The organism is Paracholeplasma vituli (genome assembly GCF_025446935.1).
In the GTDB taxonomy this organism is placed as follows: domain Bacteria; phylum Bacillota_I; class Bacilli_A; order Acholeplasmatales; family UBA5453; genus Paracholeplasma; species Paracholeplasma vituli.
Genome location: NZ_JAOEGN010000001.1, coordinates 115343 through 173013, shown reverse-complemented (window position 1 = coordinate 173013; position 57671 = coordinate 115343). Strand labels below are relative to the sequence as shown.

The 57671-nt window shown below is 34.2% G+C and carries 56 protein-coding genes (2 of these 56 running past the window's edge); 49 read left to right on the top strand and 7 right to left on the bottom strand.

All coding sequences use genetic code 11. The features are described from left to right. A protein-coding gene (locus tag N7603_RS00795) for an HIT family protein (RefSeq protein WP_262095413.1) crosses the window boundary here: on the bottom strand, nucleotides 1-330 show its 5' portion. The gene continues 90 nt to the left of window position 1, outside the view; the window shows 330 of its 420 coding nt (coding positions 1-330); its start codon is at nucleotides 328-330; its stop codon lies off the left edge, out of view. A gap of 174 nt (nucleotides 331-504) precedes the next feature. On the opposite strand from N7603_RS00795, the gene N7603_RS00790 reads away from it, so the two are divergent. The 38 genes from N7603_RS00790 to N7603_RS00605 all read left to right on the top strand — a co-directional run bounded on the left by N7603_RS00790 (nucleotide 505) and on the right by N7603_RS00605 (nucleotide 42780). Next, nucleotides 505-1095: a phosphate propanoyltransferase gene (locus N7603_RS00790; protein WP_262095412.1), complete on the top strand. Its 591-nt coding sequence runs from the start codon at nucleotides 505-507 to the stop codon at nucleotides 1093-1095. A gap of 39 nt (nucleotides 1096-1134) precedes the next feature. Further along, nucleotides 1135-2352, top strand: coding sequence for an HD domain-containing protein (locus N7603_RS00785; protein WP_262095411.1), 1218 nt, complete (start codon nucleotides 1135-1137; stop codon nucleotides 2350-2352). Then, nucleotides 2345-2884 (top strand): ribonuclease M5, encoded by a 540-nt coding sequence (gene rnmV / locus N7603_RS00780; protein WP_262095410.1) that lies wholly within the window; start codon nucleotides 2345-2347, stop codon nucleotides 2882-2884. The genes N7603_RS00785 and rnmV overlap by 8 nt, the downstream gene beginning before the upstream one ends. Continuing rightward, nucleotides 2865-3674 carry a 16S rRNA (adenine(1518)-N(6)/adenine(1519)-N(6))-dimethyltransferase RsmA gene (gene rsmA, locus N7603_RS00775; RefSeq protein ID WP_262095409.1) on the top strand — a complete coding sequence of 270 codons (810 nt, stop codon included), beginning with the start codon at nucleotides 2865-2867 and terminating at the stop codon, nucleotides 3672-3674. Before rnmV ends, rsmA begins: the two co-directional genes overlap by 20 nt. Further along, nucleotides 3671-4483, top strand: a complete 813-nt coding sequence (ispE, locus tag N7603_RS00770; RefSeq protein WP_262095408.1) for a 4-(cytidine 5'-diphospho)-2-C-methyl-D-erythritol kinase — start codon at nucleotides 3671-3673, stop codon at nucleotides 4481-4483. The genes rsmA and ispE overlap by 4 nt, the downstream gene beginning before the upstream one ends. 21 nt (nucleotides 4484-4504) lie before the next feature. Next, nucleotides 4505-5482, top strand: a complete 978-nt coding sequence (locus tag N7603_RS00765) for a ribose-phosphate diphosphokinase (protein ID WP_262095407.1) — start codon at nucleotides 4505-4507, stop codon at nucleotides 5480-5482. Further along, the gene (gene pth, locus N7603_RS00760; RefSeq protein WP_262095406.1) at nucleotides 5482-6054 is read left to right on the top strand and encodes an aminoacyl-tRNA hydrolase; all 573 of its coding nucleotides are present in this window, start codon (nucleotides 5482-5484) and stop codon (nucleotides 6052-6054) included. The genes N7603_RS00765 and pth overlap by 1 nt, the downstream gene beginning before the upstream one ends. A gap of 32 nt (nucleotides 6055-6086) precedes the next feature. Beyond that, nucleotides 6087-9521, top strand: a complete 3435-nt coding sequence (mfd, locus tag N7603_RS00755; protein WP_262095405.1) for a transcription-repair coupling factor — start codon at nucleotides 6087-6089, stop codon at nucleotides 9519-9521. Between the two features lie 45 nt (nucleotides 9522-9566). Then, the gene (locus tag N7603_RS00750) at nucleotides 9567-10061 is read left to right on the top strand and encodes a pyridoxamine 5'-phosphate oxidase family protein (protein ID WP_262095404.1); all 495 of its coding nucleotides are present in this window, start codon (nucleotides 9567-9569) and stop codon (nucleotides 10059-10061) included. A 134-nt stretch (nucleotides 10062-10195) separates the two neighbouring features. Further along, on the top strand, nucleotides 10196-11896 hold the full coding sequence (locus N7603_RS00745) for a tetratricopeptide repeat protein (RefSeq protein WP_262095403.1): 1701 nt from the start codon (nucleotides 10196-10198) through the stop codon (nucleotides 11894-11896). Nucleotides 11897-12136: 240 nt separating this feature from the next. Further along, nucleotides 12137-13471 (top strand): type I glutamate--ammonia ligase, encoded by a 1335-nt coding sequence (gene glnA, locus N7603_RS00740; protein ID WP_262095401.1) that lies wholly within the window; start codon nucleotides 12137-12139, stop codon nucleotides 13469-13471. A 124-nt stretch (nucleotides 13472-13595) separates the two neighbouring features. Continuing rightward, nucleotides 13596-14864 (top strand): adenylosuccinate synthase, encoded by a 1269-nt coding sequence (locus N7603_RS00735; RefSeq protein ID WP_262095400.1) that lies wholly within the window; start codon nucleotides 13596-13598, stop codon nucleotides 14862-14864. Between the two features lie 526 nt (nucleotides 14865-15390). Then, nucleotides 15391-17262, top strand: coding sequence for a polysaccharide biosynthesis protein (locus tag N7603_RS00730; protein ID WP_262095399.1), 1872 nt, complete (start codon nucleotides 15391-15393; stop codon nucleotides 17260-17262). Nucleotides 17263-17277: 15 nt separating this feature from the next. Beyond that, entirely contained in the window at nucleotides 17278-19059 is a 1782-nt protein-coding gene (glmS, locus tag N7603_RS00725) for a glutamine--fructose-6-phosphate transaminase (isomerizing) (protein WP_262095398.1), read from the top strand. A gap of 9 nt (nucleotides 19060-19068) precedes the next feature. After that, nucleotides 19069-20376, top strand: a complete 1308-nt coding sequence (locus tag N7603_RS00720; protein ID WP_262095397.1) for a phosphohexomutase domain-containing protein — start codon at nucleotides 19069-19071, stop codon at nucleotides 20374-20376. Then, nucleotides 20376-21761: a bifunctional UDP-N-acetylglucosamine diphosphorylase/glucosamine-1-phosphate N-acetyltransferase GlmU gene (gene glmU / locus N7603_RS00715; RefSeq protein WP_262095396.1), complete on the top strand. Its 1386-nt coding sequence runs from the start codon at nucleotides 20376-20378 to the stop codon at nucleotides 21759-21761. Before N7603_RS00720 ends, glmU begins: the two co-directional genes overlap by 1 nt. Nucleotides 21762-21919: 158 nt before the next feature. Then, nucleotides 21920-22672, top strand: coding sequence for a hypothetical protein (locus tag N7603_RS00710; RefSeq protein ID WP_262095395.1), 753 nt, complete (start codon nucleotides 21920-21922; stop codon nucleotides 22670-22672). A 16-nt stretch (nucleotides 22673-22688) separates the two neighbouring features. Next, nucleotides 22689-23066, top strand: a complete 378-nt coding sequence (locus N7603_RS00705; RefSeq protein WP_262095394.1) for a hypothetical protein — start codon at nucleotides 22689-22691, stop codon at nucleotides 23064-23066. 2 nt (nucleotides 23067-23068) lie between these two features. Beyond that, the gene (locus tag N7603_RS00700) at nucleotides 23069-23944 is read left to right on the top strand and encodes a hypothetical protein (protein WP_262095393.1); all 876 of its coding nucleotides are present in this window, start codon (nucleotides 23069-23071) and stop codon (nucleotides 23942-23944) included. A gap of 272 nt (nucleotides 23945-24216) precedes the next feature. Next, entirely contained in the window at nucleotides 24217-25341 is a 1125-nt protein-coding gene (locus N7603_RS00695; RefSeq protein ID WP_262095392.1) for a helix-turn-helix domain-containing protein, read from the top strand. Further along, entirely contained in the window at nucleotides 25316-25849 is a 534-nt protein-coding gene (locus N7603_RS00690) for a PIN domain-containing protein (protein ID WP_262095391.1), read from the top strand. Before N7603_RS00695 ends, N7603_RS00690 begins: the two co-directional genes overlap by 26 nt. Nucleotides 25850-25972: 123 nt before the next feature. Continuing rightward, nucleotides 25973-26116, top strand: a complete 144-nt coding sequence (locus N7603_RS00685) for a hypothetical protein (protein WP_262095390.1) — start codon at nucleotides 25973-25975, stop codon at nucleotides 26114-26116. A 211-nt stretch (nucleotides 26117-26327) separates the two neighbouring features. Then, nucleotides 26328-27275 carry a tyrosine-type recombinase/integrase gene (locus N7603_RS00680; protein ID WP_262095389.1) on the top strand — a complete coding sequence of 316 codons (948 nt, stop codon included), beginning with the start codon at nucleotides 26328-26330 and terminating at the stop codon, nucleotides 27273-27275. Nucleotides 27276-27277: 2 nt separating this feature from the next. Beyond that, nucleotides 27278-28246: a tyrosine-type recombinase/integrase gene (locus tag N7603_RS00675; protein ID WP_262095388.1), complete on the top strand. Its 969-nt coding sequence runs from the start codon at nucleotides 27278-27280 to the stop codon at nucleotides 28244-28246. 205 nt (nucleotides 28247-28451) lie between these two features. Next, nucleotides 28452-29072 carry a winged helix-turn-helix transcriptional regulator gene (locus tag N7603_RS00670; protein ID WP_262095387.1) on the top strand — a complete coding sequence of 207 codons (621 nt, stop codon included), beginning with the start codon at nucleotides 28452-28454 and terminating at the stop codon, nucleotides 29070-29072. Nucleotides 29073-29092: 20 nt separating this feature from the next. Beyond that, nucleotides 29093-29713, top strand: coding sequence for a sugar transferase (locus tag N7603_RS00665; RefSeq protein WP_262095386.1), 621 nt, complete (start codon nucleotides 29093-29095; stop codon nucleotides 29711-29713). Between the two features lie 10 nt (nucleotides 29714-29723). Then, entirely contained in the window at nucleotides 29724-30578 is an 855-nt protein-coding gene (locus N7603_RS00660) for an NAD-dependent epimerase/dehydratase family protein (RefSeq protein WP_262095385.1), read from the top strand. Continuing rightward, on the top strand, nucleotides 30571-31788 hold the full coding sequence (locus N7603_RS00655; protein WP_262095384.1) for a glycosyltransferase family 4 protein: 1218 nt from the start codon (nucleotides 30571-30573) through the stop codon (nucleotides 31786-31788). The genes N7603_RS00660 and N7603_RS00655 overlap by 8 nt, the downstream gene beginning before the upstream one ends. Next, nucleotides 31784-32815 carry a polysaccharide biosynthesis protein gene (locus N7603_RS00650; RefSeq protein WP_373425329.1) on the top strand — a complete coding sequence of 344 codons (1032 nt, stop codon included), beginning with the start codon at nucleotides 31784-31786 and terminating at the stop codon, nucleotides 32813-32815. Before N7603_RS00655 ends, N7603_RS00650 begins: the two co-directional genes overlap by 5 nt. Beyond that, nucleotides 32812-33711 (top strand): sugar nucleotide-binding protein, encoded by a 900-nt coding sequence (locus N7603_RS00645; protein ID WP_262095382.1) that lies wholly within the window; start codon nucleotides 32812-32814, stop codon nucleotides 33709-33711. The genes N7603_RS00650 and N7603_RS00645 overlap by 4 nt, the downstream gene beginning before the upstream one ends. Beyond that, nucleotides 33692-34828, top strand: a complete 1137-nt coding sequence (wecB, locus tag N7603_RS00640; protein ID WP_262095380.1) for a non-hydrolyzing UDP-N-acetylglucosamine 2-epimerase — start codon at nucleotides 33692-33694, stop codon at nucleotides 34826-34828. Before N7603_RS00645 ends, wecB (N7603_RS00640) begins: the two co-directional genes overlap by 20 nt. Before the next feature lies 1 nt (nucleotide 34829). Next, entirely contained in the window at nucleotides 34830-35915 is a 1086-nt protein-coding gene (locus N7603_RS00635) for a glycosyltransferase family protein (protein ID WP_262095379.1), read from the top strand. Beyond that, a complete protein-coding gene (locus N7603_RS00630; protein ID WP_262095378.1) occupies nucleotides 35912-37072 on the top strand; it encodes a glycosyltransferase in 1161 nt (386 codons plus the stop codon). Before N7603_RS00635 ends, N7603_RS00630 begins: the two co-directional genes overlap by 4 nt. Nucleotides 37073-37076: 4 nt before the next feature. Further along, nucleotides 37077-37820, top strand: a complete 744-nt coding sequence (locus tag N7603_RS00625; RefSeq protein WP_262095377.1) for a glycosyltransferase family 32 protein — start codon at nucleotides 37077-37079, stop codon at nucleotides 37818-37820. Beyond that, nucleotides 37817-38689, top strand: a complete 873-nt coding sequence (locus N7603_RS00620) for a glycosyltransferase family 2 protein (RefSeq protein WP_262095376.1) — start codon at nucleotides 37817-37819, stop codon at nucleotides 38687-38689. The genes N7603_RS00625 and N7603_RS00620 overlap by 4 nt, the downstream gene beginning before the upstream one ends. Before the next feature lie 6 nt (nucleotides 38690-38695). After that, nucleotides 38696-40063 (top strand): O-antigen ligase family protein, encoded by a 1368-nt coding sequence (locus N7603_RS00615; RefSeq protein WP_262095375.1) that lies wholly within the window; start codon nucleotides 38696-38698, stop codon nucleotides 40061-40063. Continuing rightward, a complete protein-coding gene (locus N7603_RS00610; RefSeq protein ID WP_262095374.1) occupies nucleotides 40035-41270 on the top strand; it encodes a glycosyltransferase family protein in 1236 nt (411 codons plus the stop codon). Before N7603_RS00615 ends, N7603_RS00610 begins: the two co-directional genes overlap by 29 nt. 4 nt (nucleotides 41271-41274) lie before the next feature. Further along, complete coding sequence (locus N7603_RS00605; RefSeq protein ID WP_262095373.1) at nucleotides 41275-42780, top strand: lipopolysaccharide biosynthesis protein; 1506 nt, start codon at nucleotides 41275-41277, stop codon at nucleotides 42778-42780. Nucleotides 42781-42920: 140 nt separating this feature from the next. On the opposite strand, the gene N7603_RS00600 is transcribed toward N7603_RS00605, so the two are convergent. Continuing rightward, the gene (locus N7603_RS00600) at nucleotides 42921-44165 is read right to left on the bottom strand and encodes an IS110 family RNA-guided transposase (protein WP_262095372.1); all 1245 of its coding nucleotides are present in this window, start codon (nucleotides 44163-44165) and stop codon (nucleotides 42921-42923) included. Between the two features lie 299 nt (nucleotides 44166-44464). Between N7603_RS00600 and wecB (N7603_RS00595) the strand changes: the two genes are divergently transcribed. Further along, the gene (wecB, locus tag N7603_RS00595; RefSeq protein ID WP_262095371.1) at nucleotides 44465-45562 is read left to right on the top strand and encodes a non-hydrolyzing UDP-N-acetylglucosamine 2-epimerase; all 1098 of its coding nucleotides are present in this window, start codon (nucleotides 44465-44467) and stop codon (nucleotides 45560-45562) included. Between the two features lie 140 nt (nucleotides 45563-45702). Then, the gene (locus N7603_RS00590) at nucleotides 45703-45846 is read left to right on the top strand and encodes a hypothetical protein (RefSeq protein WP_262095370.1); all 144 of its coding nucleotides are present in this window, start codon (nucleotides 45703-45705) and stop codon (nucleotides 45844-45846) included. Nucleotides 45847-46431: 585 nt separating this feature from the next. Here the strand turns inward: N7603_RS00590 and N7603_RS09060 are convergent. Genes N7603_RS09060 through N7603_RS00580 form a run of 3 tightly spaced genes read right to left on the bottom strand, consistent with a single transcriptional unit; the run spans nucleotide 46432 to nucleotide 47605 of the window. After that, nucleotides 46432-46743: a transposase gene (locus N7603_RS09060; protein WP_373425328.1), complete on the bottom strand. Its 312-nt coding sequence runs from the start codon at nucleotides 46741-46743 to the stop codon at nucleotides 46432-46434. Continuing rightward, on the bottom strand, nucleotides 46713-47201 hold the full coding sequence (locus N7603_RS00585; protein WP_262095369.1) for a hypothetical protein: 489 nt from the start codon (nucleotides 47199-47201) through the stop codon (nucleotides 46713-46715). The genes N7603_RS09060 and N7603_RS00585 overlap by 31 nt, the downstream gene beginning before the upstream one ends. Nucleotides 47202-47206: 5 nt before the next feature. Then, the gene (locus tag N7603_RS00580; protein ID WP_262095368.1) at nucleotides 47207-47605 is read right to left on the bottom strand and encodes an IS110 family transposase; all 399 of its coding nucleotides are present in this window, start codon (nucleotides 47603-47605) and stop codon (nucleotides 47207-47209) included. Between the two features lie 245 nt (nucleotides 47606-47850). Here N7603_RS00580 and N7603_RS09145 point away from each other — a divergent pair, with 245 nt between their 5' ends. The 3 genes from N7603_RS09145 to N7603_RS00565 all read left to right on the top strand — a co-directional run bounded on the left by N7603_RS09145 (nucleotide 47851) and on the right by N7603_RS00565 (nucleotide 49724). Next, a complete protein-coding gene (locus N7603_RS09145; RefSeq protein WP_262095367.1) occupies nucleotides 47851-48501 on the top strand; it encodes a branched-chain amino acid aminotransferase family protein in 651 nt (216 codons plus the stop codon). Between the two features lie 30 nt (nucleotides 48502-48531). Continuing rightward, nucleotides 48532-48915 carry an aminotransferase class IV gene (locus tag N7603_RS09140; RefSeq protein ID WP_506737411.1) on the top strand — a complete coding sequence of 128 codons (384 nt, stop codon included), beginning with the start codon at nucleotides 48532-48534 and terminating at the stop codon, nucleotides 48913-48915. Between the two features lie 104 nt (nucleotides 48916-49019). Then, complete coding sequence (locus tag N7603_RS00565) at nucleotides 49020-49724, top strand: hypothetical protein (RefSeq protein WP_262095366.1); 705 nt, start codon at nucleotides 49020-49022, stop codon at nucleotides 49722-49724. A gap of 40 nt (nucleotides 49725-49764) precedes the next feature. On the opposite strand, the gene N7603_RS00560 is transcribed toward N7603_RS00565, so the two are convergent. Both N7603_RS00560 and N7603_RS00555 read right to left on the bottom strand, forming a co-directional pair. Next, the gene (locus N7603_RS00560; protein ID WP_262095365.1) at nucleotides 49765-50598 is read right to left on the bottom strand and encodes a hypothetical protein; all 834 of its coding nucleotides are present in this window, start codon (nucleotides 50596-50598) and stop codon (nucleotides 49765-49767) included. A gap of 10 nt (nucleotides 50599-50608) precedes the next feature. After that, entirely contained in the window at nucleotides 50609-51370 is a 762-nt protein-coding gene (locus N7603_RS00555) for a DeoR/GlpR family DNA-binding transcription regulator (protein ID WP_262095363.1), read from the bottom strand. A gap of 183 nt (nucleotides 51371-51553) precedes the next feature. Here N7603_RS00555 and N7603_RS00550 point away from each other — a divergent pair, with 183 nt between their 5' ends. The 6 genes in view from N7603_RS00550 to N7603_RS00525 are tightly spaced (at most 6 nt apart) and all read left to right on the top strand, a layout consistent with a single transcriptional unit that may run on beyond the window. After that, nucleotides 51554-52795, top strand: a complete 1242-nt coding sequence (locus N7603_RS00550) for a Gfo/Idh/MocA family protein (RefSeq protein WP_262095362.1) — start codon at nucleotides 51554-51556, stop codon at nucleotides 52793-52795. Continuing rightward, nucleotides 52785-54236 carry a rhamnulokinase gene (locus N7603_RS00545; RefSeq protein ID WP_262095361.1) on the top strand — a complete coding sequence of 484 codons (1452 nt, stop codon included), beginning with the start codon at nucleotides 52785-52787 and terminating at the stop codon, nucleotides 54234-54236. The genes N7603_RS00550 and N7603_RS00545 overlap by 11 nt, the downstream gene beginning before the upstream one ends. Next, nucleotides 54233-55477, top strand: a complete 1245-nt coding sequence (locus N7603_RS00540; protein WP_262095360.1) for an L-rhamnose isomerase — start codon at nucleotides 54233-54235, stop codon at nucleotides 55475-55477. The genes N7603_RS00545 and N7603_RS00540 overlap by 4 nt, the downstream gene beginning before the upstream one ends. Beyond that, nucleotides 55474-56286 (top strand): rhamnulose-1-phosphate aldolase, encoded by an 813-nt coding sequence (gene rhaD / locus N7603_RS00535; RefSeq protein WP_262095359.1) that lies wholly within the window; start codon nucleotides 55474-55476, stop codon nucleotides 56284-56286. The genes N7603_RS00540 and rhaD overlap by 4 nt, the downstream gene beginning before the upstream one ends. Further along, entirely contained in the window at nucleotides 56283-57263 is a 981-nt protein-coding gene (locus tag N7603_RS00530) for a hypothetical protein (RefSeq protein ID WP_262095358.1), read from the top strand. The genes rhaD and N7603_RS00530 overlap by 4 nt, the downstream gene beginning before the upstream one ends. A gap of 6 nt (nucleotides 57264-57269) precedes the next feature. Beyond that, a protein-coding gene (locus N7603_RS00525) for a hypothetical protein (RefSeq protein ID WP_262095357.1) crosses the window boundary here: on the top strand, nucleotides 57270-57671 show its start. Its footprint extends 492 nt past the window's final position; the window shows 402 of its 894 coding nt (coding positions 1-402); it begins with the start codon at nucleotides 57270-57272; its stop codon lies off the right edge, out of view.

The window sequence follows — 57671 nt, the reverse complement described above, 5'->3', positions numbered from 1 at the left end:
CAAATCGTCACCTTGATAACGTGGGATGATGTGTACATGGAAATGGAAAACGCTTTGTGATGCGAAAGAACCGTTATTACTTAGAATGTTTAATCCTTCAGGATTGAAGGCTTTTTGAACCGCTTTTGATACCTTCGTGACGACTTCAAAAACCTTACCAGACAAGGCTTCAGGCATGTCAAAAATGGTTTCATACTGTGCTTTTGGTACAACTAAGGTGTGACCTTTTGTAGCTTGTGTAATGTCTAAAAACGCGATGACTAAATCGTCTTCGTAAACGATATGAGCAGGAATTTCCCGTTTGATGATCTTGGTGAAAATAGAATCCATAATGATTTACCTCGTTTCTTTACTTTCATTATACCACAACAAAATCTGAACTATTGTCTAGATTTAGTCTAAAAAACCTTCCTTTTAACCTGAATTGATGTTCACATTTTTAGTTGTCTTGGTTGTTTTATAAAACAAAGGGTGCTATAATTAATCAGTAATGGAGGACTTTTTATGAAAAAAATACCAGTAGGCATTTCAGGTAGACATTTACACCTTACTCAAGCTCATTTAGAGATTTTATTTGGTAAGGATTATCAACTCACTAAGATGAAAGATTTAAGCCAACCTGGCCAATACGCTGCAGAAGAAAAGGTAGACGTATATAGCCCAGCAGGCAAGTTAATTGCAGGGGTTCGTATTTTAGGACCAGTTAGACCCGCTTCTCAAGTTGAGATTTCAAGATCAGACGCGATTCGTGGTAAGTTTGTTGCCCCAGTACGTTCTTCAGGTGACGTCAAAGGTTCAGGCCCATGTAAATTGGTTGGTCCTAAAGGCGAAGTTGAACTTTCTGAAGGTGTGATTGTTGCAGATAGACACATCCACTTCTCTTTAGAAGATGCGAAAGATTTCGGCGTTAAAGACGGCGATAAAGTATCGATTTTCATCGACAACGCTAAAGGCGGTATTCTTAATAACGTACTTTGCCGTGTATCACCTAAGTTCGCTTTAGACTGTCATTTAGATACAGATGATGGTGCTGCATTCGAACTTAATACAGGCGATACTTGCACCATTGTAAAATCCTACACAATCAACGAATAAGTCCTTCACGGGGCTTTTTCTTCTTCAAGGAGGTCTCATATGTTTCCTAAACTCGAGCGAAAAAAAGTATTCAGAGACCCATTGTATGGTTACATCTATGTGACGGAAGCAGTCATCTCAGATCTTATTGACACCAAGGAATTTCAAAGACTTAGACGAATTAGACAACTCTCAGGGGTATCGATGGTATTCCATGGCGCAGAACATTCGCGTTTTTCCCATTCTCTAGGTGTTTATAGTCTCGCTTTGAATGTATTACAGGAAGTAGACATCCTAAAAGAAAGACTCAGTGAATACGAACAAATCGTATTTCTTGCAGCGGCCCTTTTACATGACGTTGGACATGGTCCTTACTCTCATGCTTTTGAACATGTTTTCAAAGTAAGACATGAAAAATCAACCGCCAACATCATCGAAGGCAAAACAGAAATTAACACAGTACTTAATCAGTATCATAAAGACCTTGCAGCAGATATCGCAAGCGTCATTTTAAAGACTGGAAAGTTTACCATCATCGAACAGCTCATCTCTTCACAACTCGATGTCGACCGTATGGATTATCTAGAACGTGACGCCTTTCATACAGGTGCTGCTTACGGTAGATTGGATAAGGATAGAATCATCCGAATGCTCACTCTTCATAATGACCAAGTGGTCTTTAAAGAAGGTGCAGTACACGCCATTGAAAACTACTTAATGAGTCGTTATCACATGTACTGGCAAGTATATTACCATCCAGCAGCACGTAGTTATGAAGTTATGCTAGAGTCCATTTATAAACGTATTTTGGACCTCATAAAAAGCGGGAACTTGAACGATGAATATGCTGTGTATTTGAAAACAATTATCGAAAATGGTTTTGAAGAAGAGGCGTATTTTGAACTAGATGACTATTATGTTAATGGCCTTATTAAGCGTTTTTCACATTGTGAGGATGAAATCTTAAGCGGATTATGTAACGAATTTTTAACTCGAAAACTCTTTAAGTATGTTTCTGTAAATATGAATCAAGAACAAATTATTAAAGACATCATTGATGGGCGTCATCTGACCCCCTATGAATATAAAATCGACTATATTTCACAGGCTACGTACTTAGTCGATGAATTTGATATCGCTGTATCGAAGATTTTGATTCTTTCCAAAGAAGGCGAACTCAAGACACTCGATCAAATTTCTCCGATTATCCGAGGTCTTTCAACCTCTGGAATTAAAACAGATCAGAAACTGTATTACCGAGATATTAGCCATGAATGAAATCATTGTAGTAGAAGGTAGACACGACTATCAAAAAGTGAAACAAGTCCTACCGGAAGCGAACATTTTAATCACGAATGGTTCTGCGATCGATATGACTTTTATTGAACAACTTAAACGCTTATCCGAACAACATGACATCATCGTGTTCGTTGACGCAGATAATGCTGGAGAACGTTTAAGAAGAATTATCTCAAAACACATTCCAAGCGCTAAACACGCATTCATTGAAAGAAATTTATCTTTATCTTCTAACGAAAAAAAGGTCGGTATAGAACACGCTGACGGATACACCATCCTTGAAGCTCTAAAGCTCAAACGAAGTGCGGTATCGGGTTCCGATATCACGCCACACTTTTTACTTGAACAAGGGCTTATTGGTGAAAATGAATCAAGGCTCAAACGCCTCTTTTTGTGTGAGAAACTCAGAATTGGTTATGTGAACGGTAAGGGATTATACCAACGTTTATCGTTATTTGGTATTACAGAACAAGAAGTCGAGGAGGTGCTCTATGGATACGAATCGTCCTAAAAAGAAATTTGGACAAAACTTCTTACAAAGCGACAGCATTCTTAAAAAAATAATAACCGAATCCGGAGTCACATTAGAGGATGATATCATCGAAATCGGCCCAGGACGTGGCGCACTTACTAAATATTTAGTGAAAGCTGGTAAATCTCTAACTGCGTTCGAAATTGATACTTCACTAGATAGTTACCTTCGTCCTTTAGAAGGTTTAAACTCAAACTTTAAGGTGATATATTCAGACATATTGGAAATCGATTTGGATGACTATATTGAAAAAGAAATTAAGTGTCCAGTTAAAGTCATCGCGAATATTCCTTACTACATCACCAGTCCGATTATCTTTAAGCTATTGGAATCTAAATGGGTCAGCGAAGCGACACTCCTCATACAAAAAGAGGTTGCGGATCGATTGGTTGCGGATGAAAAATCCGGTGACTATGGTGCGCTATCTATCATCATAAACTATCAAGCGGACGTAAAAAAACTCATTCAGGTTAAACGCACTGCGTTTTACCCAGTGCCGAATGTCGATTCTACAGTGATTCAAATTAAAAAGCATAGACGGTATCAAGACCAAATTAAAGACGAAAAGCTCTTTAAAGAATTGGTTAAAGCTGCGTTCACTCAAAAACGAAAGACACTCGTAAATAACTTAATTGGTTTAACCGATTTATCCAAAGAAGCGTTAATAGAAAAACTTCAAAAGATTAATCCAAAATACCACGCTTTTACGAGAGCTGAAGGTTTGTCGATGGATGATTTCATTGAACTCGCTAATGGGTGGAACGCATGATCGAAAAAGCTTATGCGAAAATCAATTTGATCTTAGATATCCAAGGGAAACGTAAGGATGGGTATCACGAACTCAAAAGTTTGATGATTCCGATCGAGTTTCATGATGATCTTAAGTTCGAACCAAGTGATTCAATTGAACTGGAATCCAATGTTTATATCGAACATAATGCGATTATTAAGGTTGCGGAGATCATCCAAACAAAATACCAGATTAAACAAGGTGTGAAGATTACTTTAAACAAAAGAATTCCGATTGGTGCAGGGTTAGCAGGGGGGTCTGCGAACATCAGCGCGACCATTCGTGGACTCAATCGATTTTGGGATATCAAGATGTCTTTAAATGAACAAGAAGACCTTGCGAATTCGCTGGGTTCAGATACACTGTTTTGTTTACACAATAAACGCGGAATCCTTACAGGTCGAGGTGACCATATTGAATTTCTCAATGTAGAAAAACCAATTGATGCGATTACACTTGTATGTCCAAATATCAGTATCTTAACCAAAGATGTGTTTAGTCACTATAACCACTCGGGAGTACACGATTTTCAAAGAAGTGTAGAGACTTATCTCACAAAAGGGGATGAGAATGTACTCTACAACGATTTGTTAATACCTGCTTTTAAAACCTCACCAAAACTTCAAGAAATCTATGACCAGATCCAAGTGTTAGGACTAAAACCGCACTTATCTGGTAGTGGATCTACACTATTTTTATTCAACCTAAGTGAAGATGAAATCGAACGTCTGAAAACAATCAAAGACATTGTAATCATCCATACACAAGAACATCAAGAATTGTTATAATGAATACAGGGGGAATGTCATATGTCAATCGTAGATGGAAAGAAAGTCAAACTGTTTAGTTTGGCATCCAACAGAAAATTAGCAGAAGAAATCAGTGAGGAATCTAGAATTCCACTATCTGAATGTGAAGTCACACGCTTCGCCGACGGCGAAATCGGTGTGAACATTACCGAATCGGTGAGAGGACATCATGTCTTCTTAGTTCAACCTACTTCTAAGCCGGTCAATGACCACTTAATGGAAGTTCTTATTTTCACAGACGCACTCAAACGCGCATCCGCAGCGAGTGTAACCATCATCATGCCATACTATGGGTATTCAAGACAAGACCGTAAAGCGAAGTCACGTCAACCCATCACAGCGAAGTTAGTCGCTGACTTACTTCAAGTTTCTGGGGTTGACCGTGTGATTTGTATCGACTTACACGCAGCCCAAATTCAAGGTTTCTTTGATATCCCAATTGACAACTTCCCAGGGATGCCACTACTCGCATCTTACTTCTTAAAATTAAAACTCGAAGACGTTACCATCGTATCACCAGACCATGGTGGTGTGACCAGAGCGAGAAGCTTTGCGAAGTTCTTCAATGCACCGATCGCGATCATCGACAAGCGTCGTCCGGAAGCGAATCGTGCTGAAGTCATGAACATCATCGGGGATGTTGCAGGTAGAACCTGTATCATGGTCGATGACATCATCGATACTGGTGGAACACTCATGGCCGGCGCACAAGCTTTAATCGAAGCGGGTGCGAAAGATGTTTATGTGGCTGCCACTCATCCACTCTTCTCTAATAATGCCATTGCGCGTCTACAAGAATCAGTTATTAAACAAGTCGTCGTTACGAACACTGTCGTCATCGAAGACTTGAAGAAATACAATAAAATCACTCAACTATCTATTGGTCAGCTTTTAGGTAAAGCTGTCATCAACATCATTGATGATGAACCAATCAGCCAAATCTTTGAACGTATTTACGAATCCCATAAAGAGGAATAATGAAACTCATCGTTGGTTTAGGTAATCCCGGTAAAGAATATGTCCACACGAGGCACAATGTCGGGTTTGAAGTCTTAGACCTTTTGTCCGAAAGTCTAAGTGCACCCTTCAAACTCGATAAAGCCTTTAAGGGATTTATAGCCACAACAACCGTTGGTTTGGAAAAAGTGATTTTATTAAAACCTACAACCTTCATGAATCTCTCTGGTGAATCGGTGATTGCAGTATCACAGTTTTATAAAGTCCCGTTAGAAGATATACTAGTAATCTACGATGATATCGCTTTAGATGTGGCACGATTAAGACTACGAGAAACCGGTTCGGCAGGCGGACACAATGGGGTTAAGAGCTTGATTGCACACCTAGGCACCCAAGCATTTAAGCGAATTCGTGTTGGTATATCTGGCACTGATAAATCGCTTCATTCACACGTTTTAGGCAAATTCACGAAAGATGAAATGCCACTTATGCAAATCAGTTATCGCCACGCAGCGGATGCCGCTAAAGATTTTATTCAAGGGGCAAAGTTCGTGGATATTATGACCAAATATAACACCCCGGGGGTCTCCTAGACCCTCCGGTTTTTCACGTCTTGAGGTGACTTATGATGGCATTTTTAAACTACTTTAAAAACTTAATCCCAAACCAAACCATCCTTCAAACGAATAAGGATTTGGTAATCAATCAAACGAATGATCCCTACAATATGACGCTCATCGCGGCGGATTTTTTAGAGAACAATCATTCGATTTTTGTTGTACTACCAAATCTATACATGGCTCAACAGTATTACGATGGACTATCTAATTTACTATCCAATGAGGATGTTTTGTTCTACCCTTCGGATGAGGTATTAACCTCGCTTTTAGCACTCACTTCTATAGAGTTTAAGATTGAACGTATTTATACCATTGGGACTCTTCTTAAAGGGAAGAAGAAAGTCATCGTAACCCACCAAACTGCCGTCATTAAAAAACAACGAAGCCCACACGCTTGGGAAGAAGGCAGTCTTACTTTAAATGTAGGAGACCCTACCAATCTAGAGAGTTTCATAAACTACTTAGTGGAACACGGCTACAAGCGTGACTATACCGTCCTTAAGACCGGTGAGTTCGCGGTTCGCGGGGACATCATCGATATTTTCCCGATTGGGTCTGAATCACCTTACCGTTTAGATATTGGGTTTGATGAAATCGAAAAGATTAAAATCTTTAAACCAGACACACAAATATCGTTTGGACAAACCGATCAAATTCATATCCTACCGATGAACGAACTCTTTTTCAACGACACCGAAAAAGAACTCGCGGTTGAAAAAGTTGAAGCGTTCATCGCTAAACACAAACTATCCGATTTGGAATCAAAGAAGTTTAACCACGATCTAGATAAGCTTTATCAAAGAATGGATTTGGATGCGTTAACGTATTTAACCCCGTTCTTTAAGGATTCAGAATATACCGTCCTCGATTTCGCAGCCAAACGTAAAATCTATATCGTTGATAAACATAAGATGGCTAAGAACGATGACCGGATGTTATTAGACTTAGAAGAATACGTCAAAACTTATCATGGAAGAACCTTTTTAAGTATCCCATTCTATCAACCATTAAGCCATATTTATAACTACCCACATATAGAGATATCTGGGTTTAACCCAATCAACGTGACGACCGCTTTATCCGTACACGCTCGTGATGAAATCACTTATCAAGGCAACTATGACGCTTTCATTGAACGTGTAGCTAAAGAACAAGATACTTACATCATTTCAATTGCTCAAGAGTTTAGACTTCATAAGCTTAAAGAACTCCTTGAAAGTAAAGACATCACTTACATAGTTGATCCTACTGTGATTGAACCGAAGTGCGTCAATATTTTATATGGGCCTTCTTTATTCGCCTTTGATTTGGTTAAACACGGCTTCCATGTTCTAAATGAATCGGATATTTTTGATTATAAGAACAATAAAAGAAAAATCCGCTATAAATCGGTTATGTCTGAAGCGATTAAGATTAGCGATGTTACCGATTTAAAAGTAGGCGACTTTGTTGTGCACTACGATTACGGAATCGGGAAGTACTTAGGGTTAAAATCAATGGAACTTTCAGGTTCGATGCGTGATTACTTACACATCGCCTATCAAGGTACCGATTATTTATACATTCCTGTCGATCAAATTGAAAAAGTATTAAAGTACTCCTCTAAAGAAGGTCATGAACCGAAGTTAACACAACTCGGTACGAACTCGTGGGCCAATACGAAGAAGAAAGTGAAATCGAAGTTGAATGATATCTCTGATAAACTCATCGCTTTGTATTCAGAAAGAGAACAAGCGAAAGGGTATGCATTCCTTAAAGATAATGAAATCCAACAACAATTCGAAGCAGCTTTTGAATTTGATGAAACGATGGACCAATTAAAATCGATTGAAGCCGTTAAACAGGATATGGAATCACAAAAACCGATGGACCGCTTATTAATCGGAGACGTCGGTTATGGGAAGACCGAAGTCGCGATGCGTGCTGCATTCAAAGCGGTGATGTCCGATAAGCAAGTCGCGTATTTGGTGCCTACGACAGTACTTGCGAGACAACATTACTACGCTTTCAAAAAACGTTTTGAACCCTTTGGAGTGACCGTAGAACTGCTTTCGAGGTTTGTTACGAATAAGGAGCAAACCGATGTTTTAAAACGCTTAAAAGCGGGTTTAGTAGATGTCGTCATTGGTACGCACAGATTACTATCGAAGGATATTGGATTTAAAGATTTAGGATTACTCATCATTGACGAAGAACAACGTTTTGGTGTAGAACACAAAGAACGCATCAAAGAGATGCGTGTCAATGTAGACTGCTTATCTTTATCCGCTACCCCAATCCCACGTACTTTACAAATGGCTTTGATGGGCATTAAAGATTTATCCATGATTGAAACACCACCACTCAACAGATACCCGATTCAAACCTATATCGTTGAACGTCATGACGCGGTTATCAAAGAAGCTATTGAGCGTGAAATATCGCGCGCTGGTCAGGTTTTCTACTTATATAACCGTGTTCTAGATATGGAATTAATGGTAACAAAGATTAAGAAACTCGTTCCAGAAGCGAAGGTTTGTTTCGCTCACGGGAAGATGTCTAAAGAACAGATGGAAGACGTCTTATCAGACTTCATTGACCGTAAGTACGATGTATTGGTTTCTACAACCATTATCGAGACCGGAATCGACATACCAAACACCAATACCTTACTGATTCACGATGCCGATCAGCTTGGTTTATCACAACTTTACCAAATTAGAGGTCGTGTCGGTCGTAGCGATAAAATCGCCTATGCGTATTTGATGTATGGTAGAGGAAAACACATGAGCGAAGACGCTGAAAAACGCCTAAAGACGATTCAAGACTTTACGGAACTTGGAAGTGGATTTAAAATCGCGATGCGCGATTTATCAATTCGAGGTGCAGGCGATATTTTAGGCGGCGAACAAAGTGGGTTTATCGATACCGTCGGTATGGATATGTATCTAAAACTCTTAGAAGAAACCATCGATGAAAAACGCGGGATTAAAAAACCTGAAACCAAAGAAGTGATGGACATTCCATTATCCAATCGACACATTCAAAATGAATACATTGAAAACGATGAGGTTCGTGTCGCGATTCATAAACGAATCGCGGAGTTGAATACGTTAAATGACGTATCGAATTTACGCATCGAACTTCAGGATCGTTTTGGTCAAGTGGATCCGAACTTAGTCGAATACATGCTTGAAAAAGTCTTTAAGAAACTGATCAGTAAATTAGGTGTTGAAAAAACCATTAAAACCAAAACCGATGTGACATTGATTCTATCTTCAGAAGCCTCCAAACGTGTAAATGGTCAGTCCTTATTTCTCGCAACCTCGATGGTGGATGCGTCCTTGAAACTAGCCTATTTTCATGATCGTGTTCAAATCACGCTCATCATTCAGAATCAACAAAAACATTATCTTGAATCCTTTATTGAATATTTAGCAATTGTTACACAACATCTGTGATACGATATAAAAGTAGAAGTAATATAAATAAGGATGATAAAGATTATGACGAGCAATGTAATTAAGAGTGGTGTTTTAGATATCATTCAAGAGAAGTATCAAAACGACACAATTCTATTGGTTGTGACTTCAAGAGACAACGTGCCTTCCGTGCGTTCTGTAGACAGCTTTTATCATGACGGTTCCTTTTGGATTGTTACCGATTTAAGATGTAATTATGTCAAAGAAATTCAAAATAACCCTTACGTAATGATATCTGATGGCGGACATAACCGCTTTTGGTGTAAAGGTGTCATTGCAGGACACCCATTAGATTTTAAAAACGCTTCGATTCGTAATGTCTATCTAAAGGTCTTTGAACCTTGGTATAAAGAAGTAAACAATGAAGATTTAGAAAGTGTATGTTACGTCAAAGTGACCCCCTATAAAGGCTATGTACACAAGAACAAGATTGGCTATAAGTTCAATATCACCGATGACTCTGTGGTGGTATCCGATATTAAGCATCACATCGATGTCAAACTCGAACCATTTTGGTAATCATACTTAAATAGAATACAACGAAACACCAAATCTCATTTCACTCTCGTTAAGACTTAGTTAAAGAATTGGTGTTTTTCAATGCTGTATTAAATCTAGTGATATAATATGGTAAAGAGATAAGGGGAGATACTATGGATTTAAACGCACTCGCACTCAAAGCCAATTCAGGGGATTTAGATGCGTGTTATGATCTCGCGATGCTTTACAAAACAGGGAAAGTCGTTTTACAAAATGATCAAGTGTATGAAAAATACATTAAATTAGCGAGCGCGAAAAACCACCCCAAAGCCCTCCTTGAACTTGGATTTATTCTCGTTTCAGTAGGGAAAATTGAAGAAGGTATCGATAAGATTAAACTCTCAGCTAAAAAAGGCCATTTAGAGGCTAATTTTTACTGTGGTCAAATCTATTTTGGGACACTTTATAATCAAGTCCCTAACTATAAAGTCGGTTATAAATACTTTGAAACCTATATGGCGGAATACGAACCTCAAACCTTCGTGTATTTGAGTGAATTTGATCCGCGCTTATACGCAACAGATGGGGAAATTGAAAAAATCATCGCTTTATATGAAAAATACGCCGTTCCGATGGGACTTTATCACGCCGCTTTATATCATCTCGAATCTAAAAAACCAAATTATGAGAAAGCCATTGACGATTTAAACATCGCCCATAAGAAGGGACATCTTTTGTCAACGTATCAACTATTCCTTTTATATTATGATGGGTCTAATCATTATAAAGACTTTAATGGTAAAGACATTCAAAAAGCAACCATGTATTACGTCTTACTCATCAACAATAACTTCAAGCCAGATCATGTGAATACTTTAGAGAGAAAAAGCTTTATGCCACCAAAGGGTGGATACTTAGATACCATATTCGATTACCAAAAGTATATTGAAGATTATAAAGCCTATGTATTTCAGTCTGTTTCGTACGATCCGAACTTCTCAACCACTATTAAAGACCTAAAGATTTTTCCTGAAATGATTCTAAGTTCGAAACCACTCATGTTTTATTCAGGTGTACTCGATATATATAAGGAAAAGCCGAAAAAGAAAATAACACCCGAAGTGATTCAAAAAGAAGTGAAGTATCAAAACTTTGAACAAAGACCGGAACCTAAAATGGGTGTCTTAACTGAGCGCGGCATTTACAGTAAACTAAATGTTCCACTCGGTATTTGTGTATTTGAACCATATGAATCTGAAAAACACATTCACGAACAGCTTCAGAAAGCGTTGGAGGCAGAGAAGGCTAAAGTCAAAGACCTTTTGGTCGATACGAAAGTCGATATGGATTACGCTTATTTATTCCACCCATCCTTAAGACTCAGATTCAAATATCTAGATGAAACCTATGAAACAAAATTGACTCTAGAGGATATTCAAAAAGGGGTATTACTCGATGGTCCTGTTAAAAAAGAAGTAGAAAAGAGTATTCAAAAAGTACTGAAGTCAGATACTAAACCAAAATCGAATCTCTATTTGATTTTCAATATACTTTTATTGTTATCGCTTTGTGCAATGAACTTCTTATACTTTGATAAACTCGCTTCACCGATGAACTTTGTCATGGCTGGTGTATCCGCACTATTTATGGTTGTCACGTATTTATTCAGTAAATTCTTACCTAAACGTATCACTACCTATACCAAGAGTGAACTCATTAAATTGAATGATGCGTTAGACTTTAAGAAAGCTTTGAAGGTGAGAACACAAAATCAAATGAGAAAGGGATTACCGATTTTACTACAAATTTTAGGTACATTTGTAGCACTGCTATTCGTAGTTGAGGTATACATTAATCTAATTCCATTCTTATAAAGTAAAAGGTTCCTAGAGATAGGACCTTTTTTCTAAGTATAGTAAAATAAGGTACTTAATTAACAAAAACGTCTTTTTTGAACATAGAAAAATCATGACATGTATTATAAATGAGCAAAAATCGTAAAAACAAGGTACAAAAAATGGTTTTTAATCAAACACATAATATTTTTTGTAGATTTATCTTGCTTTTTTATTACATTTTTGTGACAATATATCCATTGGAGGATTTTTGAAACTATGTATACCCGTGAAGACATTTTAAAATTAGCGAAAGACAACGATGTAAGGTATGTTAGATTGCAGTTCACCGACATGCTCGGAACTGTGAAAAACGTAGAAATCCCAGTAACAAACTTACACAAAGCATTAGACAATGATGTGATGTTTGATGGTTCATCCATCAAAGGATTTGTCCGTATCGATGAAGCAGATATGTACTTATACCCAGATTTAAACACATGGCTTGTATTAGAATGGGAAAAACCCCCATTTGGTAAAGTTGCGCGATTGATTTGTGATGTTTATAAATCAGACCGCACACCGTATGAGGCCGATCCAAGATTTGTTTTAAAGAAAAATTTAGCTGAACTTAAGAAACTTGGTTTTGATAAGTTCAATGTTGGCGTCGAACCAGAGTTCTTTTTATTTAGGTTAGATTCTAATGGTAGACCAACCATGGAGTTTTCCGACATGGGTGGGTACTTTGATTTATCCCCTATTGATGGGTCTGAAGACGTTCGTAGAGACATCGTTCTTGAACTTCAAAAGATGGGCTTTGAAATGGAAGTATCGCACCATGAGGTTGCGTATGGCCAACACGAAATCAATTTCCATTTTGATAACGCATTAGAGGCTTGTGACAACATCCAAACTTTTAAAGTATTGGTCAAGAATGTCGCGAGACGCCATGGCTATCACGCTACATTCATGCCAAAACCAGTTCAAGGCATTAATGGATCGGGAATGCACTCTAATTTATCCATTTCTGATAAGGCTGGTAACAATGTATTCTATGATAAAGATTCTGTGAATGGTTTAAGCAAAACTGCGCTTCACTTTATCGCAGGTGTTATGAAACATGCACAATCATTTGGATTAATATGTAACCCTATTGTAAACTCTTATAAGCGCTTAGTACCTGGTTATGAAGCCCCAGTTTATATTGCGTGGAGTGATTCAAACAGAAGTACCATGATTCGTATTCCAGCAGCTAGAGGTAAAGGTCAACGTATTGAAGTCCGTTCTGTAGACCCATCTGCGAATCCGTATTTGGCGATGTCAGTTTTACTAGCTGCCGGCTTAGATGGTATTCGTAATGAAATTACAGCATTAAATCCACTAAAGAAAAACCTATTTAAAATGTCTGACGCAGAAAGACGTCGTATGGGAATCAAAAACTTACCTGAAAACCTCAAAGAGGCGATTGATTTCTTCGTTGACTCTCCATTAATGAAAGAATCTTTAGGTGATGAGTTATTTGAAAAGTTCCTTGAAGCGAAAGTGCGTGAATGGGATGAATACAAAGCACGTATTACCCCTTATGAACTAGAAAAGTATTTACCAATTATCTAAAAAGTGATCGACAAATGCGAGATGTAAGCGCATTTGTCTTTTTCTTTTGGATGTTACATTGAACAATCCCCTTTATCTATGATAAAATCACAATTGGTTTTGAATACTTCATAGGGGGATAGACATGCAGACACTCGTAGTTGTAGGAACACAATGGGGCGATGAGGGTAAAGGTAAAATAACAGACTTCTTAGCTCAAAAAAGTGATTTAGTAGTCAGATATCAAGGTGGTAATAACGCAGGCCACACAATCGTACTTGATGGTGTGAAATATGCACTCCACACGATACCATCTGGTATTTTGAATCTAAAGATTGATAACGTACTCGCGAACGGGATGGTCATTAATCCAAAAGCTTTATTAGAAGAACTCAAAAAATTAGAAGGCAAACAATACTCTATTCATATATCGGATAAAGCACACATCATCATGCCTTATCATATGTCCTTTGATTCGATCCGCGAATCCCAACTTAAACAAAAAATTGGAACCACTAAAAAAGGGATTGGACCAGCTTATACTGATAAAGCAGAACGCAGCGGTATCCGTATGGGTGAGTTCGTGGACCCGATTGTCTTTAAACATAAACTTCAAGAGGTCTTAGAATATAAAAATCAATTAGCCGATTTATATGGTATCGAACGTTTTGATTTCGATTCTATGTACGCTGAATATAGTAACTACGCACAATTATTAAAACCCTATGTAGAAAACACCTCCAAATTCGTCAATGAAGCGATATCCAAAGGTAAGAAGGTATTATTTGAAGGGGCTCAAGGGACACTTTTGTGTCTTGACCATGGCACTTATCCATTTGTTACCTCTTCCTCACCAACCGCCGCATCCGTACCGATTAACGTAGGCATCGCACCCTGGCTAATTCATGGTGCAGTTGGCGTGACAAAGGCTTATACCACCCGTGTCGGTGAAGGCCCGCTTCCTACTGAATTATTTAATGAAATCGGGCATAATATTAGAGAAAAAGGCCATGAATATGGCACAACTACAGGACGTCCTAGACGTGTGGGTTGGTTAGACCTTGTATTAATTAAGCATGCGAAACTATCTGGAGGATTATCTGGACTAGCAGTGACTTTATTGGATGTACTATCGGGTTTACCAGAGATTATGGTTTATATCGGCTATGAACTAGATGGTAAAATCATCGATGAAGTACCGAGTTTAATCGGTGATTTCGAAAAAGTCAAACCGATTTATACGACACTTAAAGGTTGGTCGGAAGATATTACAGACGTAAAATCCTACGATGACCTCCCAATTAACACGAAAAATTACCTTAGATTTATCGAACAAGAAACAGGTATCCCAGTGGTTATTTTCTCAGTTGGACCGGATCGAAATCAGACCATTGAAGTTAAGAATATATTCTAAAAGCGCACGGTTGCGCTTTTTTATTTTGTTCGAAAAATTAACAAAGAATTTTAAAAATCGAACAATTATGGATGCTCTGCGACTTATATAGACAATTTAGTTAAAAACGGGCCCCATGTAAAAAGCCTAAACGGTGGTTATTAAGAAATACATAAAAGAAATCGGTATCGTCTTAATGGCTTTACAATGAGGTATCATAAAACAAATATGAACTTATCGAACAATTGTAATCGATTGAAATATTTGTGAAGAGACTATCATATTATTTATGTGATAAAATTAAGAATCGTCTTAAATATTGTACCATTTTTGGGTCATTTATTACGATTTACTGGAGCAATCGATAAAACTCTGTGATATAATCATAGTGTGACTAATTTAGGTAAGTTAAACCTAATCCGAAATCTTAAATAAATATTACGGGAATACTATGCGATTTCACTGAAATCCTTAACTTCTAGTGATATAATGTGATTACGCTTTGAATTACAAACAATTATGTGGGGATTACTTGGGAGGGACAAGTATGCCAGTTAAAAACAGCCATCGGCAATATCTACGCGACTTTGCTAAGATGTGCACAGACGCTTTACTCATTTTTGCATCCTATGTCATTATGATCTTGATATTTATAGCAATTCAAGTCGATTATGACATCGAGCTAAGAACTTTAGCGATTGCTTTACCATTTGTTATTGTATTTAAAATCTTATTTATGAATTTTGCAGGCATATACAAAATGCTTTCCAAACACGTTGGATTTGAAGACGTCATGCGAATCGGATTCGCTGCCGTCATCAGCAACATCATTCTTGTCATATATATAGCGATTTCTAATCACTTATTTATGTATAAGACAGCGTATATTTTGATTACACCTATTGAAATTCTCATTTTAACCATACCAAGAGTCTCTAACCGTATTCGTATCTTTTTTAGAACAAATTTCTTCGTAAATATGAATGAAGGTAAACGCACACTTATAATTGGTGCTGGGTCTGCCGGTGAATTGGTCCTTAAAGAACTCTATAGAAATAAAGACTTATCTAACCATCCAGTTGCTTTCGTTGATGACAATCCTAAAAAGATTGGCAATCGATTAAGCGGGATTTTAATTGTTGGTCCAATCGAGCAAATTGGGCAATTTATTGAAGATTACAACGCAGATGAGATTGTCTTAGCGATTGCAGATTATCCTATCGATAAATTAAACTGGCTTGTTAACGAAGTAGCGAAATACAAGATAAAAATCATGAGATTGATGTCTTATAGTGACGTGGATAAGGCTCCTAAGATTGTGAACGTTAAGGTAGAGGATTTGTTAAATCGTCAAGTCATTCATTTGGATAATGAAGGTATCAACGACTTCATTAATGGTGAAGTGGTTATGGTTACTGGGGGCGGTGGTTCGATTGGCAGTGAGTTATGTCGTCAAATCGCAGAACTTAAACCAAAATTATTAATCATTTTTGATATTTACGAAAATAACGCCTATGAGATTCAACAAGAACTTTTAAGAAAGTATACAAAGGAAAGTCGTTGTAGCGACTTAAACTTAATTGTACGTATTGGATCTGTATATAACAAAACCAGACTTGAATCTATATTCAATGAATTTAGACCAACCATTGTATTCCATGCGGCGGCATATAAGCACGTACCACTCATGGAAGACAGTGCAGTTGAAGCAGTAAGAACCAATGTCATTGGTACTTACAACGCAGCCGAACTATCCAATAAATATGGTGTTAAGAAGTTCGTATTGGTTTCATCCGATAAAGCCGTTCGCTCTACCAATGTAATGGGTGCAACCAAACGTTTTGCTGAACTCATCATCCAAAATCATCAAAAAGAAAATAAAACCAAATTCTCGGCGGTACGTTTCGGAAACGTACTTGGTTCGAATGGATCCGTTATTCCATTATTTAAGAAACAAATCGAAGATGGCGGTCCAGTAACTGTAACACACCCGGAGATTACACGTTTCTTTATGACAATTCCTGAAGCGGTTAGTCTGATCTTACAATCAGCGGTTTATGCTGAAGGTGGAGAAGTATTTATTCTAGATATGGGCAAACCAGTTAGAATTGTTGAACTCGCAGAAAAGATGATTTCATTAGCAGGATTAGTACCTAATAAAGACATAAAAATAGAATTTACTGGATTACGGCCTGGTGAAAAACTATATGAAGAGCTTTTAGTCGATCACAATTACAATGATCACAAGGCTACCGATAACGATAAGATTTATATCGAGAAACAAAAAAATGTGAATGACCAAGAACTCACCATTCAAGAAATCGTCAATACATTTGAACAAAAGACAAACGAAGAAGTTAAACAAATGGTTTCGCACGTCGTAAAAACCTATAAGGTGAACGGGCATTTAGACGTCTAATAGGAGGCACAATTTATGTGCGGTATTGTCGGATATATTGGGAACAAAGAAGCGAAAGATGTTATTTTAGATGGATTAAAAAGACTTGAATATCGTGGTTATGACTCAGCAGGTATGAGCCTTTTTAATACCAGATATCAAATCTATGATGTATATAAAGATCAAGGTCGTGTCGATCGTTTGGCACAATCTGTGGAAAACAGTCCACACTCCAATATTGGTATTGGGCATACCCGCTGGGCAACCCATGGTAAAGTCAATAAAGCCAATGCCCACCCCCATTATTCACGTTCCAGACGATTCATTATCGTCCATAACGGGGTAATTGAAAACTATCAACAGCTCAAAGAACAATATCTACAAGGTGTCAAATTTGAAAGTGATACCGATACAGAAGTCATTGCACAATTAATTGAAACCTTCGCAGGTACTCTAAACGTTGAAAATGCGATATTAACTACCCTCCGACTACTCCGAGGGTCTTATGCATTGCTTATTTTAGATCAAAACAACCCTGATCAGTTCTTCGCAGCTAAATACAAGAGTCCGCTCTTACTAGGTAGAGGTAAAGAAGGCATTACAGTCGCTTCTGACTTAATGGCTTTGATTGGTTATAGTGAAGAGTATTTACCATTAGAAGATAAAACATTTGTGGTTGCGAGCCGTGATCATATTCAACTTTATGATATCAATCACGCCCCACTTCAAGCGAAATTTTCAGTCATCGACATGAGTAATGACGATGTCGAAAAAGGGACCTACGCGCACTTCATGTTAAAAGAAATTCACGAACAACCTTCAGTTGTTCGTCGTATAGTTTCCAATTATTTTGATAATGGAAAATCTCGTATTGATGCGAAAATATTGAATGATATCAAATCATCCGACCGCATCTATATTCTAGCTGCAGGGACCTCTATGCATGCCGGTCTGATTGGTAAAAACCTTTTTGAAAAATTAGCTGGTATTCCAGTTGAAGTTCATATCGCGAGTGAGTTTGCTTATCAAAAGCCACTCCTCTCTAAGAAGCCCTTCTTCATCTTAGTTTCACAATCCGGTGAAACTGCAGATTTAAGAGCTTGCTTGGTAAATATCAAGGAAATGAATTATCCAATTCTTACTGTAACCAATGTACCAACATCAACCCTTGCTAGAGAAGCGACCTATTTTTTAGAACTCTATGCGGGACCTGAAATCGCAGTTGCTTCAACGAAAGCCTATGTCGCACAAGTAGGTGTTCTCGCACTACTTGCCTATGAGCTTTCTAGTAAAGACTTTGATATCCGTGATGAATTGACTAAGGTTGCGTTATCGATTGAAAACTTCTTATCTTGTCAAAACATATTAGATGTTACAAGATATCTACTCACCCATAGAAACTGCTTCTTCATTGGAAGAGGATTAGATTACTATACAGGCTTAGAAGCCGCTCTGAAGCTTAAAGAAATCTCTTATATCCAAACAGAAGGTTTCGCAGCAGGCGAACTCAAGCACGGGACAATCGCATTAATCGAAGAAGGTACACCTGTGATTGCCTTAATCTCAGATCCAAAGATATCTCACAATACTCGCAGTAATTTAAATGAAGTGATTGCGAGAGGTGCACGTACCATCAAAATTGTTACGAGTGAGGTTGCAGAACCCGGCGATGAAGTTATTGTTGATTCAGTTCACCCATTACTCACACCGATGGTGATGGTTGTACCGACACAATTACTGTCGTATTATGCTGCGTTAGAACGTAGTTTTGATATCGATAAACCAAGAAATCTCGCGAAAAGCGTTACAGTTGAATAGGAGTAAAAAATGGGAAAATATTTTGGTACGGATGGCATCCGAGGTGTTGCTTTTGAAAAGCTCACCGCAGAATTAGCATTTAAAGTTGGCTTAGCGATTGGTAAAGTAGTTAAACCTAAACAAATCGTAATCGGTACAGATACGAGACAGTCGAACAACATGCTCGCCTACTCACTTGCCACAGGGGCAATGAGTCAAGGCGTTGATATTGTGTTCGCAGGTGTGGTTTCAACTCCAATGGTCGCGTATTACAGTGAAGTCCATCAAATTATTGGAGTGATGATCACGGCTTCACACAACCCCTATTATGACAATGGCATCAAGGTTTTTGATAAAGGCTATAAAACAGTTGATGAACTCGAACTTAAGATTGAGGATATTATGGACAATGGTCCGTTTGATGTCTTACCATCTTGGGGTAAACTTAGTTTAACTGATGATGTTGAAAAATTGTATTTAGAATTCTATGAAAAACTCAATTTAAAACCGAGTAAACTGAATATCGTTTATGATTCAGCGAATGGTGCGAACTACCAAATCGCGCGCAAACTTTTTAATAAATATCACAAACATGCCCTTCAAATAAACAATCAACCAGATGGTTTAAACATTAATGTGAATTGTGGTTCGACCCACATGGATGGGATTACAAAAACCGTGCTTGATAACAAAGCAGATATTGGCTTCGCATTTGATGGTGACGCTGACAGATGCTTGGTTGTAAATAAGAAAGGTGAATTGGTCGATGGGGATCAAATGATTTACCTTTTCGCAACCTATCTTAAATCCAAAGGTCAATTGCCTAAGAATCACGTTGTATTGACCAAAATGAGTAACCCTGGCATGCTTAAGAAACTTAAAGATAATGGCATCACCTACTCATTAACCGATGTTGGCGATAAATACGTTTTTAAAGAAATGAATGACAATGGTTATGGTTTGGGCGGCGAAGCTTCAGGACACATTATCTTAAACCACATCATGCATAGTGGAGACGGATTATTAGCTGCTTTATACCTCCTAAAAATCATTGAAGAAAGTGGTAAAACCTTAGAAGAACTTCTAGGTGAAATCTACTTGTATCCACTCAAAATGATTAACATTAAGAATGTAGATAAAGGCGTCTTAAAGCGAGATTCTGTTCAATCACTACTTGAAGATGTGAAACGTGTTCTCAAGGATGATTACTTACTATTAGTAAGACCGAGTGGTACAGAACCACTCATAAGAGTAACCATGAGTTATCAGGATGAAGTGGTCTTAGACCGTGAAATAAACCGTATTGTGGATTTGATTAAGAAAGAAGGCGCTATGTAATGAAAAAATACGCATTGATCCTCGCTGCAGGTAAAGGCACCCGCATGAGAACGGAATTACCTAAATGTGCTTTCCCGATTTTAGGTAAACCGATGATTGAATACATCGTTGAGAACATTGAAAAAACAGACATCGATGAAATCATCGCGATTGTAGGACATAAAAAAGAAGTTATCCAAAATATTCTAAAAGATAGAGTACAGTACGCTATTCAAGAACAAATCCTAGGTACAGGTCATGCGGTATTATCTGCAGCCCCACTTCTAGAAGGCAAAGAAGGCACCACCTTCATTCTTCCAGGGGATATGCCACTCATGGAATACCCACTCATGGATAAACTCATGAGAGCCCATGAAGAAATGGGTAACGACTTAACCGTAGTTACCATGATCATGGAATATCCAAAAGGGTATGGTCGAATTGTAAGAGATGAATACGGCACAGTCAAAGGTATCGTTGAAGAAAACGACTGTACGGAATCCGAAAAACATATAAAAGAAGTCAACTCTTCTGTTTATATCGTAAACAATAAAGCCTTATTCGAAACCTTGAAGCTCATCAAGAAGAATGAACGTAAGGGTGAATACTACTTAACCGACATTGTCGCTTTGATGCATCAAACCTATAAGGTAAATACATTCATCGTAAGAAATGCCATGGTTACCATGGGTATCAATGATTTATATTCCATCAGTATTGCAGAAAAGTATTTGAGAGATTCAATTAATAAGTCTCATATGTTATCTGGTGTATCCATGGTTAACCCTGAAACGATTACGATTGGACATAACGTCGTGATTGAAGAAGGCGTATGGATTTATCCAAACACGTCCATCATTGGAAATTCGGTTATTAAAAAAGGCGCGATTATTGGACCAAACTCTGAAGTAAGAGATTCCTTCATTGATGAAGGTGCAGAAATTAGACACAGCTTAATCATCGAAAGCCGAGTCGGTAAGAAGACCACAGTGGGACCATTCGCTCATTTAAGAGGACACGCAAATATTGGGGATCATAACCGTATTGGTAACTTCGTAGAAGTGAAGAACTCCACTACAGGATTTGATACTAAAGCCGCTCACTTAGCGTATATTGGTGACGCAGTTGTTGGTGATCGTGTAAACTTTGGTTGTGGATCCATCACCGTGAACTATGACGGTGTAAAAAAACACAAGACCTTAATTGGAAACGATGTCTTTATTGGTTGTAACGTCAATATGGTTGCGCCAATCGAAATCAGCGACAACGTCTTCATCGCTGCAGGTTCAACCGTCACAAAAGACATTCCGAAAGGCTCATTAGCGATTGCTAGAAATCAACAAATCAATAAAGAAGATTATTATAAATTCTTAATAAAACCAAAACCAACAGAAGAAAAACACTAAATAAATCAATAAAAAAGCGATATTTTGAAAAATATTGCTTTTTTTTGCATAAAAGCGGACAAAAATTGAAAAAAAAACGTTTTATTGGTTGATGCATATTCATATTTATGAAAAAAATATGCAAAATTTATTTATGAATGAAAAGAAAGGAGGATAACATGTACAAAATTATAAGAGTAATTGCAAAAAACGATAGTTTAAATAACTTCAAACCAAAAAAGGATGAAGTAAGTCAGAATCCTTTCACTAAATTAGTCTTTACAGGCTTGTTTGAAAGTACAAAAAGTTCTGAAAATGTGATTGATATGAATAAAGAAATGGATAAACGATTTCCAATTATCGATCATCATATTTTCTTGTCACATTCACATATGGATATAGAAAAAGCACGAATCTTTAAAAAATATCTAGAACAAACATTCAATGTGAAAGTATTTTTAGATGCTGATATTTGGGAAAACTCGAAGGATTTCTTAAAGGAGCTAGACAATCAGTACTGCTTAAATACTGGTGGAGAAACATACAATTATGACAAAAGAAATGTAACAACAGCACATGTACATATGGTACTAGCCACATCATTGCTTAAAGCGATTGATAAAACAGAATGTGTAATTTTATTCGAATCTGAAAATTATGGACAAAGTCCAAACGTAGAATTCGAAACAAGATCAGCATGGATATACTATGAAATAATGATCTCTCGAATGATTAAACCAAATCACCCGAAAAGAATGTTAAACGAACAAGGAACACTACGACATAGCTTTCAGGATCAAGCGTTCAAGTTCGATCCGTTGTATAGGCTAAAACTAGATGATATTAAAACTAATAGTATTGAGCAAATTATGAGTATTGAAAGACTACAACTCAAAGGAAATGATTTTCTAGATAAGTTGTATAGTTTATAAAATTTAAGGAGAAAATATGCAATTGAAACCAGAATTAACACAACAAATTATTCAAAGATTTACAGTTCAATCCTTTGCAATCAAAGGATTTGCAGTAACATTTGTCGGATTTATTAGCAACGCAATAAAAGATAATAGTAATATCATCCTTTTGTTAGTTGCATGTGTAACAATCTTAGTTTTTTGGTATCTTGACTCATTTTACCTTTCAATGGAAAGAATCTATAGAAAAATTGAGGATATATATACTGATGATAAAGGATTGAATTACAAAAAATACAACCTAAAGCCAGCATTATTCAAAGTAGCTTTTAGCAAAACAATATTCCCATTATATTTTACTCAGATTTTGTTTATATTTGTATTGCACCTAACAGCTACTAGCGTGATCTAACAATGCCTGAAGAAAAATTCGTGGATACCAGAAATTCTATTAAAAGCTTACTTTATCACTTTCAAAATAAAGATATCGAAATTCCTGAACAATTCAAAGAATTTGAAAGAAAGTTAAACCAGATCATTAATATTAAAAGTACTGAAAATTTCGAGTTGTTCTTGTATACGTTTGATTTGATATTTGAAAAGAAAATTTCATCTCTAAGTATTTATGTTGATTATATTCAAGCCGAAATGGAAAAAGAAAATAAGAACACAGACAAAGCGATTCGTTTATACTACAAATCTTATAATGATGAAGAGGGTAAAGAAGAAACACTTAAGCTTGTTTTTGAAATTTATGAAATACATAGATCAATACTGAAATACTATTCTGCAAGCCTTTTAAAACGTAGTTTAATGGAATATACGAAAATACCTGAGATGGAACTTGAAAACGAATACGATAACATAGCCTTCGATATATTTCTATCGCATAGATATTATTTAAAATTCTACAATATTGTTGTATATTATATTCTGTCAGAATATTACAAATTAAACGTTTATGTGGATTGGATTTTTGATTATGAAGTCGATAGAAAAGAATTGTCTGAAGATACAGTTAAATTGTTAAGTAAGCGGATGATGCAATCGAATAAATTACTTTTTTTCAATATAAAATCCTCTCAAACAACAAATTGGATGGCTTGGGAAGTTGGTTACTTTTCAGCTTACAAAAAGAACAGCATCGGTATTTTAGATCTCGACGGTTACTGTAAAGGTAACAAAAATGTAGAGGTTTTGTCTTCAAATGATACCTTAGTTTATGAACGTTCAAGAGGGATAGTTGTAAAGGAAAGTTTGGATTTAGTAACCACTTGGGCTAAAATGTAACTAATCTTTCATAATATGAAACACTATGGATCAAATATACTTAGTAGTTGTTCACTCGATTTAAAGCAAATGAGTAAAAAAGGATTATTTTATATCCATATAAATAATCCTTTTTTGTGTTATGAAAAGTAATCAAATTGACAAACTATGAATTCAAACTGTTAAGAAAACGACAGACGAAAATCTAAATAACGGTAAAAAAAATTACCAATATATTTTTAAATATATATTACTATGGTAAAATATAGGTGTAATAAAAAGGAGAGATGAAAATGAACATTTCACTAGTCATCGGACAAAATATTAAGAAACTCATGGAAAAGGATAACATTTCATTGAGACAATTGAGTGAGTCTATTGGAATCACTCACCCGACTTTAAGTAATTACGTTGAAGGTAAACAAGCGATAGATAGCGAAAAACTGATGGCGATCGCACAATACTTTAGAAAACCTTTTGAGTTCTTCTTTAAAGAAGATAATCACGCACTTAATTTTATGTTTCGTGCTGATAAGCCTAATAAAGATATTCAGGATATCGATATAGAGCATTTAACCAATAGCATTTTTAGTTATTTAGACATCATTGGCAATGTTGGGTATCAATATATCCCACAAAAATATCAAATGAACTTAACTGAAGATAAGAAAACCTTATTTAGTATGATTGAAAAAATAGCATATGACCAAAGAAGAATTGCTAATATTGAAAATGTCATCCCGGATAACTATTTCGATGTAATTCAAAACATCGGTATTCACGTTATTGTAAAAGACTTTAAAAATGATGCCTATTTTGGAGCGTCATCTTATACTTCAGATTTGGGTAGCTACATTTTAATTAATAACGCTGATCAAATCTCTGAGGAAAGAAAAATATTCTCATTGATTCATGAATATGCCCACCTGTTGTTTCATTCAAATCAATATTCAAATAGGCAACATAACGCCTTCTATACCAGTGGTAAATCAGATTTAAATGAACAAATCGCTAACAAATTTGCAGGCTATTTTTTGATGCCGAAAAATCTAGTTGACTCATTTATCCAATCAAGAGACCAGGTAGATTTATTTGAAATGAAAAAATACTTTAAAGTGAGCATTCAAACTATTTATGTGATGTTATATGAATATGGTTTTATATCCAAAGATGTATATGGTAAGTTTTGGAAGAGTATCACCTCAAACGGTTTTAGACATGCAGAACCATTTCCACTCGAAAAAATTGATATTCAAGAAAAAAATATCAAGCTTGTCAACAAAATCAAAGAGCTGTATCTGACTGAGGAAATCAGTGCTAATAAAATCTCAGAAGTATTGGGATTAGATACCCTAGACACTAGAAAACTGTTGAAAGAGTGGAGAGATGTGGATGAACGATATTTATCACTCAAGTAACATCAGTGTAGTTGTAGATAATAATATTTTAGTGGATTTATATGAGCTGAACAGTATTCCTTTATTATTCTTGATTTTTGATAGCGTCATTATTCCTAAGGTCATTTATGAAGATGAAACGACATCAGAGATTAAGGAAATTCTAAAGGCTTATCCATTTGTATTGGGATCTATTGATACAGAAATCGGGTTAAATACATATGCCACATTGGTCACGAATGATTCATTTAAAAGGCTATCTAGATACGATCGATTCGCGATTGCGATAACAAAAGAAAATCATTACTACTGCAATAGCAATGACAAACTGGTTAGAAAAGCTTGTGAGTATCTTGATGTCAGATATACAGGTATTCTAGGCATTCTCGGTAGAGCTTATAAAAAAGATGTTTTATCAACCGATCTACTCAAGTCTTATTTAGATGATTTGGTATCGGATAAAACGTCGTGTTACATTGATGTTAGGCTCATTGAGCAGTTTAAATTAGAGATGGATTTATCGAAATAGTCATCACATACATCAAACGAGGAGTTATCAAATGATAGACAATAACGAGACTATCCTTATGCATATCGATGAAAACAAGAAAAATACAACAATAAAAACGAATCCACCAATCAATTACTCGAATTGGCCGAAGCGATTAACCTAACTGGTGGAAAACCTTATCCAGAACAGTTAAAAAAAATAATCTCACAATTCGCTGAAGGACTCTTTACCTATGAAGATGCACTCGATTTGATTAAAGGAACATTTAAAAAACCCTTAGAATGAGTGCTCCATAAAACGATGTCATCGAAATTGTCCATTTAATCCATAAAACAGAAAACTCTTCAATGAGATTCTGTTTTTTTATTTTGTTAATTTTTACTGAAACACGATTCAGTGAATCATGATTCAGTAAATTATAAAACCCGGTAAAAAGTAAAAATACATCTTTCGTTTGTACTATTATAGAAGAATATTTAAGATAGGATATAAAACCATGAACGAACACCCCTTAGAACCCTTGATCCATCAATACCTTGCTGATAAAGATATCACACAAGGGACTTATGACCTTTTCAAAACGACCCTAAATCAATACGTGAACTATTTGAAAGAACATCAAATAATCTATCCTAAAACATCAGATGTGGTTGATTTTTTAGAATGGAAAAAGAGCGAGGGTTGTTCAGTTCGTTGGACTAACCATCAAATCACTACTTTAAAAAACTTTTACCAGTATTTAAGGTTGAATCAACAACGGCTAGGGTTATCCGATGTGTATGCTTTTGATCTTATGCAACCCATCAAACGTGAACCCATCGACCATAATGTGTTTAAACCCACCCTATCCAAAGAAGAGGCAAAACAACTACTATCCTATTTGAAAAACCGTAGACAAACAAAATCGGAATATCGTGATTATGCGATCGTATATTTGATGCTCACCACAGGCGTTAGGAGTATTGAGGTAAGACGCGCGAAGCGTAAGGATTTAAAACGCGTTAAAGATCAATTAGTCTTATATATTCAAGGGAAAGGTCGAACCTCAGCGGATGCGTATGTGAAGATTCCTAAAGGCTTAGAAGAAGCCATCAATGATTACTTATCCTTGCGGGTAGATACCAATCCCTTTTTATTCATTGGCCATTCGAGACACCAAACTACCCCGTATTTATCTCGCTCATTTGTCATCAAGATGTTCAAACAGTTGATGAAAGATGCTGGGTTAGAAGAGTCGAAAGTGACTGCTCATGGGCTAAGACATACCGCTGCGACGATGAATTTACAGAGGGGTGCTTCTTTAGAATCAACCAGGCAGTTTTTAAGGCACGAAGACGTGTCGACCACCCTGATTTATGCCCATCATGTCGCTCAACTGTTGGATGAACCGGAAAATGAAATCGAACGTTTGATTTTAAATGATACGCATAAAGAGGAGACATAATCTTGAAAACACACCCATTAGAGGCTTTATCTGAAACGTATTTAGCGGAAAAGAAGCTCGCACCGAGCACGTTAAAATCTTACCGAATCTCATTTAAACACTTTATAGCGTACTTAAAGGAAAATGACATCTTATATCCAAGAACGAGTGATATTATCCACTACCGGGATTATAAAAGAGACCTCGGGAATTCAACCTATTACATTCATGTCCATATCAGCGCTTTAAAAGGGTTATACCAGTATTTGAGCTTGAATCAAAAAAGGCTAGGGTTACCTGAGATTTACCAATACGATATCATGCAGATGGTTAAGAATGAGAGAATCAAAAAACGAATGAATAAATCGGTGTTAACGATTGATGAAGCGAGACACCTATTACTAACCACCAAAAAACAGCGTAAATCCATTTGGCACTACCGAAACCACGCGATCATCTCATTGATGCTCACCTCAGGGCTTTCCGTTTTTGAAGTCGTTCATGCGAAAAGAGCGGATTTTATTGAAGTAGATGGAACTTTTCTCCTATACATTACACGTCGAAGCGGACAAAACAAAGTCGTGATCAGACTCTCCAAAGGGACCATTCTCGCTATTTCCGATTATCTATCTAAACGTAAAGATGATAATCCTTACTTATTTTGGGGTCATAATCCGAAAAAGAACCATCACCTCAACCGGATGTTTTTCTACACGATGTTTAAAAAGGTGTTGAAAGAAACCGGCTTAGAATATACCGGGATTACCCCCTACTCATTAAGACATACCGCTGCTTTATTCAATCTAGAACGCGGGGGTTCGATTGAACAAACCAAAGCCTTGTTAGGCCATGTGAATATCCAATCTACACTCGTTTATCAAGCGTATTTAGACCGGATCAAAGACGATTCAGAAACTCAGATCGAATCGATGCTCATCCATGAAGACTCATATCTTAAAGATGATTTTCTTAGTTATCTATGGTTTGAATAAAGATCCATTAGTTAGGAAAATAGCGTTTATTAACTTAGCACTTAAACCCCATAAGTGCTATTTTTTTGCGTTAAAAAGCGTTTATGAAACCCTTCAGGAATCATTTGTTCGAAGAAGGAACAAAATAGAGATTTTTGACTTGTCATTTCATGGTATTATGGTGTAGAATATGATTATTCAATAATCGAACAATGGATGGTAAACAATGAACGATAACCAATATTTTAAACCGACAATTCTTTATAAGGAATATATGATCTTGGATATGGTTGAGAAAAATCCGAAGATTACCCAGCGCGAGATTGCGACACACTTAGGGGTTGCGGTAAGCATGATAAACGATCACCTTGAGGAATTTGAACGAAATGGTTTGATTAAAAGAAAAAAATACTCTACCAAAACCGTAGAGTATTTAATCACGAAAAAAGGCAGTGAACGCCGAAAAGTATTGAACATTGGTTACCTAAACGCGACCAAAGAATTATACTTTCAAGCGAAAGAAAACTTTGAGAAGTTCTTAGTTTCAGTTAAACAAAAAGGATTTACCAATATCTTATTATACGGGGCTGGTGAGGTCGCAGAGATGTTATTACACTCGATTATGACAAGCAAAACGAATCAAGTTAATGTGCTCGCAGTTATTGACGATGATTTAGATAAGATAGGTACATCAATTGGTAAATATGCAATTATCCCAAGAGAAGGCATCCGTGACTTTGAACATGATGGCATATTAATCGCAACATATACAAAGAAAGATTTAATCAAAGATAAATTGTTACAAATCGATTATCCAATTGAAAACATTATAGAGTTTTTTGAGTAAAAGAGGTAAACACAACAACTATGTTCTATTTAAAGTTTAAACGTTTTTATGATTTTGTATTAGCCCTAATTGGCTTGATCGTATTATCTCCACTATTTTTGGTATTAATAATTTGTATCAAACTTGATTCTAAAGGGCCAGTTCTATTTAAACAAAAAAGAATTGGACGTCACAAAAAGCATTTCTATATATTGAAGTTTAGAACCATGCGTATTGATACCCCAAAAGATACACCTACACACATGTTGGAAAATCCACAACAATGGATTACTAAGGTAGGTAAATTCTTGAGAAAGACCAGTTTAGATGAACTACCTCAAATCATCAATATTCTAAAGGGTGATATGTCCATCATAGGACCTAGACCAGCTTTATGGAACCAATATGATTTAATGGATGAAAGAGATAAGTATAGTGTTCATAATCTATATCCCGGATTAACTGGTTACGCACAAATTCATGGTAGAGACGAATTACTTATTATTGAAAAAGCCAAATTAGATGGGTATTATGTTAAACATATCAGTTTATGGTTAGATATTAAAATATTCTTCGGAACCATTATCAGTATCTTCAAATCAGATGGTGTTGTAGAAGGCGGTACAGGCACACTTGAGAAATCCAATAAAGAAAGCAAGTAGGTGAATATCTTTGAAAAGAGTATTAATCACAGGTGCCAACAGTTATGTTGGCACCAATGTTGAAAAATGGTTAATGAAAGAACCAGAAAACTTTTATGTTGAAAACTTAGATATGAGAGATCCAAACTGGAAGAATTTTGATTTTTCGAAGTTCGATGTTGTGTTTCATGTTGCGGGAATTGCACATGTATCAACCAAAAAGAGCATGAAGGATTTGTATTTTAAGGTTAATCGTGACTTGACTATAGAAACAGCAATAAAAGCAAAAGAATCAGGTGTTAAACAGTTTATCTTCATGAGTAGTATGATTGTATATAACTCAAAAGAAACAAGGATCACCAAAGATACGAAACCGAATCCAGATAATTTCTATGGATTAAGCAAACTTCAGGCGGAAGAGGGTATTTTGCCATTACAATCAGAAACATTTAATGTGGTTGTCTTAAGACCGCCAATGATATATGGACCTGGATCTAAGGGGAATTTTCCAAAACTGATTAAATTGGCTAAGAAGACACCGATTTTTCCTAATATATCAAATAAAAGAAGCATGCTGTATATCGATAATTTATCAGAATCGATTAAAACCATCATAAAAAAATCACACTCAGGCACGTTTTATCCACAAAATCAGGAGTATTCATGCACAACTGAGATTGTTCGACTATTATCTATAACATTTAATAGACGAATTTTTTTCACAAGAGTCACCAATTTGCTCATTAGGGCACTCAGATCACATGTGTCAACAATTAATAAGCTATTTAGTGATTCTTACTACGATCACGAATTGAGTAGAGATATTTTGAAATGTTCTACAATAACACTTAATGATTCAATTTCCCTCTTGAACAATCATGAATAAACATATCTTGGTAGTCACACAGTATTATTACCCCGAGAACTTTAGAATCAATGATATAACCAAAGAATGGGTAAAAAGAGGATATAAAGTTACAGTGGTCACTGGTATACCTAATTATCCAAAAGGTAGGTTTTTCAAAGGTTATGGTTTTTTTAAAAAAAGAAAAGAAGTTATTGATGGTGTAAAAGTAATAAGACTAGCTTTAATTCCACGATTTAATAACTCGATATTCTTAGCATTAAACTACTTATCTTTTATGATTTCTGGATGGTTTTGGGCAAAATTCACTAGAATAAAAGCCGATTTGGTTTTCAATTTTGAAGTATCTCCTATGACACAAGCACTACCTGCAATTTGGTTTGCAAAAAGAAGGAAAATTCCAAGTTATATATATGTAACAGATTTATGGCCAGAGAGCGTAATCTTTGCAACTAAAATAAAAAATAAATTTATAATTAATAGAATTGTAAAAATGGTTGATAGTATATACAAGAGATGTACAAAAATTTTAGTTTCCTCACAGGGATTTGTAGAACCAATCCATAAGAGAAATATTGAAAAATCAAAAATAATATATTGGCCACAATATGCAGAAGATATATATAAACCATTACCAGTTGGTGAACACCCAAGAAAGCTACCAAATGATGGTCTATTAAATGTTATATTTACTGGAAATATTGGCTATGCCCAGGGACTTTCAATTCTTGTTGATGCTTCAAAAAGTTTAAAAGAAAAGAATGTAAAAGTTAGGTTTAACTTGGTTGGGGATGGGAGATATTATAATAAACTGTTAAAAGAAGTCGAAGATGAGGGTGTTGAACAGTATTTTAATTTTCTAGGCAGAAAAAATCCTTCTGATATACCGTCATACCTTGCAGAGAGTGATGTTACATTTATATCATTAGAAAATGAAGAAGTATTTAATATCACATTACCATCAAAAACTCAAACTTACTTAGCTTGTGGTAAACCTCTTATAGTTTCTGCTAATGGGGTACTACATGATTTAATTAGGGACAATAACTGTGGCTATTGTAGTAACTCGAGAGATGTTGAGGGCCTGGTACAAAATATAATTAGATATTCTAAAGCAACATTAGAAGAAAAAGATAAATTAAGAAAATCATGCATTGAACTGAGTAATAAAGTATTTAATAAAGATATACTGATGAATGAACTAGAATCTATAATAAAAGGAGATAATTAAGGTGTTTGAAGGAAAAGTATTGTTGATAACTGGTGGAACAGGATCATTTGGAAATGCAGTTGTAAAGAGATTTTTAAATACTAGTATAAAAGAAATTAGAATTCTATCCAGAGATGAAAAAAAACAAGATGATATGAGACACTTGTATCAATCTAAATACCCAGAATTAGTTGACAAGTTAAAGTTTTACATTGGGGATGTTAGAGACTATAATTCTATAGTAGGAGCTTTTAGAGGTGTGGATTATGTTTTTCATGCTGCAGCCTTAAAACAGGTTCCTTCTTGTGAGTTTTATCCAATGGAAGCTGTTAAAACTAATATTCAAGGATCAGATAATGTAATTACGGCATCTATAGAAAATAGAATTAAGAAAGCGATTTTCCTTTCTACTGATAAAGCAGCTTACCCAATTAATTCTATGGGTATGTCTAAGGCATTAATGGAAAAAAACGTGATTGCAAGAAGCAGACAAATGCTTGAAGGTGATCCCATTTTTTGCATCACAAGATACGGTAATGTTATGGCATCTAGGGGTTCAGTAATTCCGTTATTTAATGAGCAAATAAATGAAGGAAAGGATTTGACTATTACTAATCCCGATATGACTAGATTCATGATGACTTTAGATGATGCTGTTGATTTAGTACTTTATGCGTTTGAACACGGTAGTCAAGGGGATTTATTTGTTCAAAAAGCACCTGCAGTCACAATTAAAACTTTAGCAAAAGCGATTTTGAAATTAAAAAAGTCAGAGTTAAGTTACAAAATTATTGGTACTAGACATGGAGAAAAACTATATGAGGTGTTAGTGACATCTGAAGAGTTAGCAAGATCAGCAGATTTAGGTGGTTTTTATAAAGTGAGTGCTGATAATAGAGACTTGAATTATGATAACTACTTTACTATTGGTAATGTTGAATTAGGAAAAGGCGAATCATATACATCACATAATACAATTAGACTAAATTTAGATGAAATGGTAAATCTTTTAAAAAAACTAGAAATGTTTAATGGTGAAGAAATATGAAGAAAGTACTTGTATTAGGCGCAACTGGAATGGCCGGACATCTTATTTCACTGTATTTAAGTGAACAAAAATACGATGTCATAACCCTTTCAAATACCGAGTTTCCTTTTTTGGAAAATATTATATGTGATGTTACAAATATAAAAAGGTTGACAGAAATAATAGAAAATGGGAATTATGATGTCATCATTAATTGCATTGGTATACTAAATCAAAGTGCAGAAGATAATAAAGAATTATCTATCTTTTTAAATAGTTTTTTACCGCACAAAGTTGTTTCTATAATTAGAAATTCAAATACACGATTTATACATATGAGCACTGATTGTGTATTTTCCGGAGAAAAAAGTCATTATGATGAAGATAGTTTTGGTGATGGAACAACATTTTATGATAGAACAAAAGCACTAGGTGAGATAAATGATTCCAAAAACCTAACTTTCAGAAATTCAATTATAGGTCCTGACATGAATCCTAATGGAATAGGATTGTTTAATTGGTTCATGAAGCAAGAGGGAGTCATAGAAGGATTTAGTGGGGTATTATGGACTGGAGTCACTACTCTAACCTTAGCTAAAGCAATGGATGCTGCCATAAAATATGACTTAAGTGGCACTTATAATCTAGTAAATAATAATGTTGTAAGCAAGTATGATATGCTTAAGATGTTTAATACATATAGAAAGAATAAGTTAGAAATAAAAAATAATAGAACAATTAAAATTAGCAAAATTCTAAAAAACAATAGACAAGAAAGTTTTAGTTTTATAGTTCCTAGTTACGAACAAATGATATATGAAATGTTTGACTGGATTAATAAGCATAAAGATTTATACGGGCATTATAAGAACAAAATTTCTGAAAGAGGTATATTAAATGAGAGCAATCCAAAGTAAACCTAAAATAATGACAATTATAGGTACTAGACCTGAAATTATTAAGATGTCATCGTTTATAAAAAAATCTACTAAGTACTTTGAAAACATACTTGTACATACTGGTCAAAATTATGACTATGAATTAAATGGTATATTTTTTAAAGAACTAAACTTGCAAAAACCAGATTATTTTTTAAATGTTGTTGGTGATAATTTAGGTGAAACTATCGGGAATATTATTGAGAAGTCTTATGAACTTATTGAAAAAATAAAACCAGAAGCTATCGTAGTATTGGGTGATACTAACTCTTGCTTAAGTGTCCTTTCTGCAAAAAGGTTAAAAATACCTGTTTTTCATTTAGAAGCGGGCAATAGATGCTTTGACGAGAATCTTCCTGAAGAGATAAACAGAAGAATAGTTGATCATATTAGTGATATAAATATGTGTTATTCTGAACATGCTCGCTTAAATTTATTGAATGAAGGATTGCACTCTGATAGAATTTTTGTGGTAGGTTCTCCTATGGCAGAAATAATTAGTGATAATTTGCTGAGAATTAATGAAAGTCAAATATTACAAGAAATGAGTTTGAAAGAAAATCAATATATATTATTATCTGCACATAGAGAAGAGAATATAGATATTGAAAAAAATTTTATGAGTCTAATGAATGCCATTAATGGATTGGCACATTTTTACAATGTTCCTATTGTATATCCTGTTCATCCAAGGAGTTTAAAAATGATTAAAAAAAGTGGTTTTATATTTGATAAAAATGTAAAACTCATTAAACCACTAAGTTTTTTTGACTATAATAAGTTACAAATGAAAGCAATGTGTGTGGTATCAGATAGTGGAACAATCGCAGAAGAAGCTTCTTACTACAAAATCCCTGCTGTTTCAATAAGAACCAGCACAGAAAGACCGGAATCTATTGATAAAGGCAATTTAATAATAGGAAACATTACAACTGAAAGACTAATACAAGCCACCCAAATTTCTATATTGTTAAATATGGAAGGTGAAAAAGGTAGTAATGTTCCAGATTATGTAGAACAAAATTTTTCATTAAAAGTAATTAAAATAATAATTAGTTATATTGATATTATTAATAGACTTGTGTGGAGAAAATAGAATGGCTAAGTACTGTATAATATTACCGTGCAATATATATGTTGCACCTTTCTATTTTAAATATGAAAATGCATTTATAAATTTGCAATTGGATTTTGACTTAATACTTTGGAATAGATCTGGAGTTAAAGAGAAATCTAAAGGCAATATTATAAGTTTTGATAAGAAAATTAATTCTAATGATGGTGATAAATCGAAGTTTCTTGATTTTGTAAGGTTTGCTAGGTTTGCAAAGAAAACTATTAAAAAAAATAAGTATCAAAAAATACTCTGTTTAAGTTCGTATTCTGCAACAGTAGCATTATTATCAAAATTCTTATCAAAAAAATATAAATACTATTATTGGATTGATATTAGAGATTATACATATGAATACTCTAATATTTACAAAATGTTCATGAAAAGGGCTATTTTAAACTCAGCAGAAACATCAATATCATCTCCAGGATTTAAAGATTTTTTACCAACGTATGATTATTTAATTGTACACAATGATAATAATAATTTAGAAAGCTCAGTAAATAAACTAAAATCTGATGAAGTATTAAATCCAATTAGAATAAGTTTCATAGGAAATGTGAGATATTACGATCAAAATAAAAATATATTAGAACTTTTTAAAAATGATGATAGATTTATAATACAATTTTTTGGCGATGGAACAGATGAATTGGTTAGTTATTGCAAGCAAAAAGGCATTAATAACGTTAATTTTGTTGGTAGATTTGAACCAAGTCAAACAGAAACATTGTATGCAAAAACCGATATTATTAATAATTGTTATGGTAACTCGGATTTTGCACTTAAAACATCTGTATCAAATAAATACTATTATTCATTAAAATACCTAATGCCAATTCTAGTATCTGAAAATACATATATGGAAAAACTTACTCATGAAAGTGGATTAGGGTTTACGTTGAAATTTGAAGAGCAAATTAAAGATAGACTTTTTGAGTGGTACAATTCCTTAGATAAAGAATCAATAAGAATTAACGCAAAAATAAAATTAAATGCCATACTTGAAGACAACAAAAAGTTTGATGAAGCATTGCGAAAATTTATATTGACGGATAAATATAGATGAAAAAAATAGCAATAGTTATTAATAATTTGATGATGGGGGGGATACAAAAAGCTCTTATCAATTTGTTGAATGAAATTGAGGATTTTTACGATATTGACCTCATATTATTTAGTCATCAAGGTGATTTGATAGAAAAAGTTCCCCCAAAAATAAACATATTAGATGAAAATAAGTATCTAAAGTATTTAGGAGTTGAGCAGAGTAAGGCTTCTATTTATGGGAATAAGTTCTATTATTTTAGGTTTTTATTAATGATATTAAATAGAATTTTTGGATCTAAATCTATAAGAAAACGGTTAATAAACAAAGCAAGAGTTAAAGGTAATTATGATGTTGCAATTTCATTTACACAAAATTTTGGATATAAAGTTTTATCATCTGGATGTAATGAATTTGTTTTGAATAACATAAATAGTAATATGAAAATTTCATTTATTCATGGTGATTTTGATAGGTTGGATTGTAACAATAAATATGATAATCATCTATATTCAAAATTTGACAAAATTGCTTGTGTATCAGAAAGCACAAGAGAAATATTCTTAAAGACTAATTCGTTATTGAGAGAAAAAACATTTACAGTAAAGAATTGTACCAATTACAATGAGATAATCAACCTTGCAAATGAAGAAGATATCAAAATCGATAATGGTTTCGTTAATATTATCACCGTTGCTAGAATCAGTCAGGAGAAAGGCCTAGTTAGAGCATTTTATATAATCAAGAGACTAATTTCTGAAAACTACCGAATCAAATGGTATATAATTGGTGATGGTCCTCAAAAAGGCATTATTAATAATCTTATAATAGAGAGTCATTTAAGCGAAAATATAATTTTGGTAGGGAATCAGTTAAATCCATACAAGTATATGAGAAAAATGAGTTTATTTCTATTGCCATCTGTGCATGAAGCTGCTCCTATGGTTTTTAATGAGTGTAAGGCATTGAATTTACCTATTTTAACGACTAATACAAGTTCAGCTATGGAGTTGGTAGAAAACGAAAAAATCGGGTGGGTTTGTGATAATGATGATCTATCCATTTATAAAAATTTAAAAAGAATTATTGATAAAGGCCTACATCTTGGTTTAGTAGAATTTTACGATGTTAATAATACACTTGAGTTGGAGCAATTCAAAAATTTGATTGGAGATTAAAAAAATGATTCCTAAAGTAATACACTATTGTTGGTTTGGTAGAAATTCAAAACCTGAAATTTTTAATAAATGCCTTAAATCGTGGAAAAAGCACTGTCCTGACTATCAAATAATAGAATGGAATGAAGACAATGTTGATTTGGATAAATTTGCATTTGCAAAAGAAGCACTAGAACATAAAAAGTTCGCTTTTGTATCAGATCAAGTTAGATTCAATGTACTTTACAACTATGGTGGTATTTATTTAGATACCGATGTTGAGTTAATCAAATCACTTGATGATTTATTAACTAATCAATCATTCATGGGTATCGAAATCGATAATTTAGTGGCCCCGGGTTTAATAGTAGGGGCAGTAGCAAAATCAAAAGTTATTAAAGAATTTGTAGATTTATATGATAGATTAGAATTTATTAATAGTGATTTGACACTGAATTTGACTACAGTTGTTACTTATGCTTCTCAAATTATTAATAAAATTGGAAAGATAACTAACACGAAAATAAGTCAGTTTGAGGGTATCACAATATATCCAATTGAATATTTTAATCCCATAGATATTAGACATACAAAAAAACACCTTTCTAAAAAAACTTATTCTATACATCATTATCAGGGATCATGGCTGACTGATGGACAGAAGAAAAGGATTGAACGTACAAAAAAAATTAAAAAAATATTAGGTAACAAAATCTATAATATTTTATATAAGGTGAAATTGAAACTTTGGAGGAGAGGTAGCAAATGAGACTTACAATATTTACTCCAACCTTTAACCGCGCATATATATTAAAAAAATTGTATATAAGTTTGCTTGATCAAACCAATTTAAACTTTGTTTGGTTAATAATTGATGATGGCTCAACAGACGATACTAAAAATCTAATTGACATGTTTCTTAATGAGGATAAGATACATATTAAATATATATATCAAAAAAATCAAGGCAAAATGCAAGCCCATAATACTGCTGTGTTATCATGTCAAACAGAATTTTTCTTTTGCGTTGATTCTGATGACTATTTAGTCAATGATTCGGTAGAAAAAATGTATAAGGCTATTGATTTTATTGAAAATGAGCCAAAATTAAGTGGAACAATATTCTATAGGGGTAAAAACAATTATGAAATCATAGGAAATGAATTTCCGGAAGGTATAAAAAGCATTTCTCTATCTGATTTATACAGAAGTGGATTTAGTGGAGATACATCATTACTTTATAAAACAGATGTTTTGAGAAACTATTTGTTTCCTTATATAGAAGGAGAAAAGTTTATTCCAGAAGATTATGTATATAAACAAATTGATCAAGTTTATGAGATGCAATTAGTACCAAGTATATTAATTGTAACTAAGTATCTAGATGACGGATATTCTAATAACATAGGTAAAGTAATCATAAAGAATCCTAAAAGTTGGTCTTTATACAATCTTTTACTTTCAAAATATGAGAAAAATTTAATTAAAAAAACAAAATATATTAGAATATATATAACATTTGCTTTACTTGGGAAAAATAAAAAAATACTAAAATTATCAAACAATAAAATTTTGACAACACTATTATATCCTCTTGGATATATTGGTTATTTACATAAAAAAAGATTAAGAGGATAAATTTAAATGGAAAATCAGAGAAAGTATTTGCCAATACTCAATTTAATAAAGTATATATTACGGGTGATAGTAATAATGTTGTTAGGATTTTCATACATCAATGAAAGTGAAATTTTCAGTACTATCGCTATATTAATGATGGGTTTAATAATTTTAATTGGTAATAACACTGATGATTTCTACTTGTACATATTCCTGTTACCCTTTTCTGACTTTGTAGCATTCGGAGATAGAAATATTTTGTTCGTTTTTCATCTAATCTCAATTTTTAAAATAATATATTCAAACATGCATAAAAGGGTTAGTCTTATTGCTCTTTTTAGTTTTATATTACTTATAGGTGTAATTACAATAAATGATTTTCCAAATATCTCTATTGGTAGATACATCTACATCGTATCGATTATAGCATACTATTCAATTTTTATAATATTATCAAATTTTTCTAAAATCAACAGAAAGTACCTAGCGATTAGTATATTTACAACAATTTCTGTAGTTCTATTTTTTATAGTTCTTGGTTCAAATGGTAATATTTTTGAGATTACTGGAGTCGATGAAACAAATAGACTTGGTGAAGAAACGAGGCAACTAGGCGGGGCGATGGGAGTTCCAATATACATTATGATTTTTATCACTTGTACATTTGTGTATTTAACTAGTGAAAAAACTAACAAACTTGTAAGAATGATGTTAATTTTAATTTCATTAATATTTGGATATATTGGTTTCCTTACTCTTTCTAGAGTGTATTTATTAGGATTAGCGGTATTTTTAGTAATGCTAATACTTAGTCAATTAAAAAGTCTTAAACGAACAAATCAAAAAATAAAAATTATTTTATATCTACTTGTATTTGCTTTAGCCATAGTGATATCTATAACAAATCTTGAAGGCCTTATTAATATGACTATTAACAGAGGTCAAGAAGATATTTCAACAGGCAGATTTGATATATATAGCTCTATTTTTGATTTTTTAATGAATAATCCGTTAAATTTACTTATAGGGAAAGGTGTAATATATTATAGTATCTATGGTAAAGAAAATGGTTATTTGTTTTCTATGACGGCACATAATCTTTATTTAGACTCTATAATGTCTTGGGGACTATTAGGAACAGTTGCTTTTTTAACTATCACGTTTTATGCATATTCAAGATTGTCAAAGGATATGAAAAAGAAAGTAAGTATAATATCAATGACGCCTATGATAGTATGGTTAGCTATGGTATTGGTAGGAGATGCATTTTATTACTTTAAGACTTATATAATTATTTTATCTTTAATAATGGTTTCGGGACTTTATGGTAAAGTAAATAATGATGTACAGGAGGTTTCGTATAATGAAAAGTATACTAATTCTATTGTATGATTATTACCCTACACCTTCTGCAAATACATACTGCACTGACAATATTTTTAATGCATTTATTGAAGAAGGATATGAGCTTTATATTATAACTACAAAGTCACAACTACGTCAAAAATCAATTACTTCATTAGAAAAAAAAATTACGATAGTTAGAAGATTCATACTGATTGATTATATTAATAGAATTGCACATATATTAAAATACAAATTATTAAAAAGTTTTTTGTTAAAAATTATTAGAGTATTATCATCTAATAAAATTGACGGATATACGGGATATTATAATAGTAAATCTAATTTTAAAAAGACATATAAACTAATGAAAAAAAAGAAAATAGATAAGATTATTTCTTTTTCTTTTCCGTTTGCTACACATCAACTTGCGTATAATTTAAAGTCAAGAGATAAGAGTATTAAATGGATATCTTATGAATTTGATCCATTTGCATACAATTACACTTTGAATTCACAACTACTTGATGCCCGTAAGAAGCTTGAAATTGAGACCTTTATAGAATGTGATTTGATTATATCAACTTTAGGTATCATAAATAAAAACACACAAGAGGATTTTAGAAAGGAATATTTGAATAAGAATATAGAATTTGCTCTTCCAAATTTATCTATCAAAGAGTATGCTAGAAATAAAACATATAATGCTAAAATCAAAATGGCTTATTTAGGAGCTTTCTATGAAGGAATCAGAACGCCAAAAAGATTGTTTGATATACTGAATTCAAAAAATATAGAAGATATTGAGGTTCATTTATATGGAGATTACAATCCTTCTGTTTATAAAGACCTTTTAATCCCCAAAAATGTTCATATTCATGGTAAGATAACTAAGCAACAAGCTCATGATGTCATAGTCAATTCGGACATTTTAATTAATTTTGGTAATATTATGACAAATCAATTTCCAAGTAAGATGTTCGAATATATGAGTTATGGTAAGCCGATACTTAATTTTTACTATAGTCTAACTAAAACTGAAAAAATATATATTGATAAATACAAAAACATACTAAACTTATCGAACTATTCCGAAGACTCGAGAGATTTAGAATTACTTATTGAATTTTGTAGGAAAAATAAAAATTATACGATTGAAGCATCACTGTTAAAGGAAAGATTGTCTGAATATACTTCGAATGTTGTGGTGACTAACATAATAAAACAAGTAAAAAAATACTTTGAGGACATTTAGAATAATGAGTAACAAGATGACACATAATAAAAAAAGTTTATATACGGGGATTACATCAGTCATATTAATGTTACTAAATGGTTTACTAGGTTTACTGATGACCCAAGAAATAATAAAGAGTATTGGATCGGATGCAAACGGACTATCAGCATCATCAAATCAATTGATTGCAGTTTTAATGCTTCTGGAAGGTGGTTTTACCTTGGCAATCAATGTTTCTCTGTTTAAACCTTTTAATGAAAAAAATTATGATTTAATCAATAAAATTTTGGCAGGAGCTAAAATTGTATTTAATAAGATAGGAGTGTTTTTTCTCTTATTTGGATTGATAATAGCAGCAGTATATTCAATAATAATCAAGTCATCTTTTGATTTCCATGTGATATTTATTGTTTTTACTCTTTCTATTTTATCTACAACCGTAAACTTGATGTTTGCTACTAAATATCGAATTATTTTGCAACTAGACAATAGAGAATATATTCTGAATATAATTAGTATATTTATGAGTTTGATATTCATGGGTGCGATAATATTTACAACTAAATACTATCCAAATATTATATATGTAAGAAGCTTAGTTTTTATAAATGCAATATCAAACTACCTATTGTTAGTATTTACTGTTAAAAGAAAATACCATTTTATAAATTTTTCTGTAGAACCAGATTTTTCCTTTAAATCAGATTCGCGAAATGTGCTTTACCAAAACATAACATCTGCATTCTATAATTCATTTCCGATATTATTCATATCTATCTCAGCAGGTACACTATTTACTAGTTTATATGCAGTGTATAATAATGTTTTTGTAATTATCAAAAGCGCAATTTATGCTATTGCAAACGCTCCAAGGATGGCCTTGGGGCAATTAGTAGCTAAAAATGACATTACAAAAACTAATAATTATTTTGAAAAGTATGAATTTATCACAATAAATATTATGCTTGTGATAATATTGCCCACAATATTTTTAATTATGCCTTTCATTAGTCTGTATACCGAAGGTCTAACTGATATGAATTATGTAAATTATGAAATAGCATTAATTTTCATTATCACACTAGTGTTTGAAATTATTCATATACCAAGCGGAAACTTATTAAATATGTCAGGAAATTTCCGTGTTGCTAAGAGATTTCAAATAATATCTACCATATTCTTAATAATTTCAATTGTTATTTTGAATTATTTCATGGGTATGATAGGTGTGATGCTTTCTGTTTTATTTACAGCTTTGTTACTATCAATATTGGAAATCTCTTTTATTTACAAAATTTATTTTAATAAGAGAATTTTAGTATTTGTTAAAAAATATGTTTTTCATCTTATGGTAATTTTAATTTCTATTTATTTATCTTCCTATATAGAACTACCGATTTCAAATTACTATGATTTTATAATTGTTGGATTTATAATAACTATTATATCACTAGCATTAGTTATTTTACTTAATATAATTGTAAATTTTAACATAATTAAAAGTTTCAAACGTGTATCAAATAAATAATCATTTTCAAATACAATTTACAAAGCAACCGGTAATAATGTCAAGTGATAAAGAATAAAAAAAATATCACGAAAACGGTTGTTTAGGTGATAAGAGGACATGATTAAAAAAGGTTGAAGAAATGGAACGGGATTTAAATGTTACTGATAAAGTCTATTGGTACTCAACAAACCATAGATAAGACGGATCAGTTTTCTAGCAGTAAGGGCGAGGGCACGTTTGTGTTGATGGGTGGTTACTTCATCAAATTTCTTTTGGTAGTAGTCACGATATTCAGGGATGTGTAGACGAGCCATGTTGGCAGCCTGTATCAAGAAATAGCGAAGATATTTATTCCCAGTTTTAGTCATTTGAGTATCGTCAGCTTCGAACTTACCAGATTGGGTTTTACGCCAAGTAATACCGGCGTATTTAGCCAAAGCGTCATCGGATTCAAACTGATTGATATCGGCGATTTCAGCTAATATACCAGCAGCGTAAACCTTACCAATACCTGGAATCGATATGAGAACATCGTAGTGATTTTGATTAAAACCAGCGACTTGACGAATGATGGCCTTATCGATTTCTCTAATTTCAGCTTCGTAACAGCTAATGACATTGATGGACGAAGCGAGAGAAAGATTGATTGGATCATAGGCTGTTTTATCGAGACGATAAGAAGCTCTAGCAGCAGCCTTAATCTTGGTAGCGATGGCTTCTGAATCTGTGAACCTGTTCTTACTGGATTTGATGATAAAAGCCGTCAAGTCTTCGAGTGGAGATTGAATGATATCATCTGTAGTATGGTATTCAAGGAGCAGATCAACAGCTGTTTTACCGAAGTTATCAGCGAACAAAGATTCAAACTCAGAAAACTTCAAAAAGACGTTGTTAAGCGCATAAGTCTTCTCAGTTGAAAGCAGTTCCGCGATGTGAAGACGATGTCTAGTAAGCCTTTCAAGGGCTAAACGTTGAGCACCTTTAAACGGGGTTAAACCATCGGTTCTACCAACCCTGGCGATATCCGCTAAAACGAACGCATCTTTAGGATCGGTCTTGTCCATATCGGAGAAACTTCTTCGATAGTTTTTGGATATTTTAGGATTGATGATAAATACTCTAGAGTCGTAAATTGAAAGATACTTAGAGTTGGATAAATAGGTCGCTAGATGAGCAGAGTATACCCCTGTGGATTCTAAAACGACAATGATTTTAGATAGACGGTGCTTCATGAGCAAGTCACACAATTTGGATTCAATGATGGTAGCCCCATCTTGAGTGTTTGGAATATTGGTCGAGAGTAACTTATCACGATTTAGGTTCATCGCGTAAACATGATTTGAAGACTTTGAGACATCAATTCCAACGAATAAAGTAAGATTCAAAATAAAACCTTCTTTCAAGGATTAGATATAAGTTGAAGTCCTAGCCTTGAGAGACAACTGCAGCCTCGCCAAATAAGAAATCACCCATGAAGATAATGTTGAGTTCATCAAAGGGTGTAACAACAACCGGTGAGCAGATTAGCCAATCAAGCAGGATCGCACGCTTTTGAAGCACCATGATGTGCAAGGAGCAATAGCGGATTCTTCAGGTTATATCTTGACTTGATTATAACACTAGGACTTCAAACTTATAAATAACAATATGTAGCCGGGCCTGATCCCAAATCTACACTACATATTATACGAGGAGATTTATTATGAAAAAAGTTATGTTGGTTTTTGGTACTAGACCAGAAGCAATAAAAATGTGTCCTTTAGTTAATGAGTTAAAAACTAGAGAGAGTATTAAAACAGTTGTTTGTGTAACGGGGCAACACAGAGAAATGTTAGATCAAGTTTTAAAAACATTTAAAGTTGTACCGGATTATGATCTTTCTATTATGAAAGAAAAACAAACGCTATTTGATGTTACGACTAATATTTTAAATAAAATAAAAGAAGTATTAGAAGTAGAAAAGCCAGATGTAGTATTAGTCCATGGAGATACCAGTACCACTTTTGTTACTGCGCTTGCATGTTTTTATCTACAAATCCCAGTAGGACATGTTGAGGCAGGCTTAAGAACACATAATATTTATTCACCATATCCAGAAGAATTTAATCGTCAAGCAGTATCAATAATTGCTAAATATAATTTTGCTCCAACTGAATTAGCTAAACAAAACCTCATCAATGAAAATAGAGGGTCTGATAGTATCTATGTTACTGGTAATACAGCCATTGATGCTTTAAAAACCACTGTAAGAAAAGATTATACCCATCCAATGCTTGAATGGGCAGAAGGATCAAGACTTATAATGATTACTGCTCATAGAAGAGAAAATCTTGGTGAACCAATGAAACATATGTTTAACGCGATTAAACGTATCATTAATGAACATCCAGAAATTAAAGCTATCTATCCAATTCATATGAATCCTGTAGTTAGAGAAACAGCTAATAGTATTTTAGCTGGCAATGATAGAATAAGAATAATTGAACCATTAGAAGTAGTAGATTTTCATAACTTTTTAAATGCTTCTTATTTAATACTTACTGATAGTGGTGGGATACAAGAAGAAGCACCATCACTTGGTAAACCAGTATTGGTTATGAGAGACACAACAGAAAGACCTGAAGGTATAGCAGCTGGAACATTAAAACTAGTTGGAACTAATGAAGAAGCAATTTACAATGCATTTAATCAATTATTAACAAATCAAAACGAATATGATAAGATGTCAAAAGCCAGCAATCCATATGGGGATGGATTAGCTAGCAAAAGGATTGCGGATATACTCGAAAAAAGTTTATAAACTCAGTATTTATCTTGAACACAGTTAATTAAATAACATTTTATAAAATATTATCGGCCCCTTTTGGTTGTAAACATGTCTCTGAAAGGGCTGTCAAACAAAAGGTATTAATAAAGAAGAAAAATAAGGAGAACTTGATTATGGATGAATATGAAATGAGAATCGTAAAAACAAAAATAGCTATTAAGAAGGCGATTGAAAAAACAAACCTCTATAATCCTTGGGAAAAAGGGAGTATCATAGTAAAAAATAATAGGAAAATATTAGATTTAGATGTGAATTAAATTCAAAGTAAAAATTAGTTTAATAGGAAAGCGGATATTATCAGAATTTAATAACGAAAATGATCCGTTAGTACATTATCAGTTTCCTTTACCAATTAACGGCAATTTTCTGAAAGCAAAATATTTATTGCTATATTCTAATCCCTCTCTAGAAGAATCTCCTTTAAAATCAAATGGCGCAAAACTAAAAAGAGATGAAATAGAAAATAGACTTTTGAAGTGTTTTAAATTGGATGAAGATGCTACACTTGTGATTCGAAATGATGATTGGAAAAAGTGGTATACTGAACATTTAGACTATTTTTATTGGATGTATACGGAGAAAAATGAAGATTTTTTAATAGGTTTTGTTTTATCAATTTGTTTGCATATCAAACATAATTTGATAGATTTGATTTAAATGTTAAAGAAATTGAAGAGATGAAACTTCTTCCAAGTACTAAATTCACTGAAGAACTGGTGTAAATTGGAATCAAAGCAGGTAAAGAGACTAACTATTAGAAGTCAATAGATTTAAATCAGTAAATAGAAAAAAACCTTGAGTAAGGCTAATTTCGGAATATGAAGTGTATAATTAGCTACTTATTATACGACCTTGTTTATATCAAACGGAACCTTATTGGTCTCAATGTGATGGATAATTCTAATCAGTTTTCTGGAGATGTTCACCAAAATCACTTTATGGTGTTTGCTTTGATTTTTCTTTACATAATAGTAATCATTGATTTGTGGTATATATCTCAATGAGTAAAAAGCGTACATGAAAAGATATTTTCGAAGCAGTGATGATCCATGTTTAACGATTTTGCCAAATTTTTCAGTGGTACCAGATTGACTAATTTTAACATCTAGACCAGCATAAGCGGTTAGTTGTCCGGGATTGGAAAAACGACTGATATCTCCAATTTCAGCGTAAAGGGTTGCTGCTGTCTGATGCCGATGGACGGTAAGGTATGAATGAATGAATCGGTTTTAAAGTAAAGATCTTCAATCTCCTGATCGAGCACTTCAATAATCTTAACTAACTCCTCATAGTGATGAATAATAGTTACGATGAGAAGATCATACGATTTACTCGAATTACCAATCGATGTACGTGCTAATGATTTTAGTTTTGAGAACTTTGGATAGCTGAATTTACCCATCGATAGTGTCCGTAGTGTATCATAATGACTCATGGTTAAATTGGATATCTTTTCCTTGTTTTTATAGATCTTTAAGATGTATAGTGGTGTTTTCCCCAATTTATTATCGAAAAACCCTTTAAACTCTGGAAATGACTTATCTAATACGTTTGTTAGATAAACGAGTTGTTTCGATTTCATTTCTAGATAATTATCTCGTTGTCTAATCAATTCTTTTAACTCATTTTTGTGGTAAAATTTGCTATGTAAGGTTTGTAGTCAAACTGGCCTAACATGGTTGCTATTAATTTAGCGTCAATTTTATCAGTTTTAGTCCGTCTTAACGTAGTAGCCTTCGAAAACTGACTCTTTAATTGAGGATTAAACTCTAGATAGGTATATCCTAAACTAGATAAAAATGATTTCAAATTGATTCCATAATGTCCAGTTGACTCAAAACCGATTTTTATTTGTTTTGGATCACCTAAGACACTTAACTCATTTTTGAGTTTTTGGAATCCTTCGTAATCGTTCATAAATGTGAACGCACTTATTTTCACGCCTGCATCCGTAGCTATGAAGTAGTCGTGTTTGAATTTTGAGATATCTATTCCTACATGGAACTTGATTTTCACCTCCGATTATTTAGCGCTAGTTTTCACGAGTCTCTTATTTCTTTAACCTTGTGATAAAGCGTCTTGCTCTAACTAACTCATTGAAAGTTAAAAATAAGAGCCGTGGTAGTTGCCTCTTATAAACATCTAGCGTTAACAAAATGAAAAAAATCCACGGCGCCTTAATTAGATTATAGTAGATATTCAGAAAGGATATGTATACTCACTTCACTACTATAACCATAAACTGAGTATACAAGGTAATAATGATGAAAATTGATATCGATTATTCAAGTGTTAAGAAATCAAGACCGAACTATTCTATTCTTAGTTTTGGAAAGTACTTCACCGACCACATGTTTACTATGGACTACAACAAATCTAATGGGTGGACTAATCCTCAAATAGTACCATTTGATGATTTATCTATAAGTCCATCTACTAGTGTTTTTCATTATGCACAAAGTGTCTTTGAAGGCTTAAAAGCCTATTTAAATGAAAAAGGCGTAATAGTTTTATTTCGTCCATATGAGAATGCTAAAAGATTTAAGAAGTCTTGTATCCGTATGGCGATGCCTTATATCGAAGAAGATGACTTTGTTGAAGCTATTTCTGAATTAGTTAAAGTAGATAAGGATTGGATTCCTACAGAAGAAGGTACATCTTTATATATTAGACCTTTTATGTTTGCAACCGATGAGGTATTAGGTGTTCATCCAAGTAACACTTATAAGTTCATCATTATATTATCTCCTGTAGGTCATTATTATCCTAATGGATTAAAACCTGTATCTATTAGTATTAATCCCACATATTCAAGATCATTCTTTGGTGGTACAGGCGATGTAAAATGTTCTGCTAACTACTCCATGTCTTTACTAGCTCAAAAAGAAGCTAACGAAAAAGGCTATAATTAAGTCTTATGGTTAGGTGGTAAAAATCATGATATCATCTCTGAAGTTGGTGCGATGAATATCATGTTTGCTTTTGAAAACAAAGTCATCACACCTATACTTGATGGTACGATTTTAGCGGGTGTCACTAGGGATTCTGTCATTACCTTATTAAAAGAATGGGGATATGAAGTATTAGAACAAGATATAACTTACACAGAGTTATTTGATTATATTAACCATAATCAAATCAAAGAAGTATTTGGTACAGGCACTGCAGCTACTATATCACCTGTTGGTTTAATTGAGTATAGAGGCACTAGTTATCACATTTCTGATAAGATTGGACCAATTGCTCAAAGATTATACGATACACTAAATGACATAAAAACAAAATCCACTGCGGAACATCGCGAGTGGATACATATAGTTAAATAAATATTTATCAATTTATCTCAGAAAAATGTTTCTGAGATTTTTTATTTAATTAGGTTGTTTTATTTGGTTTGTATCACTATAATACTGACAGGGGTGATTATGGTATGCTTAGCTGTGAGAATTTAAAGGATTGTGAAAATTCTCTTATAAGCATCTTCAAAGTTGATGAAACGATGATTCGAAAAATAAAGAGTGAAGTTAGAAACCTATATCTAGAATCATCGGATTGGCAGTTGAAACTCTTATTAGATAAATACAACATTACTTTTAAAAACAATATGTCAGTATGCTTCTTTCATTTTTCCAGAACATTGAATCCAACATCTTATAATATGGGGATACAAACATTACCATCAATCTATGATAACATTCTTGAAGAAATTGCATCATTATACAAAATACACACTAAAGACGACATGATGAAAATAATTGAAGAAAAGCTAGGAAATATCACAAAAAAGCGTATTTATGACACTAAAGATGGTCCTCATGGATTTTTAATTAAAAAACATGGTTCTTTAAGAGATAGCATTTCAGAATTGTTTATCGACAATAGTGAAACTGTAAATGATGTAATTAATGCACTCGGTTATGATAAGACACTTTATCAGTCAAATTCTAAGACGATTATTGTTAAATTCAAAGTAAACAGTTATAATTCTGATGTTCAGCAAAAGTGCATAAAACAAGCCCTAGAATACATTTCACTTGGGGATAATCCCAAGTATAGAAGATTTATGACTTATTCACATGATAATAAAGGTATACCTGTGAGTTACGAGGATGTTTTATCAATTGAAATTAAATGACCTTTAGGTGATAAACTTTGGCGGTAGATTTTTAAATTCTTTAAATGGTTTTCCCACCGGATTTCTTCGTAGAATTTTCGAAGCTGATAGAGATATCTGTTTTAATGGATTGACTTATTGATGCGTAATAGTGTGTCGCATCTGCATGTGTAAATGTCGCATTTTCTGGTAGTAATTCGGTTCTATTCAGTAAATAATCAATGGATTCTTTCTTAAGATTGAGGAAATATATATATGGAATATTATCAAGTCCATAATGCGAAATGATAACGAAATCAACATCATTTTTTGTCCTTAGATAGATTAAAATTTTGGGAACAACCAATGGTGACAACACACGTTTTTCATTGTTAATTTCATACAAAACAGGCTGATAGAAATCGTCATGAAGATAAAATCCAAGTTTACCATTACTGCTTGCATTATTGTGAGCTAGAAATGAATTTAATGTCTCATGGTACTTCTGAATCTTTTTATAGTGCTCATCGAAGTTTTCTTTAAATCTATTAATATAAGTTTCAATTGAAAAATCATAATGAAAAGTGGAGCCATTACAATAGTGATCACTCTCTTCAAGCTTGTGATTTTTTACATCTCTCTCAATAGAAAACCTTTCTTTATCATTTTTTGAACCTTTCCCTAATGAAGAACCATCAAATTTAATGTCTTCAATTGCTACTGAATATTGGCCATTTTTGATCAAAATATAATCTAAGTCTTTATAATCTGCAATACCATCAATAGGCACAGCTTTATGCGATTTAATATAGGATTCATAAAAAAGCCTATCATAATCAATCGGTATGATGATTTTATGAGGGTTACTCATCATCGAGTTATATTTTAAGTATTCATCAACTAATTTTTTCCCCATAATAGTCACCCTATGCAATCAACAACGTTGTCCCTGACTTTTTAAAAGCCTCAATATAAGCTTCACTAGGCATCTTATCCGTAATGACATAATCAATATCTTCAAACTCACAAGTCTTACATAAGAAGATCTTATCAAACTTGGTATGGTCTACCAATAAGATATGGACCTTCGAATGATTAAGCATCTCTCTTTTAACTAAGGCTTGTTCTAAAGATGCTTCTGTAATACCAGAGGCTAAGGATATACCTCCACAAGAGAAGATAAAAGCGTTACAGTTAAAGTTCTTAATATAGTTCACTGTATCTATCCCAAGGACTGAGTTTGTATTGTTATAAATAATACCCCCAGGTAGATAGACTCTGACATTAGGGCTTTGAGTAAGAATCGCTGCGTTATTTAACCCATTGGTAATAACGGTAACATTAGGTAGATTATCTAATAGCGGTAGTACATACCCAGCTGTGGAACTAGAATCCACAAAATAAGACTCATTCTTCGCTAATAGCGTCGCGCATTTTACCGCGATGCTGTTTTTTTCTTTTACCTGGGTTTGAACTCGGACTAATATAGATGATTCTCTAGATGATGATTCAATTAAAGAGGAATGACCATGGGTTCTATGAATGATCCCCTGTCTTTCCATATCATTTAAATCTCTTCTTAAGGTAGATTCACTAATAAAGAGTTTGTTTTGTAGACTCTTATTCGAAATCGTCTTTTCCTTTTTGATAATTTCGAAAATTTTTCGTTGACGTTCATTTAGTATCATAGATTCCTCCAAAAATGTGACTGAATATGACTGAATTTTACAATTATCGTGACTAATTGTCAAGATAACGTTCATTAGTTGACTTTAATCCGCCATAACTGTTATAGTTGTGATGAACCAAATGAAACCGTTTCCAGCGATAACAACGCGATTATATTTATATTTAGTAAGGACGAAACAAAGATGAAAAAAATGACTTTAGCTGTACTAGGGTTTGGCCAACGTGGGATTGTATTTTCAAATGTGGCTAAAGATTTTCCTGATGAAATCCAATTGGTGGCTGCCTGTGAACACAATATAAACAAACATACATGGATGAAACACACCTATGGATTGAATGAAAATCAAATCTATGGCGATTTTGATTCATTCATGAAGGCTGGTAAGCTCGCTGATATATTGGTCATCTCAACGATGGACCAAGATCATCATAAACATGCTTTAAAAGCATTAGAAGTGGGTTATGACATCTTACTCGAAAAACCCATCGCCTTAAGTAAAAAAGACATCTTTGAAATCAAACAATTAGCCAATCAATTAAACCGTAAAGTAGCGGTTGCGCATGTATTACGCTACACACACTTTTACAATGAGATTAAAAAGCTCATTGACCAAGGTGTGTTGGGTTCTATCGCAACCCTCCACCAAACAGAAAACGTTGGGTATCTCCATTACGCTCATAGCTTTGTGAGAGGTAATTGGCACAATTCAAATACCTCAAGTCCAATGATCCTAGCGAAAAGTTGTCATGACATTGATATCATCAGATACCTAGTTGGTAAAAGGGTAGAGAAAATCTCATCCTTTGGCACTCTCCACTATTTTAAAAAAGAAAACATGCCCAAAGGTGCTGCTAAAAACTGTATTGACTGTAAAGTAGATTGCCCGTTTAACGCAGTCAAGTTTTATGAAGAAAATCCAGCTTGGATGGCTTTCTTCAGTTTAGATACCGATGCCAAAAAGGTTTTATCTAATAGAAACTTAAATTACGGACGTTGTGTCTATGATATGGACAATAACGTCGTCGATCACCAAGTCTTAAATATGCAATTCGAAGATTATTCATCCGCATCCTTCACTATGACAGGATTCTCCTACAATACCCACCGTCGTATTGAGATTAAAGGAACCAAAGCAGAACTCATCGGTGATTTAGAGGATAATCTCATCACCGTCCTGCCTTACGGTAAACAACCTTTTACCATCGACATTAAAACACTCACCGATGATTTTTCTTATCACTCCGGTGGAGATAAGAATTTACTCATCGATTTCGTAAGAGCTGTGAGAGATAACACCTCATTTTTAACAGACATCAACTATTCAGTAGAAAGTCACTATTTAGCATTCGATGCGGAAGAATCCCGACTTAATCAGGGTTTAGTCATCGATACATCCAAATCATGGAGCGATTATGAACGATAATCATCATTACCTAACCGTGGATTTAGGCGCGTCTTCTGGACGCGTCATCATCATCACGGTAGGAAATTCAATTAAACAAAGAGAAGTACATCGTTTTACAAATCAGCCGATCCAACAAGAGGTTCTTTTAGTATGGGATTTTAAAAAGATCTTTAATGAAATCATGTACGGTATTCAAAAAGCCTTTGAAATCGAACCCGATATCGAATCGATTGGGATTGATACGTGGGGTGTAGATTACGGTTATCTCAGTAAAGAGGGTTTATTACTAAGAAACCCCGTATGTTACCGTGATGAAAGAACACGAGAGGGAGAATCATTAATCAATCGAGAGATTTCAAAAGAAGCCTTATATGAGCTCACTGGCATCCAGCACTTACGATTTAATACGATTTACCAGATTGCCTATGACTTAACATACGAACAAGCCTTATTAAAACAAGCCGATACCTGGTTGATGATCCCAGATTTAATCGCTTATTACCTAACCGGTATCAAGCGAGTAGAATTAACCAATCTCTCCACAACCAGTTTCTATAACCCGAATCAAAAAAATATCATTGATACTTTATACCAGATGGGATTTAACCCAGATTTTATACCCAAGATCATTTACCCAGGTGAAACCTATGGGTATCTCAAAGATGATTTAGTCTTAAAATATCAACTTAAAAAAGTACCGGTCGTCGCGGTATGTACACACGATACCGCGTCTGCGGTACATAGTACTCAAGTAAATAAAGAGGATGTCTATATTTCTTCAGGTACATGGAGTTTAATCGGTAAAGTCTTAGATAAACCACTGATTAACCAAGATACCTACAATGCCTCTTATACCAATGAAGTAGGGTATCTTCATCAAATTCGATTTTTAAAAAATATCGCTGGCTTTTGGATCAAAAACAAAATCATTGAAGCCTTTAAACTAGACAATATCGATTATAGAGTACTTGATGAAGACATCAAACAAAGCCTATACTTTGATTCCATCATCGATTTAGATGCCCCTGAGTTTGAACTAGGTATCGATATTCTCGATAAAATCAAATACTACTGCATTAGAACCAATCAAGAAACACCTAAAACGTTATCTCAATATTTAGCCTTATTCAATTACAGTTTGGTTTGTAAATATAAACACCACCTAGACACTCTCGAAAAGTTAACGAACATCAAAACCAAACAAATCAACATCATTGGCGGTGGATCGCAGAATGACCTCATCAATCAGATGACCGCTGATATCACAAGATTAAACGTAATTAAAGGGGATAAAGAAGCAACCTCCATTGGAAATGCGTTAGTTCAACACGAATCCAAATATACAGGGTTTACTAAACAAGACTTGTCGAAAGAAAAAAATAGGATTTTTAAACCCAAGACCGATTTATCAAGCATCTACCAAAAGTATCAAACCATCCTAAAGGAGAGAAACAAATGACCCAAAAAGAAAAATATAACTTAGCTAAATCAATCTACGCCAATTACGGCGTGGATATCGATCAAGCCATCCATACACTCAAACACACACCCATCTCCATCCAGTGCTGGCAAGGCGATGATGTCAAAGGCTTTTATAGTAAAGAAGCCCTCTCTGGTGGGATTTCTGTAACGGGAAACTACCCTTATAAAGCGAATACCCTCGAAGAACTACGAAAAGACTTAGAAATGGTCTTCAGCTTAGTGCCTTATCAACACAGAGTGAATTTACATGCTATATATCTCGATACCCAAGAATCCATCGGACTCGATGAAATTGAACCAAGACACTTTGAGTCGTGGGTTAAATGGGCTAAAAAAAATAATGTCAAACTTGACTTTAATCCAACCCTATTCTCACATCCAATGGCTAAATCTGGGTTTACACTTTCTTCAAGTGACGAAACCGTTAGAAACTTTTGGATCAAGCATGTAAAACAATCGAGAAAGATTGCCTCCTATTTCGGTGAAGCCTTGAATACGGATACGGTTTGTAACCTCTGGATCCCAGATGGTTATAAAGATTCTCCGTATTCAAGATTATCCCCTAGAGTCAGATTAAAAGAATCACTCGATGACATCTACCAAACCAAATTACCTCACGTAAAGGACACACTTGAATCGAAACTCTTTGGAATTGGGGCAGAATCATACACCACCGGTTCTCATGAATTCTATTTAGGATACGCAACCAAACATCATCTAGGCATTTGTTTGGATACAGGTCATTTCCATCCAACAGAACAAGTATCAGACAAACTATCATCCATGTCATTATTCGTCGATCATACCTTACTCCATGTATCTAGACCTGTGAGATGGGATTCAGACCATGTCGTTACCTTAAACGATGACTTAATCGGGGTTGCTGAAGCGTTAGTCAGGGATGATTTATTAAAGAAAACATCGATAGGCTTAGATTACTTCGACGCCTCAATCAACCGGATCGCTGCTTGGGTAATTGGAATTAGAAATACTCAAAAGGCCTTATTAAAAGCCTTACTTGAACCCAAAGAACTCCTTAAAAAGATTGAATTAGAACAAAACTATACACAAAGACTCATCTACACCGAAGAATTAAAAGCACTACCATTTGGACTGGTCTATGACTATATTTGTGAGACCGAACAAAAACCAGTGGGTATCGACTTCTTGAAGCAAATCGAAGCTTATGAAGCGACCATGAAAGGCAAAAGACTATGAAAAACATATTAGAATCCAAGTTTATCCAAGAATTCTCGAATGTCATTGACCGTATGTATTTACTTGGTTGGGATGAAAGAAATGCGGGGAACGTTTCGTTCATCCTAGATCAAGCTGAGCTATCCCTTTACTTAGACTTATCGAAACCAGGAAGATTGTACCCACTTCAAATCAATGCGAAAGCGTTGGCGGGGAAATACCTATTAGTCACCGGGTCAGGGAAGTATTTTAAAAATGTCAAAGAGCACCCTGAAGCGAACAGTTGTATCGTAAAAGTCACTGAAAATGGCGATCATGTGGAAATCCTTTGGGGATTAAAACCAACCGAAAGACCGACCTCTGAATTATCTACACACCTAGCTTCACACATCTCTAGACTTGAAATCGACCCAACACACCGCGTCATCATCCATACCCACACAACCTACACCAATATGATGAGTGCGATTACAGAGCTAGATGAAAAAACATTCTCAAAAGCGTTATGGGGTTTAAACACCGAAAACATCATCATATTCCCTGAGGGTATTGGTATTATTCCTTGGGAAATCCCCGGCAATGGCATCATTGGAAAAAACACAGCAGACAAATTTAAAACATTCAAAATCGTCTTATGGCCACTTCATGGTGTAGTCGCCTGTGGCGACACACTCGACTCAACCTTTGGTTTAGTTGAAACAGTGGAAAAAGCCGCTATGACCTATTTAACCATTAAACCATTTAGTAACCATAAACTCATTTCGGATGAAGATTTATTGAGACTTGCGAAAGCCTTTAACGTCAAACCAAATGAGGCATTTATCAAATGAAAAAGGTCTTAGGCATATTGATTTTATCCTTAGTGTTGTTATCCGGATGTAAAGAAAAAGATGAACCCATCATCGATGACACAGGTGCGATAGAACTTCTAGAAGACCCAACTTTTTCAACCGGCTTTCAGCTTCTAGGAATCAGCCCTGTGGAAGATGGTAGAACCATTCAAAGACATTTGGATTATAACGGAGAAGCCTTACCTTCAAGCAGAAATGTTTGGTACATGGCTCAGTGGTGGACACCTCATGATGTCACTGATTCAACCTATTCAAAAGTGAATGGTGTTCATACCTATCAAACAGAATCTAGAACATTACATATGAACCCTAGTGACAATGGTTACTTACGAATTGATCTACAAGCCTCTAAAGAATACTCAGAACCAAGACAAAGCGGTCAACCATGGACACACGCCCTCATTGAACAAAACTTCAATGAATCGGTGGGGATGTCTGAATTATCCGCACTCATCTTAAGACTTGAGGTCACCGTGAATTCGGTTGAAAACTTAACCGGTTCAGCCTATGACCCAGGAAAACATGCCGCACAGCTGTTATGGTATTTGACCTTACAAAACGTGGTACCTGAAGATAGTAATCCAAATGAAGTGGGTACCCGTGGCGATTTCTTATGGTTTGGCATTCCAATCTTTGATAATAGAACAGACTTTATTGCACAGTCCGCTCACCTTGACCAAGGTGGTCCAGGAACCACCAATAAACTCATCTACTCAATGTCATCAAGAAACTATTTTGATGAGAAAATCCAAATGGGTAAAACCTATCATATCGAAATCGATGTCTTACCTTACTTACAAGAAGCTTTCCTATACGCGATTAATAATAATGCGTTAGTCAATGCACAATATCAAAACATGCAAATTGGGTATATGAATTTAGGTTGGGAACTCCCAGGGACATTTGATGTATCCTCAACCTTTAGAGGTATCTCCATTAAAGCGATTAAAAAGTAGGTATCTATGAAAACAATCGAACTATTAACTGACCCACAGTTTAAAACAGGATTTCATGTGCTTGGGATTAATCCAACAATCAATCACAGAAAGATTTACAAACACTTAGATTATCAAGGCGAAGCCAATCCCACCAATAGGCCAATCTGGCAGATGGCCCAGTGGTGGACGCCATTTGATTTATGTGAATCTTCTAGCAAAAAAGTATTAGATAACTATATCTATGACACCCCTTCAAGACACATTGAAGTGAATCCCAAAACAGGGTATCTCAAGATGGATTTGAGCGGATCTAAAGAATACCCTAATGGGGTTAGAAAAAACGGTAGTGAACCATGGAGTCATTTGCTCATTGAACAAGACTTTGAACAAAGCGTCTCAGTAGATGAATTAAAATCACTCACCTTA

Excerpts from the sequence above, each read along its gene's own strand:
- N7603_RS00540 (WP_262095360.1), top strand. The coding sequence starts at position 54,233 with ATGACCCAAAAAGAAAAATATAACTTAGCTAAATCAATCTACGCCAAT.
- mfd (WP_262095405.1), top strand. The coding sequence starts at position 6,087 with ATGATGGCATTTTTAAACTACTTTAAAAACTTAATCCCAAACCAAACC.
- rhaD (WP_262095359.1), top strand. The coding sequence starts at position 55,474 with ATGAAAAACATATTAGAATCCAAGTTTATCCAAGAATTCTCGAATGTC.
- N7603_RS00635 (WP_262095379.1), top strand. The coding sequence starts at position 34,830 with ATGGCTAAGTACTGTATAATATTACCGTGCAATATATATGTTGCACCT.
- N7603_RS00750 (WP_262095404.1), top strand. The coding sequence starts at position 9,567 with ATGACGAGCAATGTAATTAAGAGTGGTGTTTTAGATATCATTCAAGAG.
- N7603_RS00790 (WP_262095412.1), top strand. The coding sequence starts at position 505 with ATGAAAAAAATACCAGTAGGCATTTCAGGTAGACATTTACACCTTACT.
- glmS (WP_262095398.1), top strand. The coding sequence starts at position 17,278 with ATGTGCGGTATTGTCGGATATATTGGGAACAAAGAAGCGAAAGATGTT.
- N7603_RS00625 (WP_262095377.1), top strand. The coding sequence starts at position 37,077 with ATGATTCCTAAAGTAATACACTATTGTTGGTTTGGTAGAAATTCAAAA.
- N7603_RS00565 (WP_262095366.1), top strand. The coding sequence starts at position 49,020 with ATGCTTAGCTGTGAGAATTTAAAGGATTGTGAAAATTCTCTTATAAGC.
- N7603_RS00560 (WP_262095365.1), bottom strand. The coding sequence starts at position 50,598 with ATGGGGAAAAAATTAGTTGATGAATACTTAAAATATAACTCGATGATG.
- N7603_RS00730 (WP_262095399.1), top strand. The coding sequence starts at position 15,391 with ATGCCAGTTAAAAACAGCCATCGGCAATATCTACGCGACTTTGCTAAG.
- N7603_RS00765 (WP_262095407.1), top strand. The coding sequence starts at position 4,505 with ATGTCAATCGTAGATGGAAAGAAAGTCAAACTGTTTAGTTTGGCATCC.
- rsmA (WP_262095409.1), top strand. The coding sequence starts at position 2,865 with ATGGATACGAATCGTCCTAAAAAGAAATTTGGACAAAACTTCTTACAA.
- glnA (WP_262095401.1), top strand. The coding sequence starts at position 12,137 with ATGTATACCCGTGAAGACATTTTAAAATTAGCGAAAGACAACGATGTA.
- N7603_RS00620 (WP_262095376.1), top strand. The coding sequence starts at position 37,817 with ATGAGACTTACAATATTTACTCCAACCTTTAACCGCGCATATATATTA.
- N7603_RS00630 (WP_262095378.1), top strand. The coding sequence starts at position 35,912 with ATGAAAAAAATAGCAATAGTTATTAATAATTTGATGATGGGGGGGATA.
- N7603_RS00550 (WP_262095362.1), top strand. The coding sequence starts at position 51,554 with ATGAAAAAAATGACTTTAGCTGTACTAGGGTTTGGCCAACGTGGGATT.
- N7603_RS09145 (WP_262095367.1), top strand. The coding sequence starts at position 47,851 with ATGATGAAAATTGATATCGATTATTCAAGTGTTAAGAAATCAAGACCG.
- N7603_RS00720 (WP_262095397.1), top strand. The coding sequence starts at position 19,069 with ATGGGAAAATATTTTGGTACGGATGGCATCCGAGGTGTTGCTTTTGAA.
- N7603_RS00745 (WP_262095403.1), top strand. The coding sequence starts at position 10,196 with ATGGATTTAAACGCACTCGCACTCAAAGCCAATTCAGGGGATTTAGAT.
- N7603_RS00705 (WP_262095394.1), top strand. The coding sequence starts at position 22,689 with ATGCAATTGAAACCAGAATTAACACAACAAATTATTCAAAGATTTACA.
- N7603_RS00545 (WP_262095361.1), top strand. The coding sequence starts at position 52,785 with ATGAACGATAATCATCATTACCTAACCGTGGATTTAGGCGCGTCTTCT.
- glmU (WP_262095396.1), top strand. The coding sequence starts at position 20,376 with ATGAAAAAATACGCATTGATCCTCGCTGCAGGTAAAGGCACCCGCATG.
- N7603_RS00710 (WP_262095395.1), top strand. The coding sequence starts at position 21,920 with ATGTACAAAATTATAAGAGTAATTGCAAAAAACGATAGTTTAAATAAC.
- N7603_RS00615 (WP_262095375.1), top strand. The coding sequence starts at position 38,696 with ATGGAAAATCAGAGAAAGTATTTGCCAATACTCAATTTAATAAAGTAT.
- N7603_RS00700 (WP_262095393.1), top strand. The coding sequence starts at position 23,069 with ATGCCTGAAGAAAAATTCGTGGATACCAGAAATTCTATTAAAAGCTTA.
- N7603_RS00555 (WP_262095363.1), bottom strand. The coding sequence starts at position 51,370 with ATGATACTAAATGAACGTCAACGAAAAATTTTCGAAATTATCAAAAAG.
- N7603_RS00590 (WP_262095370.1), top strand. The coding sequence starts at position 45,703 with ATGGATGAATATGAAATGAGAATCGTAAAAACAAAAATAGCTATTAAG.
- rnmV (WP_262095410.1), top strand. The coding sequence starts at position 2,345 with ATGAATGAAATCATTGTAGTAGAAGGTAGACACGACTATCAAAAAGTG.
- N7603_RS00690 (WP_262095391.1), top strand. The coding sequence starts at position 25,316 with ATGAACGATATTTATCACTCAAGTAACATCAGTGTAGTTGTAGATAAT.
- N7603_RS00680 (WP_262095389.1), top strand. The coding sequence starts at position 26,328 with ATGAACGAACACCCCTTAGAACCCTTGATCCATCAATACCTTGCTGAT.
- N7603_RS00785 (WP_262095411.1), top strand. The coding sequence starts at position 1,135 with ATGTTTCCTAAACTCGAGCGAAAAAAAGTATTCAGAGACCCATTGTAT.
- pth (WP_262095406.1), top strand. The coding sequence starts at position 5,482 with ATGAAACTCATCGTTGGTTTAGGTAATCCCGGTAAAGAATATGTCCAC.
- N7603_RS00665 (WP_262095386.1), top strand. The coding sequence starts at position 29,093 with ATGTTCTATTTAAAGTTTAAACGTTTTTATGATTTTGTATTAGCCCTA.
- wecB (WP_262095380.1), top strand. The coding sequence starts at position 33,692 with ATGAGAGCAATCCAAAGTAAACCTAAAATAATGACAATTATAGGTACT.
- N7603_RS00610 (WP_262095374.1), top strand. The coding sequence starts at position 40,035 with ATGAAAAGTATACTAATTCTATTGTATGATTATTACCCTACACCTTCT.
- ispE (WP_262095408.1), top strand. The coding sequence starts at position 3,671 with ATGATCGAAAAAGCTTATGCGAAAATCAATTTGATCTTAGATATCCAA.
- N7603_RS00670 (WP_262095387.1), top strand. The coding sequence starts at position 28,452 with ATGAACGATAACCAATATTTTAAACCGACAATTCTTTATAAGGAATAT.
- N7603_RS00530 (WP_262095358.1), top strand. The coding sequence starts at position 56,283 with ATGAAAAAGGTCTTAGGCATATTGATTTTATCCTTAGTGTTGTTATCC.
- N7603_RS00735 (WP_262095400.1), top strand. The coding sequence starts at position 13,596 with ATGCAGACACTCGTAGTTGTAGGAACACAATGGGGCGATGAGGGTAAA.
- wecB (WP_262095371.1), top strand. The coding sequence starts at position 44,465 with ATGAAAAAAGTTATGTTGGTTTTTGGTACTAGACCAGAAGCAATAAAA.
- N7603_RS00695 (WP_262095392.1), top strand. The coding sequence starts at position 24,217 with ATGAACATTTCACTAGTCATCGGACAAAATATTAAGAAACTCATGGAA.
- N7603_RS00645 (WP_262095382.1), top strand. The coding sequence starts at position 32,812 with ATGAAGAAAGTACTTGTATTAGGCGCAACTGGAATGGCCGGACATCTT.
- N7603_RS00605 (WP_262095373.1), top strand. The coding sequence starts at position 41,275 with ATGAGTAACAAGATGACACATAATAAAAAAAGTTTATATACGGGGATT.
- N7603_RS00655 (WP_262095384.1), top strand. The coding sequence starts at position 30,571 with ATGAATAAACATATCTTGGTAGTCACACAGTATTATTACCCCGAGAAC.